Genomic DNA, 52,648 nt, shown 5'->3' with positions numbered 1-52,648 from the left:
GCCCCCCCCCCCCCACCCCGCCCCCCCCCCCCCCCCCCCCCCCCGGGCGGCCCGTCGGACGGTACGGGCGGTGCGGCTACCGGCGGCGGACTCCGGCCGCGAGGTCGGCGGCGAGCGCCCGCACGGCGTCCAGCGCCGCGGCGGTGTCGCCGTCGGCGTCCAGGATGCGCTGGACGAAGGCCGAACCGACGATCACGCCGTCGGCGAAGCCCGCGACCTCGGCGGCCTGGTCGGCGGTGGAGACGCCGAGGCCGACGCAGACCGGCAGGTCGGTGGTGGCCCGGGTGCGGGCGACCAGGTCCTCGGCGAGGTTGCCGACCTGGGCCCGGGTACCGGTGACGCCCATGACCGCGGCGGCGTAGACGAAGCCGGAGCCGGCCGCGGTGACCTCGGCGAGGCGGGCGTCCTTGCTGCTGGGAGCGACCACGAACACGGTGTCCAGACCGTGTTCGCCCGCCGCCTTGCGCCACTCCTCGGACTCTTCGACCGGCAGGTCGGGCAGGATGCAGCCCGCTCCGCCGGCCGCCGCCAGGTCGGCGGCGAACCGGGCGACGCCGTAGCGGTCGACCGGGTTCCAGTAGGTCATGACCAGGACGGCCGCCTCCGGGTGGGCGGCCGCGACCTCGGCGACGGTGTGCAGCACGTCCTTGATCCGGACGCCGCCGCGCAGCGCGATGTCGTCGGCGGTCTGGATGGTCGGGCCGTCCAGCACCGGGTCGGAGTGCGGCAGGCCGATCTCGACGACGTCGCAGCCGCCCTCGATCAGGGCGTCGACCGCGGCGATGCCGCCGTCGACGGTCGGGAAGCCGGCCGGCAGGTAGCCGATCAGGGCGGCGCGGCCCTCCGCCTTGGCCGCGGCCAGGACGCTGCTGAGCTTGGATGCCATGGTCAGTTGCCCTCGCCGCTCTCGGTGGTCGCCTGGTCGTAGAGGCCGAAGTACTCGGCTGCGGTGTGCATGTCCTTGTCGCCGCGGCCGGAGAGGCTGACGAGGATCGTCGCCTCCGGGCCGAGCTCGCGGCCGAGCTCCAGGGCGCCGGCCAGCGCGTGGGCGCTCTCGATGGCCGGGATGATGCCCTCGGTGCGGGACAGAAGCCGCAGCGCCTGCATGGCGGCGTCGTCGGTGACCGGGCGGTACTCGGCGCGGCCGGTGTCCTTGAGCCAGGCGTGCTCGGGGCCGACGCCGGGGTAGTCCAGGCCGGCCGAGATGGAGTGCGACTCGATGGTCTGGCCGTCCTCGTCCTGCAGGACGTAGGTGCGCGAGCCGTGCAGCACGCCGGGGTCGCCCTTGGTGAGGGTGGCGGCGTGGCGCGGGGTGTCGGCGCCCTCGCCGGCCGCCTCGCAGCCGATCAGGCGGACGCCGGCGTCCGGGATGAACTCGTGGAAGATGCCCATCGCGTTGGAGCCGCCGCCGACGCAGGCGACGACCGCGTCGGGCAGCCGGCCGATGCGCTCCAGGACCTGCTCGCGGGCCTCGACGCCGATCACCCGGTGGAAGTCGCGGACCATCATCGGGAAGGGGTGCGGGCCGGCGACGGTGCCGAACAGGTAGTGGGTGGAGTCGACGTTGGCGACCCAGTCGCGGAACGCCTCGTTGATGGCGTCCTTGAGGGTGCGGCTGCCGGACTTCACGGCGACGACCTCGGCGCCGAGCATCCGCATCCGGGCGACGTTCAGCGCCTGGCGCCGGGTGTCGACCTCGCCCATGTAGATGGTGCAGTCGAAGCCGAACAGCGCGCAGGCGGTGGCGGTGGCCACGCCGTGCTGGCCGGCGCCGGTCTCGGCGATGATCCGGGTCTTGCCCATCCGCCGGGTGAGCAGGGCCTGGCCCAGCACGTTGTTGATCTTGTGCGAGCCGGTGTGGTTCAGGTCCTCGCGCTTGAGCAGGATGCGCGCGCCGCCGGCCTCGGCGGAGAACCGCCGGACGTCGGTCAGCGGGCTGGGCCGGCCGGTGTAGTCCTTGAGCAGCGCGTCGAGCTCGGCGGCGAAGGCCGGGTCGGTCTTGGCCTTCTCGTACTCCTCGGCGACCTGCTCGACGGCGGCGACCAGCGCCTCCGGGATGAAACGGCCGCCGTAGGCGCCGAAGTAGCCGCGCGCGTCCGGGACGTGGGCGCCCGGCAGGTAGTCCTTCTCGGACATGGTGAAGCGTCCTTCTGGGTCGATGGGATGACAGGAGGAACGGCCGCTCAGCGGCCGTGCGTCCTGCGCCATCGACGGCCCGGCACCTGGCCGGGCTCGCAGCCGATCACGTAGCGCACCCGCCGCCCCAGCACCCGGCGTGCGGGCGCGCGGCAGCCGCGGGGGCGGCAGCCGGGGGCGAGGCGGGAGGCGAGTTTCACGGCAGCGGTCAGCCCTTGTGGCGGAGGGCCGGGTGGGCGCCGGCGGCGACCAGGTCGGCCACCGCGGCCTTCGGGTCCCTGCCGGTCACCAGGGACTCGCCGACCAGCACCGCGTCGGCGCCGAGGTTGGCGTACTGGATGACGTCGAGCGGGCCGCGGACACCGGACTCGGCGACCTTGACGATCCCGGCCGGGATCGCGTCGACCACGTTGCCGAAGGTGTTGCGGTCCACCTCGAGGGTCTTGAGGTTGCGGGCGTTCACACCGATGATCTTCGCTCCGGCGTCCACCGCGCGGGCGATCTCCTCCTCGTCGTGCACCTCGACCAGCGGGGTGAGCCCGATCGACTCGGCCCGCTCGACGAGCGAGACCAGGGCCGGCTGGTCCAGGGCCGCGACGATCAGCAGCGCGAGGTCGGCGCCGTGCGCGCGGGCCTCCCACAGCTGGTACGCGGTGACGATGAAGTCCTTGCGGAGCACCGGGGTGTCGACCGCGGCACGGACCGCGTCGAGGTCCGCGAGGGAGCCGCCGAAGCGGCGCTGCTCGGTCAGCACGCTGATCGCGGCGGCGCCGCCGGCCGCGTAGTCCAGCGCCAGGGCGGCGGGATCGGCGATGGCCGCCAGTGCGCCCTTGGAGGGGCTGGAGCGCTTGACCTCGCAGATCACCCGGACGCCGTCGCCGCGCAGCGCGGCCACGCCGTCCTTGGCCACCGGCGCCTTGGCGGCGAGCTCCTTGAGCTCGTCCAGGGACACCTGGGCCTGTCGCTCGGCGAGGTCCTCACGGACCCCGTCGATGATCTCGTCGAGCACACTCACGCGAGCGCCCCCATGTCGTCTTATGGCTGGGTGCCGGGAGGTGCGGAGGACTCCGGACCCGCCCGGCCTGGCTGTGCGGTCAAAAACCTCGGGGGGCGTTTCGCACGAACCGGTGAGGATGGTGTGCAGACGCGCCCCCGTTGGCCCTTCGATGGTATCGGGCGCCGGGGGCGCAAGGCGCATCCGCCCGGCGCGCGTCTCGCGGAGCGGACCGCACGGCGGCGGGCGGGCGGCGCCGGACGGCGGGCGGGCCGGACGGCGCCGACAGCACGGGACGGCCAGGTCAAACCAGTGGCGGTGCCAGGCCGGCGCCCGCGGGCAGGTTGCGCAGCACGGTGAAGACCACCAGTGCCACGGCCAGCAGCACCGTCTGCGGAAGGGTGACGACGAACCTCGGCGGTGCGCCGCCGGTGACGGCGGACCACAGCCAGCGGAGCCAGAACACCGCGGCGGCCACGGCCAGCACCATGACCAGCAGGTTGTCGTGGCCGGCCGCGTTCAGGTCGCCGTGGGTCAGCGCGTGCACGCAGCGCAGGCCGCCGCAGCCCGGGCAGAACCAGCCGGTGGCCTGCAGCACCGGGCAGGTCGGGTAGTGGCCCGGCGCATTGGGGTCGACGGCGGCGACGTACGCGGTGGGCAGCCCGACGGCCACCAGCGCAGCCAGCGGGCGGGCCAGCCGGCGGCCGAGCGGCACGGGGAGGACGGGAGCGTTCACGCCGCCGATTCTCCTCCCCCGGCCGCCGCGGCCGGCGCAGGGCCGCGCGGCGACCGTGGCGTGCCGGACGTGCGCGCGCCCCCGGTCACGACGGGTGACCGGGGGCGCGGCGCTGCGGCGCAGGTGTGGCGCAGGTGTCAGGCGGCGCTGACCGGGGTGCGCTCCTCGGCGGCCGGGACGGCGGCGGGAGCGAAGTTGGTGCTGGGCTGCTTGCCCATGCCGGCCATCGACATCGCCTTGCCGACCACGCCGGCGGCCACCACGATCACCAGGCCGACCACGACGAGCAGCACGTTGGGGATGATCATGGCGACGCCGCTGACCGTGAAACCGATGAAAGCGATGGTCACGCCGGTCCAGGCGGCGGGAGTGTGGCCGTGCGCTGCTGCCGACATCTGCTGGTGCTCCTTGTTCTCCGGATCCCGGCCGGGCACCTCGGGGCGCTCGACGGGTTGACCCTTCCATTGTGCCGGGCCCTCACGCCCGTCCCCAAGGCGGGCCCCGGGTCAGTCGGTGGGATCTTCGCCACGGTCGAGGGCCTTCCACAGCTCCGCGGACCGGTCGGTGGGCCGCGGCCTGGCGGCCGCCTTCGCGGTCGGGGCCTCGTAGCGGGCGCCCATCGCCGGCCAGCCGCGGCCGGAGCGGACGGTCAGCAGCCCGGCGAGGGCCAGCAGCACACCGCCGGCGGCGGCCACCCAGGGCCAGAGGGTCCGGCTGATCTGCTCGGCCTGGGCGCCGGCCAGCGCGAGGCGCCCGGCGGCCTCGGCGTCCAGCCCGGCGGTGTCGGTGACGCCGATCACCGCACCGGCGACCACGCCGAGACCGGCCAGCACGGCGAGCACGCCGACCGCCGTCCGGGCGGCGCCGCGCACGGCGAAGACCGCGACGGCCGCGGCCAGCCCGGTCAGGGCGAGCCCGGTGGGCAGACCGGTCAGCCGGGAGCCGGTGGCGCTGACCGCCAGGCGGCCGCCCGCCGTCCCGGCGACCACGCCCTCGGCCCAGGTCCGGCCGACGGAGGTCAGGACGAGCAGGGCGCCGACCGCGGTCAGCAGCAGCATCAGGACGAGCGAGCGGCGGTCGGTCTTCGGTGCGGGAGAACTCACCCGACCAGTGTCGCCGACGGCCCGCACGGGCCGGACGCCCGGGTCCCGGTACGGGGGCTCAGGGGGCCGCTCGGACGGCCGGTTCGGGGGCGCGTGGGGACACGCCCTACGCCGGTTCGCGGGGGAAGCCGCCGGTGGCGACGACCAGTGTCCGCCCGGGCAGCTGCACGGGCAGGTCCTCGCCGAACGGCACCCGCTCGGCCAGGTGGTAGGCGCCGGCGGGCTGCGGGTCGGAGTGCACGGTGCAGACGCCCTCGGCCGGGTCGACCACCACGTACAGCGGGACGCCGTGCCCGGCGTACCGGCGCAGCCGTTCGACGAGGCCGCCGTGCGGGCCCGCCGCCGGGACGACCTCCAGCACCGCTTCGAGGTCCGGCCAGGCCCAGTGGCCGCGGTTGTCGGGCCGCGCGCCGTCGGCGACCACCACCAGGTCGGGGGCGCGGCCGGGGCGGGCGGCGGGGAGGTCCAGTGCCGCGTCGGGGACGGCGCGGCCGCGGCCCGCCAGCTGGTCCTCGACCTGCCGAGCGGCGTCGAGGACGATCGCCCGGCGGGCCGCACCGCGGGGGCTCACGACGGCCCTCCCGTCCGCGGCCCGGTCGGCGCGGACGCGGCGGGCACGGTCATGGCGGTGGCGGTCATGGCGGTGCCTCCCTCCGCGGGATCGACCACCTCACGATACCGGCGGTCGCAGGGTGTTGGCGGTGGCCACGGCGCGCAGCACGGCGGCCGCCTTGTTGCGGCACTCGGTGTCCTCGGAGTGCGGGTCGGAGTCCGCGACCACGCCGGCGCCGGCCTGCACGTAGGCGGTGCCGTCGCGGAGCACCGCGGTGCGGATCGCGATCGCGGTGTCCGAGTCGCCGGCGAAGTCCAGGTAGCCGACGCAGCCGCCGTACAGGCCGCGGCGGGTGGGCTCCAGCTCCTCGATGATCTGCATGGCGCGCGGCTTGGGGGCGCCGGAGAGGGTGCCGGCGGGGAAGCAGGCGGTGAGCACGTCGAAGGCCGTCCGTCCCTCGGCGACCCGGCCGGTGACGGTGGAGACGATGTGCATGACGTGGCTGTAGCGCTCGACCGACATGAAGTCGACGACCTCGACGCTGCCCGGCTCGCAGACCCGGCCGAGGTCGTTGCGGCCGAGGTCGACCAGCATCAGGTGTTCGGCGCGCTCCTTGGGGTCGGCGAGCAGCTCGGCGGCGAGCTCGGCGTCCTCGTGCGGGGTGGCGCCGCGGTGCCGGGTGCCGGCGATCGGGTGCACCATCGCCTCGCCGCCGCTGACCTTGACCAGTGCCTCCGGGCTGGAGCCGACCACGTCGAAGCCGCCCTCGGCGGTGCCGTCCGGCCCGGGGAAGCGGAAGAGGTACATGTAGGGGCTGGGGTTGGTGGTGCGCAGCACCCGGTACACGTCGAGCGCGGAGGCCGGGCAGGGCGCCTCGAAGCGCTGCGAGGGCACCACCTGGAAGGCCTCGCCGGCCCGGATCCGCTCCTTGATCGTCTCGACGGCCGCCCGGTACGGCGCGCCGCCGAACGGCGAGTGCGCCTCGGCGGCGGTCGGGGTGAAGGTGGCCAGGCCCGGGTCGACCGGCTTCAGGAGGCCGGCCTCCATGGCGTCGAGGCGGGCGACCGCGTCGGCGTACGCCTCGTCCACGCCGCTCGCCAGGTCGTTGTGGTTGACCGCGTTCGCGATCAGCAGCACGGTGCCGTCGACGTGGTCGAGGACGGCGAGGTCGGTGGCGAGCAGCAGGGTGAGCTCGGGGAGCTTCAGGTCGTCCGGAGTGAGGTTCGGCAGCTTCTCCAGCCGGCGGACGACGTCGTAGCCGAGGTAGCCGACCATGCCGCCGGTGAGCGGCGGCAGGCCGTCGTCGGTGTGCCGCGGGGTGTGCAGGGCGGCGAGGGCGGCGCGCAGCACCTCCAGCGGGTCGCCGGCGGTGGGGATGCCGACCGGCGGGGTGCCGTGCCAGCGGGCGTTGCCGTCCGGGCCGGCGGTGAGGGTGGCGGCGCTGCGGACGCCGACGAAGGAGTACCGGGACCAGCTCCGGCCCTGCTCGGCGGACTCCAGCAGGAAGGTGCCGGGCCGCTCGCCGGCGAGGCTGCGGTACAGCCCGATCGGGGTGAGGCCGTCCGCGAGGAGCCTGCGGGTGACGGGGATGACCCGGGTGTCGGCGGCGAGCTTGCGGAAGACCTCGAGATCCATGGGAGCGGGCACCGTTCGGAGGAGGAGGGGCGGGCTGCTGACTGGTCGTGCGGGCGCCGGGAACGCCGGGGGCCGGGAGGGGCTAGGCGACGGGCAGGACGTCGGCGTCGAAGCAGGTGCGGTCGCCCGTGTGGCAGGCGGCGCCGGTCTGGTCGACCTTCACCAGCAGGGTGTCGCCGTCGCAGTCCAGCGCGACGGAGACCACCCGCTGGACGTGGCCGGAGGTGTCGCCCTTCACCCAGTACTCGTTGCGGCTGCGGCTCCAGTAGGTGCAGCGGCCGGTCGTCAGGGTGCGGTGCAGCGCCTCGTCGTCCATCCAACCCAGCATCAGCACCTCGCCGGTGTCGTACTGCTGTGCGATGGCGGGGAGCAGGCCGTCGGCGGTGCGCTTGAGCCGGGCGGCGACGGCGGCGTCCAGGGCGGTGCTGCCGGGGGCTGCGGGAGTGGTGGACATGCGGACCATTCTCGCAGCTCCCGCCCGGCACGGTGATCGGTGTTCGGGGAGTGGTCAGGAGTCGTCGCCCTGCGGTCCCTCCGGGCGCCGGCCCGCGGGCGGTCAGCCGGCGCCGGGGCTCTCACAGCCCTCCGGCCAGACCACCCTGACGTCCAGGCCCGCCCGCTGCGCCTGCGCCACCACCCGGGCCGGTTCGCTGCCGGGACGGCCGTCCCAGACCGCGATCAGCTCGTCCACCATGCCGACCAGCGCCGGGCCGGTGTCCTCACCGGGTCCGCCGGCCCCGGCCGCGGCCAGCCGGTGCACGGCGTTCGCCGCGTTCAGCAGTCCGCGGCGGGTGTCGCGGCAGCCCTCCCCCGTGAAGGCGCCCGCCCTGGCCTCCGCCGCTGACAGCACCACCTCGATCCGTCCGCCGTGGTCGAGGACGGACTGCGCGAACCAGGTGTCCGGCCCGGGCCGCAGCCGGCCGACGCCGACCAGGTCGTAGGCGCCGTGCGCGGTGACGAGTTGCCAGAGTTCGCCCCGGACGAGCATCTCGGTCAGGTCCGAGAGGCGTTCGTGCCCGATGATTCCGACTCGCATGAGAAGTTGACCCCTTGTACGGGTCGTGCCGCCCCCAGCGTACCCATCGCCGCCGGGCCGGCCGCGACCGATGCCGGAGCAGCAGACGACGGGCCCGACACGGGCCGGGAACCGAGGACGGGATGATCGTGGCCTTCTCCGTCACGCCGCTGGGCGTGGGCGAGGACGTCGGCAAAGCGGTGGCCGCGGCCGTGAAGGTGGTCCGCGACAGCGGGCTGCCCAACCGGACGGACGCGATGTTCACCAGCATCGAGGGCGAGTGGGACGAGGTGATGCCGGTGGTCCGGGCGGCGATCGAGGCGGTGAAGGCCTACACCAACCGGGTCAGCACCGTGATCAAGATCGACGACCGGGTCGGAGTGAGCGGCGGACTGACCGCCAAGGTCGAGAGCGTGGAGCGGCACCTCGCGGCGCTGGAGGAAGGCGGCGGCGAGTAGCGGTGATCCGCTGACGGCCGGCCCGGTGGCGGGCCAGAATGGGCGGAGAGCCGAGGGGGGTCGGGGTGGAGCAGGGGCGCAGGCGGGCCGCCGTGGCGGTGGCCTCCGCAGTGGTGCTGGCGGTCGTGCTGGCGGTGGTGCTGTGGCCGGACGGCGGCCACCGGGCCGCCCCTCCCCCGCCCGCCCCGAGCAGCGCCCCGCCCAGCCCGTCGCCGAGCCCCGTGAAGAACCTGCCGTACCCGTGGTTCACCCCCGGGACGTGCTTCGACCACCCGCAGCTCAGCGAGGTGATCACGCGCGCCGAGGAGCGGCCCTGCGAGCAGCAGCACGACGGCGAGGCGATCGCCGACGTCCTGCTCCCCGAGGGGCTCACCAGCGACGTGCAGATCGGGCGGGCGATGCGGGAGCTGTGCGCGGCGCCGCTCGCCGAGCGGCAGCAGCGGCAGGGCGGCGGCGGGCCGTACTACGGCTTCCCGCTGGGGCCGTACCTGCAGTACTACAAGCAGGGCATGCGGGACGCGACCTGCACGATGACGATCAGCAACCGCCAGCACGGCCCCAAGTTGACGGGCCATCTGCACTGACGGGGAGAGTCGACATCAGGGGTGCGTGGGGCGCCGCCCGGCCGAAGGCGGGGGGAACTGCGCGGTCCGGGGTGGCCCGAGCAGCGATTCGGGCCGGCCCGAACCACGGCCTCACCGCCCCCCGGACCGCGCAGTTCCCCGCGCCCCTCGGGGGTGCTGCCCCCTGGGCTGCTGCCCCCTAGGAGCCGGCCTCACATCCGGACGAGGCCGAGCTGGCGCATCATCGACATGTTGTCCCAGTTCCACCAGCCCTCACAGGCCATCCCGTCCCGGAAGCGGAAGACGGTCATGCCGGTCATCTCGACCCGCTTGTTGGTGGCGGGCAGGCCCATGAAGTCGCCCTTGTGCATGCCGCTGAAGCTCCACATGGTGGCGACCCGGTCGCCGTCGGCCATCTGGCTGTCGATGGTGAAGTTCATGTCGAAGGCTTCGAGGTAGCCGGCGCACTTCTCCCGGATGGCCTCGCGCCCCATCGCGTCCGTCTCGTCGGCGATGTCGTGGTCGTGGTAGTCCTCGGTGAGGAGTTCGTCGAAGACGCTGAGGTCGCCGGCGGACATTCGCTGCATCAGCTGTCGGACGGCGGCCTTGTTGAGCTGGTCGTCGCGGACGATGTCGAGGTCGGTGAAGGTGGGCGGCTCGTCGCAGAGCGCGACCATCTCGTGGAAGATCCGGTCGGTCTCGGGGAGTTTCGAGTTCCGCATCGCCTCCTCGTAGGACGGGAACTCGACGATCTCGACGACGTGCCGGGCGTCCGAGCGGTCGGCGCCGACCATCGAGTGGGTGGCCGTGCGGCGGCCGCGGGTCTGCTCGATCCAGCTGTCCATCAGCCGGTTCAGGTCGTCGACCTTGTCGGTCCTGCACTCGATGAGCTGGACGAACGTCATGATGCACCTCCGGGTGGCTCCGCCCCTTGGCCATAGATCGTCCGCCGACCGCCGCACCCTCGGATTTCTTACGATCCTCCGGGTCCGCCCCGCGGGCAAGGCGCGCCGGGGCCGCCGCCTAGGGTGGTGGGCATGACGAAGCATGCGCGGGGGGAACGGGAGCGGCTGGCGGACCTGCTGGCGGCGGCCGGGCCGCAGGCGCCGACGCTCTGTGCGGGGTGGACGACCGCGGACCTGGCGGCGCACCTGGTGCTCCGGGAGCGGCGGCCGGACGCGGCGGCGGGGATCAGGATCGGCCCGCTGGCGGGGTGGACGGAGCGGGTGCAGCGCGGCTACGCCCGGCGCCCGTACGAGGAGCTGGTCGCCCTGTTCAGGTCGGGCCCGCCGGCGCTGTCGCCGTTCGCGCTGCCGGGCGCGGACGAGGCGGCCAACGTGGTCGAGTACTTCGTGCACGCGGAGGACGTCCGGCGGGCGGGCGAGGGCTGGCGGCAGGAGGAGGTCGCGGCGCCGCTGGCGGACGCGCTGTGGCAGCGGCTGCCGATGCTGGCCCGGCTGGAGGCGGGGCGCAGGACCCCGGTGCGGCTGGTGCTGGAGCGGCCGGACGGGCGGAGCTGCACGGTGGCGCACCGGACGGGGCCGACGGTGCACCTGACCGGCGAGCCGGGCGAGCTGGTGCTCTTCGCGTTCGGGCGCGGGGCGCGCACCTCGCTGTCGGTGCGCGGGGCGGAGACCGCGGTGGCCGCACTGCGACGCGTGCTTCCGCTGCCGGGACCGCGCTGACCTGCGGCGACGTGGCCGGTTCGGTGAGCGTCGCGCGATTGTCAGTGGCGCCGGTCACACTGACTGGTGGCCGCGGCGAAGCGTCTCCGCGCCCGGCGGAGCGGCCCGGCCACCACCCTCGAAGGGGCGCACCACGATGCTCACCACGGAGTTCCGGACGGGCTCTCCCTGTTGGCTCGACCTCGGGAGCCCGGACATCCCCGCGACCGCCGCGTTCTACGGCACGGTCTTCGGCTGGACGTTCCAGTCGCTGGGCGAGGAGGCCGGCAACTACGGCTTCTTCCAGCAGGCGGGCAGGACGGTCGCGGCCGTCGGCCCGCTGACGGAGGAGGGCTCGTCCCCGGCGTGGACGCTGTACTTCCGCACGCCGGACGCGGACGCCACGGCGAAGGCGGCCGAGCAGCACGGCGGCACCGTCCGCGCCGAGCCGTTCGACGTGATGTCCGACGGGCGGATGGCGCAGCTGTCCGACCCGGCGGGCGTGCAGTTCGCGATCTGGCAGCCGGGCGAGACGCAGGGCCTGGACGCCGTCACCGAGGCCAACACCTTCTGCTGGGCCGAGCTGCACACCGCGGACCCGGCCGCGGCGACGGCGTTCTACCAGGCGCTGTTCGGCTGGCGCACGGAGACGGTGGAGATGCCGGGGATGGCGTACACGGTGTACTCCACGGCGGAGGGCGGCACCGAGCGGGAGACGTCGTTCGGCGGTGTCGCGCCGCTGCAGAGCCCCGACGAGCCGGTGCGCTGGGTGCCCTACTTCGAGGTCACCGAGGTGGACGCGGTGCTCGGCCGGGCGGAGCACGCGGGCGGCCGGGTGGTGATGCCGGGCATGGACGTGCCGGGCGTCGGTCGGCTGGGCTGGGCGACGGACCCGCACGGCGCGGTCTTCGCGATCATCAAGAGCGAGATGCCGTAGCACCGGGCCGGCGTCCTCCGGGGCCTGGTGCGCCGACGGCGGCGCGTCCGGCCCCGGAGGAAGGGTTCAGCGGACGGGGTGACCGGACTCCCGCAGGGCGTCCTTGACCTGGCCGATGGTCAGGTCGCCGAAGTGGAAGACGGAGGCGGCGAGCACCGCGTCGGCGCCGGCGTCGACGGCCGGGGCGAAGTCGGCGAGCTTGCCGGCGCCGCCGGAGGCGATGACCGGGACGGCCACGTTCTTGCGGACGGCGCGGATCATCTCCAGGTCGTAGCCGTCCTTGGTGCCGTCGGCGTCCATCGAGTTGAGCAGGATCTCGCCGGCGCCCAACTCGGCGGCGCGGACGGCCCATTCGACGGCGTCGAGGCCGGTGCCGCGGCGGCCGCCGTGGGTGGTGACCTCGAACCCGGAGGGCGTCACGGTGCCTTCGGGGGCGCGCCGGGCGTCCACCGAGAGGACGAGCACCTGGCGGCCGAAGCGCTCGGCGATCTCGCGGATCAGCTCGGGGCGGGCGATCGCGGCGGTGTTGACGCCGACCTTGTCCGCGCCGGCCCGCAGCAGCTTGTCGACGTCGTCGGCGGTGCGGACGCCGCCGCCGACGGTGAGCGGGATGAAGACCTGCTCGGCGGTACGGCGCACCACGTCGTAGGTGGTCTCCCGGTCACCGGAGGAGGCCGTGATGTCCAGGAAGGTCAACTCGTCGGCGCCCTGGGCGTCATAGGCCTTGGCGAGTTCCACCGGGTCGCCGGCGTCGCGCAGGTTCTGGAAGTTGACGCCCTTGACGACCCGTCCGGCGTCGACGTCCAGGCAGGGGATGACACGTACTGCGAGGCTCACTGCTTGCCTTCCAAGGAGGTTGCGAGTCCGGGACGGTGGGCCTCGACCTCGACCTCGACCATCATCCGGGAGTCGATCAGGCCCTGGACGACGACCATGGTCGCCACCGGGCGGATCGCGTCGAAGAGCTTCTTGTGCGCCCGGCCGACCTCGTCGCAGTCCCGGATGTGGGTGATGAACATCCGGGTGCGGACGACGTCGTCCACGGAGAGTCCGAACTCCGCGAGGGCCTTGAAGGCGACCTCGAACGCCGCGAGGGTCTGGGTGTACGGGTCGCCCTCGTGCTGGACCATTCCGCCCTCGAACGCGGTGGTGCCGGCCACGAGGACGGTGTCCCCGACCGCGACCGCCCGGGAGTAGCCGAACTGGTCCTCCCAGGGGGAGAATCCGGACACACGCTGCGGGCGTTTCGCGGCCGGGACCTCGGTCATCGGGACACCGCCTCCAGGGCCTCTTCGAGGGTGAACTTCTGCTCGTAGAGGGCCTTGCCCACAATCGCGCCCTCGACACCCTCGCCGGTGAGGGTGGCGATGGCGCGCAGGTCGTCCAGCGAGGAGACGCCGCCGGAGGCGACCACGGGCTTGTCGGTGGCGGCGCAGACGTTGCGCAGCAGCTCCAGGTTGGGGCCGGTGAGGGTGCCGTCGCGGTTGACGTCGGTGACGACGTAGCGGGCGCAGCCCTCGGAGTCGAGGCGGGCGAGGACCTCGTAGAGGTCGCCGCCGTCGCGGGTCCAGCCGCGGCCGCGCAGGGTGGTGCCGACGACGTCCAGGCCGACGGCGATCTTGTCGCCGTGCTCGGCGATGACCTTGGCGACCCACTCGGGGGCCTCCAGGGCGGCGGTGCCGAGGTTGACCCGGGTGCAGCCGGTGGCGAGGGCGGCGGCGAGCGACTCGTCGTCGCGGATGCCGCCGGACAGCTCGACCTTGATGTCGAGGCGGCCGGTGACCTCGGCGAGCAGGGCGCGGTTGCTGCCGGTGCCGAAGGCGGCGTCGAGGTCGACCAGGTGCAGCCACTCGGCGCCGGCGTTCTGCCAGGCCAGGGCGGCGGCGAGGGGCTCGCCGAAGGAGGTCTCGGTGCCGGAGGCGCCCTTGACCAGGCGGACGGCCTGGCCGTCGCGGACGTCGACGGCGGGGAGCAGTTCGAGGCGGCTCATGTGTTCGACCTTCGGCTTCAGAGGGTGGAGACCCAGTTGGTCAGCAGGGCGGCGCCGGCGTCGCCGGACTTCTCGGGGTGGAACTGGGTGGCCCAGAGCGGGCCGTTCTCCACGGCGGCGACGAAGGGGTGGCCGTGGGTGGCCCAGGTGACCAGCGGGGCGTGCAGCCGGGCGCTGTGGACCTCCAGTTCCCACCGGCGGACGCCGTAGGAGTGGACGAAGTAGAAGCGGGTGTCGTCGTCGAGGCCGGCGAACATCCGGCTGCCCTCCGGGGCGTCGACGGTGTTCCAGCCCATGTGCGGGACGATCGGGGCGTCCAGCGGTTCGACGGTGCCGGGCCACTCGTCACAGCCCTCCGTCTCGACGCCGTGCTCGACGCCGCGGGCGAACAGGATCTGCATGCCGACGCAGATGCCGAGGACGGGGCGGCCGCCGGCCAGGCGGCGGCCGATGATCTGCTCGCCGCGGACGGCCTTGAGGCCGCGCATGCAGGCCTCGAAGGCACCGACGCCGGGGACGAGCAGCCCGTCGGCGTCCAGGGCGGTCTGGAAGTCCGAGGTGACGGTGACGTTCGCGCCGGTGCGCTCGACGGCGCGCTGGGCGGAGCGGAGGTTGCCGGAGCCGTAGTCGAGGACGACGACGTTCTTGGCCATGGGGGTGGGGATCCAGTCTCTCGAGGCCGGCTACAGGCGCATGGCGCCGGCGGCCAGGCACAGGACGGCGCCGATCGCGAGCACCGCGACGACGCCCTTGGGCAGCTTCTGCTTCCAGAACGAGATCACGCCGCCGGTCAGGAAGAGGCCGACGAAGATCAGTGCGATCGCGGACTTGCTCACAGTGCGCCCTTGGTCGAGGGGAGGATTCCGGCCGCGCGCGGGTCGCGCTCGGAGGCGTAGCGCAGCGCGCGGGCGAGCGCCTTGAACTGGCACTCGACGATGTGGTGGGCGTTGCGCCCGTACGGCACGTGGACGTGCAGCGCTATCTGCGCCTGCGCCACGAAGGACTCCAGGATGTGCCGGGTCATGGTGGTGTCGTAGGTGCCGATCATCGGCGCCATGGTCTCCGGCTCGGTGTGCACCAGGTACGGGCGGCCGGAGAGGTCGACGGTGACCTGGGCGAGCGACTCGTCCAGCGGGACGGTGCAGTTGCCGAAGCGGTAGATGCCCACCTTGTCGCCGAGCGCCTGCTTGAAGGCGGCGCCGAGCGCGAGGGCGGTGTCCTCGATGGTGTGGTGGGTGTCGATGTGCAGGTCGCCGTCGGTCTTGACCGTGAGGTCGAAGAGGCCGTGGCGGCCGAGCTGGTCGAGCATGTGGTCGTAGAACCCGACGCCCGTCGAGATCTCGGTCTTCCCGGTGCCGTCGAGGTCGATCTCGACGAGGACCGAAGTCTCCTTGGTGGTGCGTTCGACGCGGCCGATACGGGACATTCGGGGTTACAGCTCCTTGATCACAAGTCGGACGGCGTCCAGGAAGGCGTCGTTCTCGGCGGGGGTGCCGGCGGTGACCCGCAGCCACCCGGGGACGCCGTTGTCGCGGACGAGCACGCCGTGGTCGAGGATCGCCTGCCACACGGCGTGGGTGTCGGCGAAGCGGCCGAACTGGACGAAGTTGGCGTCGGAGTCGGTGACCTCCAGGCCGAGCCCGCGCAGGGCGTCGACCAGGCGGTCCCGTTCGGCCTTGAGCTGCGCGACGTAGCCCAGCAGGGTGTCGGTGTGCTCCAGGCAGGCCAGCGCGGTGGCCTGGGTGACGGCGGACAGGTGGTACGGCAGCCGGACGAGCTGGACGGCGTCGACCACGGCCGGGTCGGCGGCGAGGTAGCCGAGCCGCAGGCCCGCCGCGCCGAACGCCTTCGACATGGTGCGGGAGACCACCAGGTTCGGGCGGCCCTCGATCAGCGGCAGCAGCGACTCGCGGTGCGAGAACTCGACGTACGCCTCGTCGACGACCACCAGGCTCGGCCGGGCGGCCTGCGCGGCCTCGTACAGGGCGAGGACGGTGTCGGCGGCGACGGCGGTGCCGGTCGGGTTGTTCGGCGAGCAGATGAACACCACGTGCGGCCGGTGCTCGGCGATCGCGGCGCGGGCGGCGTCGAGGTCGATCGTGAAGTCCTCGTTGCGCGGACCGGAGATCCAGCCGGTGCCGGTGCCGCGGGAGATCAGCGCGTGCATCGAGTACGAGGGCTCGAAGCCGAGCGCGGTGCGGCCGGGGCCGCCGAAGGTCTGCAGCAGCTGCTGGAGGACCTCGTTGGAGCCGTTCGCCGCCCAGACCTGCTGCCGGGTGACGGCGTGGCCGGTGGTGCGGGTGAGGTAGCCGGCGAGGCCCTCGCGCAGCTCGACGGCGTCCCGGTCCGGGTAGCGGTTGAGGTGCCGGGCGGCCTCGGCGACCCGCTCGGCGATCCGGGCGACCAGCGGCTCGGGCAGCGGGTACGGGTTCTCGTTGGTGTTCAGCTGGACGGGTACGTCGAGCTGGGGGGCACCGTACGGGGACTGTCCGCGCAGTTCGTCGCGGATGGGGAGGTCGTCGATCCTCAAGAGTTCGGCACCGTCCAGTCGAAGCGGGCGCGGATGGCGTCGCCGTGGCCGGGCAGGTCCTCGGCCTCGGCCAGGTTGACCACGTGCGCGGCGACGTCGGCCAGCGCCTCGCGGGAGTAGTCCACGACGTGGATGCCACGCAGGAAGGACTGCACGGACAGGCCCGAGGAGTGGCAGGCGCAGCCGCCGGTGGGCAGCACGTGGTTGGAGCCGGCTGCGTAGTCGCCGAGCGAGACGGGCGCGTACGGGCCGATGAACACGGCGCCCGCGTTGCGGATCCGGCCGGCGACGGCGCGGGCGTCCCGGGTCTGGATCTCCAGGTGCTCCGCGGCGTAGGCGTTGACCACCTCCAGGCCCTGCTCCAGGTCGTCGACCAGGACGATGCCGGACTGCCGGCCGGCGAGCGCGGTGGTGACCCGCTCGCGGTGCTTGGTGTTGGCGACCTGGGTCTCCAGCTCGGCCTCGACCGCGGCGGCGAGCTCCGGCGAGTCGGTGACCAGCACGGAGGCGGCCATCGGGTCGTGCTCGGCCTGGCTGATCAGGTCGGCGGCGACGTCCCGCGGCGAGGCGGAGTCGTCGGCGAGGATCGCGATCTCGGTCGGCCCGGCCTCGGCGTCGATGCCGATCCGGCCCTTGAGCAGGCGCTTGGCGGCGGCGACGTAGATGTTGCCGGGGCCGGTGACCAGGTTGACCGGGCGGCACTCCTCGGTGCCGTAGGCGAACATGGCGACCGCCTGGGCGCCGCCGGCCGCGTAGACCTCGGTGACGCCGAGCAGGGCGCAGGCGGCCAGGATCGTCGGGTGGACGGACCCCCCGAACTCCTTCTGCGGCGGGGAGGAGACCGCGATGCCGGGCACGCCGGCCTCCTGCGCGGGCACCACGTTCATCACCACGGAGGACGGGTAGACCGCGAGGCCGCCCGGCACGTACAGGCCGACCCGGTCGACCGGCACCCAGCGCTCGGTGACCGAGCCGCCCGGCACCACCTCGGTGGTGTGGTCGGTGCGGCGCTGCTCGCGGTGGACGAGGCGGGCGCGGCGGATCGACTCCTCCAGTGCGGCGCGCACCTTCGGGTCGAGGCTCTCCAGGGCGGCGGTGATCCGCTCCTCGGGCACCCGGGTGGACTCCAGCTTCACGCCGTCGAAGCGCTCGGTGATCTCGATCAGCGCCGCGACCCCGCGATGGCGTACGTCCTCGCAGATCGGCCGCACCGTCTCCAGGGCGGCCTCGACGTCGAACTCGGCACGGGGCAGCAGGTCGCGCGGGTCCGAGACGGAGCCGCGCAGGTCGATTCGAGAGATCACAGGGCCCAGTGTAAGGAGTGGCCGGAAACGGCGGCCGCGCATTTCAGTCCGTGATACGAAGGCCGAGACGGCCGGAGATCACCAGGGGGGACGATGGCGGACGGGGCACCGGACGGCTGGACGGACACGGAGCAGCGCCTGTGGGACGCGTTCCGGCACGGCGAGGTGCTCGATCTGCGCGCCGGCAAGGCCGAGGACGACGACCCGGCGGGCTCCGGCGACTGGGGCGCGGAGCGGACCGTCCGCGCCGAGGTGCTCGCCCGGCTGCTGCTCTCCGGCCCCGCACCCGCACCCGGGCGGGTCGCGGCGCTGAAGCTCAACGGCGCGTACGTCGCCGGGCCGCTGTCACTCGCCGGCGCGTCCCTCACCCACTACATCGAGCTGCACGGCTGCCGCTTCGACACCCGGGTGCTGCTCTCCGAGGCCCGGGCCGGCACGATCCGGCTGATCGGCTGCCTGATACCGCGGCTGGACGCCTCCCGGCTCGCCGCCGACGGCGACGTGCACCTGGCGCGCTGCGTGGTGCCGCAGGGCATCCGGCTCACCGACGCCCGGATCGGCACCGACCTGCTGCTCAACCAGGCCGTCCTCGGCGCCGACCCGCACCACCGGGCGCTCTCCGCGGACGGGCTCACCGTCCACCAGGACCTGGAGGCCGAGCGGATCGAGGTGCACGGCGAGTTCGGCATCCGCACCGGCCGGATCGGCGGCCGGCTCTCGCTGCGCGGCGCCCAGCTGCGGATGCCCGTCCCCGGCCGCAACTGCCTGAACCTGGCCCGCACCACCGTCGGCAACACGCTGTACCTGACCGGCTCGGCCGACAACCGCTGGACGACCTCGCCCAGCGAGTACGCCTACGGCTACGGGCCGCCGCACGAGCCCGGGGCCGCCGTCACCCCGTTCCGTGCCTGGGGCGGGGTACGGCTGGTCGACGCCCGCTTCGAGCAGGCCTGCCTGATCCACGAGGCCGAGTTCCACCTCTCCGAGGGGCAGGAGCTGTCGCTGCGCCGGATCCGGACGCCCGAGCTGCGATTCGCCTGCAAGAAGGCCCCCGACGGCACGGTGTCGCTCTCCCGGGCCCAGGTCGGCAACCTGGTCGACGCCCCGCGGTCCTGGCCCGGCGCCGGCCTGGTGCGGCTCACCGGCTTCACCTACGAGTCGCTGCGGCCCGCGGAGCCGTTCGGCGTCGCCGAGCGGATCGCCTGGCTGGAGAACTCGCTCGGCGAGTACCAGCCGGAGCCGTACGAACAGCTCGCCTCGGCGCTGCGCCGGGACGGCCGGGACGAGGACGCCCGCGAGGTGCTGTACGCCAAGCAGCGCCGCCGCCGCGCCGCCCTGCCGGTCCACGCGCGGCTGTGGGGGCTGCTGCAGGACGTCACCGTCGGCTACGGCTACCGGCCCGGCCGGGCCGCGCTGTGGCTGCTGCTGGCCTGGCTGCTCGGCACCGCGTACTTCGCCGAGCACCCGCCGCAGCCGCTGAAGGCCGACGAGGTGCCCACCTGGGACGCCGCGCTGTACACGCTCGGCAGGCTGCTGCCGGTGGTCGACCTCGGGCAGGGCGGCTGGAACCCGGACCGGCAGGGCCAGTGGGTGGCCGCCGGCCTGGTGCTGACCGGCTGGATCCTGGCGACCACCGCCGTCACCGGCGCGACCCGGCTGCTGCAGCGCGGCTGAGGCCGGCTCTGCGGCAAAAGGGCGAGGTCGCCGGGGCCCGCGGCAACTACGCTGTGCGCCGTGACAGAACGGCTGCCGCTCTTCCCGCTCAACACGGTCCTCTACCCGGGCCTGGTGATGCCCCTGCACGTCTTCGAGGAGCGCTACCGCCGACTCGTCGCCGACCTGCAGGCACTACCCGAGGACGAACCGCGCCGCTTCGGCGTGGTCGCCATCAGGGACGGCCGCGAGGTCGCGCCCGTCCGCGAGACCGAGGGCCCGGCCGGGCCGCTCGACGGGCTCGGCACGGTCACCGGCGACCCGCGGGAGGCGCTGTACCGGGTCGGCTGCGTCGCGGACGTCACCTCCGTGCGGAGCCGCGCCGACGGCCGGTACGAGCTGCTGGTCACCGGCACCACCCGGTTCACCGTGGAGTCCGTCGACGCGAGCGGCCCCTACCTCGTCGCCGAGACCCGGCCGCTGGACGAGCCGTCCGGCCAGGGCTCCGGGGCGCTCGGCGCGGTGGTGGAGCGGGCCTTCCACGAGTACCGCAAGCGCCTCGCGGGCGCGAAGGAGGCCACCCTGGCCGGCGACATCGAGCTGCCGCTCGACCCGCAGGCGCTCTCCTATCTGGTCGCGGCGGCCACCGTGCTGCCCGCCCCCGTCAAGCAGGAGCTGCTGGCCTGCCCGGACACCGCCCAGCGGCTCACCGCCGAGCTGGAGCTGCTGCGCCGGGAGACCGCCCTGCTGGCCTGGCTGCCGTCGCTGCCCGCCGCGGACCTCACCCGCCAGGCCTTCAGCCCCAACTGACGCCGACCGGCACCCCCGACCGCACCCGACCGCACCCCGAGAAGGGCCGCCGATGGCGAAGAAGACGAAGAAGGGCGGCCAGGGCACGCCCGCCACGGTCGCGCTGGAGGCCGCGGGCGTGGCGTACACCGTGCACGCCTACGACCACGACCCGGCCGCGGCGTCCTACGGCGGCGAGGCCGCCGAGGTGCTCGGCATCCCGGCCGGCCGGGTCTTCAAGACGCTGGTCGCCGACGTGGACGGCACGCTGACCGTGGGCATCGTCCCGGTCTCCGGGCAGCTCGACCTGAAGGCGCTCGCCGCCGCGGTGGGCGGCAAGCGGGCGGCGATGGCCGACCCGGCGGCGGCCGAGCGCAGCAGCGGCTACGTGCTGGGCGGCATCTCTCCGCTCGGGCAGCGGCGGCCGCTGCGCACCGTGCTGGACGACAGCGCGCTCGGCCATCCCACGGTCTTCGTCTCGGCCGGCCGCCGCGGCCTGGAGGTCGAACTCGCCCCCGCCGACCTGGTCTCGCTGACCGGCGCCCGGATGGCACCGATCGGCCGCTGAACCCCCGGGGGTCAGCCGGCGTGCGGGTGCTCCGGGCCGCCCGCGGCGCGGCCCCCGTGGGCGTGACCGTCGGACGCGTGATCTGCCTCGGGGTGACCTGCCTCCGGGTGACCGGCCTCCGGGTGGGGCCAGGCCCAGTACGGCGGCGGGTCCTCCTCGCGCTTGCCGAAGGCGGCGGACAGCACCAGCAGCAGCACCATGGCCGTCATCGGCCAGACCAGCAGCGCGCCGTGCGCACCGAGCTCCAGCGGGGCGCTGAACCGGCCGCCGTCGCCGACCTGCCGGGCGTGCGCGACCAGGTCGGAGGCGGGACCGAGCTTCATGCCCAGCTGCCAGCCGATCACCGAACCGGCCAGGCCGCCGACCGCGAGGCCCGCCGCGACCGCGACACCGCCGCCCCGGCCGCGGGTGAACAGGAAGGCGGTCAGCGCGGTGACCAGGCCCGCGCCGAGGCCGAGCAGCGCGAAGACGCTGTCGGCACCGGCCCGCTGCTCGCCCTCCGGGTCCGCGTACAGCAGCTGGTCGCCCTTGACGACCAGGCCGACCCGGGGCGCCAGCCACAGCCAGAGCAGCCCGAGCACCACACCGAGCAGCGCGCCGCCGGCCGCGATCAGCACACCGATCCGCACCTCCGGCAGCAGGGCGCGCTTCGGCCGCTTCGGGCCGACCGGCGCCGGCGGCGGTGCGAACGGGTCGTGCGGGGCGTACGGGTCGGCGCCCGGGCCCGTCGGTGTGTTCGGTGCGGTCACCCGGTCATCGTTTCACGACCGGCCCCGGTCCGGTCGGGGCGGGCGGCTCCGGTGCGGCCCGGGGCGGGCTGCTCCCGGCCGGTCCGGGCTGCGCCGGCCGGACCGGGGGCCGGCCGGGTCAGCGGGTGGCCCGCCGGTACGCCCAGGTCGCCACGGTGAGCGAGCAGAGCCCGACGGCCGCGCAGACGCCCAGGTCACCGAGGACGGCGGCCCAGTCCGGGGCGGGGTCGAAGGTCCGGGCGAAGGCCTCCACGCCGTAGGTGGAGGGCAGCAGGTCGCGCAGCCACTGCACGGGCTGCGGCAGGTTGCCGGCCGGCAGGACGCCGAGCAGCAGCGCGGCGGACATGCCGAGCTGGCCCAGCAGAGTGGCGATCTCCTGGCGCCGGGCGAGCAGGCCGCAGGCGGCACCCAGACCGGACAGCGCCGCCCCGGCGAGCGGCACCACCGCCAGCAGCACCCAGAGGTTGCGGGCCGGCAGGTCGAACAGCCAGGCGCCGGCCGCGGCGGTGACCAGGGTGCCGGGCAGCGTGAACGAGGCGTAGGCGCCGGCCGCGCCGAGCACCACCGCGGCCGGCGGCACCGGCAGCGTCGCGTAGTGGTCGAGGCCGCCGGTGGCGCGCAGCCTGCCGAAGTACTGGGCGAGCAGGTTGAGCGCGACGAAGGCGACCACCAGCACGGCCGAACCGGCCACCACGGCGTGCGCGGCCGGGTTGCCGCCGCCGTCCACGACGCCGCGCATCATCACCAGGATGCCCAGCGACTGGAAGGTCGCGACGAACAGCAGCGGGATCCGGGCGACCTTGGCCCGGGCGAGCTGGGCGCGGTAGACCGCGGCGAGCGAGGGCAGCAGCCGGGCGGCGGGGGCCAGCTCGGCGGGGGTGGCGACGGCGGGCGCCGGGGTGTCGAGGAGCGTCACTTGGCGAGTCCTTTGTGCCGGCCGCCGAGCTTGAGGTAGGCGTCCTCCAGGCTGGGGGTGGCCAGGGTGAAGTCGTCGAGCGCGGCGAAGGCGGCACCGCCGGTGACCGCGGCGACCAGTTCGCGGGCCTGCTCGGGGGTGGTGCGGACGGTCCAGCGGCGGCCGGTGCGCTCGGCCCGGGCGGCGAGCTCGGCGACGGCGGGCACGTCGAGCGGGGCGTCGGTGCGCCAGACCAGGTCGAGCCGGACGTCGCCGTCGACCAGCGCCTTGAGGCCGCCGGGGGTGTCGCAGGCGATGACCCGGCCCTCGTCGACGACGGCGACCCGGTCGAGCACCGTCTCGGCCTCGATCACGTTGTGGGTGACCAGCAGCACGGTGGTGCCGCGCTCGGCCCGGCGGCGGTCCACGGCGGACCAGACGGCGCGCCGGGCGACCGGGTCCATGCCGGTGGTGGGCTCGTCCAGGACGAGCAGCGGACGCTCGCCGACCAGCGCGGCTGCGAAGCAGGCGAGGCGGCGCTGGCCGCCGGAGAGCTTGGCCAGCGGACGGCCGGCCAGCGGTTCGAGGCCGAGTTCGGCGAGCACCTCGGCCGCCTCGGCGCGGGCCTGGGCACGGCCGAGGCCGCGCAGCCGTCCGGTGGTCTCGGCGGCGAGCGAGACGGTGAGCTCGTCCAGCGCGGTGGACTCCTGGCCGAGGTAGGCCAGCAGCCGGGCGGCCCGCTCGGGGTGGCGGACGATGTCGTGGCCGAGGATGTCGATGCTGCCGGCGTCCGGGCGCAGCAGACCGGTCAGCTGGCGCACCAGCGTGGACTTGCCGGCGCCGTTCGGGCCGAGCAGGCCGAAGATCTCGCCGCGCCGCACGGTCAGGTCGATCCCGGCGTTCGCGGGGACTTCGGCGGCCTTGGCGCCGCTGCCGGTGCGGTAGGTCTTGGCAAGGCCGCGGACGGTACAGCAGGCCGGACCCGGAAGGTCCTCCCGGGCCCGCGGCGGGGCCAGGGGTGCCTGCCGGTCGGTGTCGCTCACGCGAGAGAACTTTACGCTCCGCGGCGCCCGGACCGGGCACGGGGGCCGGTCGGGGCGGCGCGGCTCCGGGACATGGCGGTGCTCCGCCGGGGCGGGGCACGGCCGGGCGGGGCAGGGCGGCGGGTGGTGCGGGCGTGCGGGTGCGCCGTCAGTCGTCGGCCATCGCCGCGCGGCCGCCGGGGACGCGGGCGGCGAGCTCCTTCCAGAAGCCGTCCCGGATCGCGTAGCGGTCCGCCTCGTCTATCTGGTCGTCCTTGTGGGCGAGCAGGCCGAAGCGGGCGGCGTAACGCAGCAGCTCGCCGTCGAGGCGGTGCGGGATCCGCGGGTAGTCCGTCCACAGCACGGCGAGCCGGTCCGCCGCGCCGAACCGGTCGATCCAGCGGCGGGCGAAGACCTGGCCGACCTCGTGGGCGTCGCCGCCGACGCTGGTGATGTCCTCCTCGCGGTCCGCCCAGCGCTGCGCGGAGGTGGTGAGCTGGGCCAGGATCGGCAGCCCGTCCCCGGCGGTGGCCGAGGTGTCCGCGGGCGGCCGGTCGACCCAGCCGCGGTCGGAGGTCCAGCGCAGCACCGGGCCGCCGTGCGCGACGGCGGCCGTCCGGTCGGCCGGGATCCGCTCGGCGGCCGACCGCACCGCGAGGTCCTTCGGCGTGGGGACCACCTTGAGCCGGTCTGCGGGCTGCGGCCGGCCGGCCGCAGCCGGCGCCTCCGGCTGCGCGGGGGCGGCGAGCAGGCCCGCGATCCGCGGCGCCGCACCGGGCGCCGGGAAGGACGCGGGCACCTCGCGCAGCCGTACCCACTGCTCCATCCAGGCCCGGTCCAGGACGCGGCGCTCGTCGGCCTCCGCGACGAGGTCCTCGGACTGGTTGAAGTCGCCGTCCGCGGCCTGCAGCGCCCACAGGTGGACGGCCACCCCGTGTTCCTTGGCCGACATCACACCCGGCAGCAGGTCGCCGTCGCCGGTGACCAGCACGATGTCGGTGCAGGCGTGGTTGCGGGCGAGCTCGGTGAGCTCGGCGTGCATCGCCGCGTCGACGCCCTTCTGCACCCAGCGGCCCTCGGCCCGGGTGAGCGCCCCCAGCCGGACGGTGACCCGGGGCAGCACGCGCAGCCGCCGGTGCTCGGGCAGCGGGCGGCGTTCGGGCGCGGCGTCGAACCAGTAGACCCGGAGCAGCGGTAGGCCGGTCTCCGCCTCGGCGCGCTCGCGCAGCGCGGTGATCAGCACGGTGTGGTCGACCGTCACCCGGGACCGGGCGGGCTCGCCGACCAGCAGGCTGGCGGCGGCTCCGAGCAGGTAGCCGGCGTCGACGAGGACTACGCAGCGGTCCACGTCCGCTCCTCTCCTCCGGTGACCCCCGGTGGGGCGGGGGCGGGCCACCCCTGGCGGGGCGGGGGATTGGGCAGTGCTTACCCTCGGATCCGGCGTCGAACCGCCGCCCATCGACCGGGACGTGCCGGAGCACCCCCGGCCTGCGGCGATACTGGGGGGATCATGCGGAAGACTTCCTGGGCCCTGTGCGCGGCCGCGGCCGGTGCGGCGGTGGCGGTGCTGGCCGTACCCACGATCACCACCGACCGGTCCCACGGCGACACCGCGATCACCTCGATCAGCGTCAACGACGGGCGGCCCGTGCTGCTCGGGCCGCAGAAGGCGACGACCTTCCCGCTGGTGGTGGAGGCCCGCGACGACTCCGGGATCCGCGCGGTCGACCCGGTCGGCGTCTGGGGGCCGAACTACGGCGTGCTCCGGGTGGGCCCGATGCGCTGCACCCCGTCCTCGGCGACCGCGTCGGTGTGCCGGGGCACGGTGACGGTCGACCCGGTGAAGAAGCAGATCTTCAACGACGAGGCCGGCACCTGGTTCGTCGACCTGCAGGTGAAGGCCAACGACGGCGACCGCTACGTGGCCAAGACGGCCGGCGGCTTCTCGCTGAAGCGGGCGGCCAAGCTGTCCGGCTCGGGTGTCCCGGCGAAGGCCGCGAAGGGGCAGCGGATCACCGTGCAGGGCTGGCTGGCCCGCTCGTTCTGGACGGACAACCGCTTCCACGGCTACGCGGACGGCGTGGCGTACCTGCAGTTCCGCCCGGCGGGCTCGCACCGCTGGAAGACCGTCGCCAAGGCCGTCTCCAGCGCCTCCGGCACGGTGAGGGCCACCATCCCGGTGACGGGGCCGGGCGACTTCCAGTGGTACTCGGCGGGCGACAAGTGGACGGGCGACGCGGTCTCCCAGGAGATGGCGGTCGCCCTCCGCTAGGCCGTCCCTCCCAAGGCCACGCGCCCCCGCCGTGACCGCTCGAGCACCCTTGAGGCCCTCGACGTACGAACGCCGGCGGCCCCGCCCCCGTCGTGTCGGGGGCGGGGCCGTCGGACGTCCGTGCGGGCCGGCGGGGTCAGCCGCGGAGCTCGGCGGCGACCAGCTCGGCCAGCTGCACCGCGTTGAGGGCGGCGCCCTTGCGCAGGTTGTCGTTGGAGAGGAAGAGCGACAGGCCGTTGTCGACCGTCTCGTCCACCCGGATCCGGCCGACGTAGGTCGGGTCCTGGCCGGCCGCCTGCAGCGGGGTCGGGATGTCGGTGAGCTCCACGCCGGGCGCGCCGGTCAGCAGCTCCACCGCGCGCTCCGGGGCGATCGGGGCGGCGAAGCGGGCGTTGATCTGCAGCGAGTGGCCGGTGAAGACCGGGACGCGCACGCAGGTGCCGGAGACCTTGAGCTCCGGGATGCCGAGGATCTTGCGGCTCTCGTGGCGGAGCTTCTGCTCCTCGTCGGTCTCGTTGGAGCCGTCCTCGACGATCGAACCCGCCAGCGGGACGACGTTGAAGGCGATCGGGCGCTTGTAGACGCCGGGCGCCGGGTACTCGACCGCGGAGCCGTCGTGGACCAGCGCGGTCGCGCCGTCCACCACCTTCGACGCCTGGTCGTGCAGCTCGGACACGCCGGCCAGGCCGCTGCCGGACACCGCCTGGTAGGTGGAGACCACCAGGGAGACCAGGCCGGCCTCCTCGTGCAGCGGGCGCAGCACCGGCATGGCGGCCATGGTGGTGCAGTTCGGGTTGGCGATGATGCCCTTCGGGCGGTCCGCGATCGCCTGCGGGTTGACCTCGGCGACGACCAGCGGCACCTCGGGGTCGCGGCGCCAGGCGGAGGAGTTGTCGATGACGACGGCACCCGCGGCGGCGACCTTCGGAGCCAGCGCCTTCGAGGTGGAACCGCCCGCGGAGAAGATCACGACGTCGAGGCCGCTGTAGTCGGCGGTGGCCGCGTCCTCCACCGTCACCTCGGTGTCCCGCCACGGCAGCGTGCGCCCGGCGGACCGTGCCGAGGCGAACAGCCGCAGCTGCTCGACCGGGAAGTCCCGTTCCGCCAGGATCTCGCGGACGACGCCGCCGACCTGGCCGGTGGCCCCAACGATGCCGATCCTCATTGCGTTTCCTCCATGTCGTGCTCGATCGGGTTGTGCTTGATCGCCGTCCGCACCCTGCCATCATGCCTTGTCACCGGCCCGGCCCGTCGCGGCGTCCACGCTGTGGGCGGCCCCGCGGGACGGCCTGCGGCCCGGGGCCGGGAGCCCCTGCGGGTTCGGTGCACGGGCTCCGCAAGATGTGCGGGTGCGGTCGGTGCGGACGGGGATTCGTCCGGAAACAATTCGCCACCGAAGCATCCGGGGTCGGCCCCGGGCCGTATCGGCAACCACCTACTCGGCGACCTCGGCGAGGCGGTCGAGGGCGGTGGCGACGGCGGCGGGGGTGGCGGAGAGCAGGGGCAGGCGGACGTCCGGGGTGGGGATGCGGCCCTGGGCGTGCAGGACGCCCTTGACCACCGCGGGGTTGGGCTCGGCGAAGGCGGCGCGGGCGAGTGCGGCCAGCCGGTGGCCGAGGCCGCGGGCGCGGTCGGCGTCGCCCTTGCGCCAGGCGTCGGCCAGGTCGGCGTACTGCCCGGTGGCCAGGTGCGCGGAGGCCAGGATGCCGCCGTCGGCGCCGATCGCCATCAGGGCGGAGAGGTGGGTGTCGTCGCCGGCCATGACGCCGCGCTGCCCCTGTCCGAGCAGGTCGACCGCGGTGTCGTCGATGCCGCCCGCGGCGTACTTCACACCGATCACGCCGGGCAGCCGCAGCACCTCGGCGAGCGTCCCGGCGTCGAGCTGCTGCCCGGTGCGGTACGGGATGTGGTAGACGATCAGCGGGACGGGGCTGTGCGCGGCGAGGTGCCGGAAGTGCGCGAGCACCCCGGCCGGGCCGGGGCGGACGAAGGCGGGCACCGTCGCCAGGGCGGCGTCGGCCACCCCGTCGAGGGCGGCCAGCGCGTCGGCGGTGCGGCCGGTGTCGCCGCCGCCGACGCCGACCGTCAGCGGTGCGCCGTGCGCCCGGCAGACCGGGGCGACGGTGTCGAGGACGAGGCGCTTCTCCGCGTCGTCCAGGGAGCCGGGCTCGCCGGTGGTGCCGAGCACGACCAGGCCGGCCGCGCCGGCGGTGAGCAGGTCGCCGGCGAGCCGGGCCAGGGCGTCGGCGGCGACGGAGCCGTCCGCGGCGAACGGGGTGACGAGGGGTACGTGAATCCCGTGCAGGTCCATGCCGTCGAGCCTGACGTGCCGGCATCGTGCAGGTCCAGTTCACATTTCCGAGGCTTCTCGTAAGCTGAGCCGATGCTCGACGTCCGCCGCCTGCGCCTGCTGCGCGAACTCGCCCACCACGGCACGATCGCCGCGGTCGCCGAGGCGCTCGCGTTCAGCCCGTCCGCCGTCTCCCAGCAGCTGTCCGTGCTGGAGCGGGAGGCCGGGGTGCCGCTGCTGGAGCGCACCGGGCGGCGGGTGGCGCTGACCCCGGCGGGGCTGAACCTGGTGCGGCACGCCGAGGCGGTGCTGGAGCGGCTGGAGCAGGCTTCGGCCGAGCTGGCGCACGCCCGCCGCGGGCTGGCCGGGCCGCTGCGGATCGGCACCTACCCGTCGGCGGCGCGGGCGATCGTCCCGGCCGCGCTGGCCGGGCTGGCGGCCCGTCACCCGGGGCTGGAGCCGATGGTCACCGAGGTCGACCCGGCCGCGGTGGCGGCGGCGCTGCGGGCCGGCGAGCTGGACGTGGCGCTGGTGCACGAGTACGACCTGGTGCCGGCCGAGCCGGAGCCCGGACTGGCGCTCACCCAGCCGGTGTTCACCGAGCCGATGTACCTGGCGGCGGCGGCCGCGGGCACGGTCGCCGAGCACCGCGGCTCGCCCTGGATCATGGCCCCGGCGGGCACGCTCTGCCACGCGATGACGCTGCGGGCCTGCCAGAGCGCCGGGTTCACCCCGCGGGTGCGGCACCACGTGGACGACTTCACCACCGTGCTCGCCCTGGTGGCGGTCGGCCAGGGCGTCGCCCTGGTCCCGCACCTGGGCACCGTGCCCGCCCCGCCGCCGGGCGTGGTGCTCACCCGGCTGCCGATGTACCGGCGGACCCGGACGGCCTTCCGCGCCGGAGCCGCCGCCCACCCGGCGGTCGCCGCGTTCACCGCCGCCCTGCACTCGGCCGTGCCGGCGGAGCTGGGCGGCGGCGTCCCGCAGGTCTGAGCCGCGCCGGGTGGCCGCAAAAAGGCTGCCGGCCGTCAGCGGGGCTTGCGGGCGTCCACCAGGCTGCGGGACGAGTGCGTGACGAACGGGCCGTCCGACCCGATCAGTTCGTGCAGCTCGCGCAGCCGGTCGCGGTACCGGTCGACGGTGAAGTCGGGGACCATCCAGATCACCTTGCGCAGGAACCAGACCACCGCGCCGATGTCGTGGAACTCGATCCGCAGCCGCTCGGTGCGCAGGTCGACGACCTCCAGCCCGGCGGCCTCGGCGGCCGCCCGCTCGTCGTCGGGGTGGCGGCCGCGGAGGACCTGCTCCGGCAGCGGACCGAGGAAGTACTCGACCAGCTCGAAGACGCTCGCCGGGCCGACGTGCTGGGCGAAGTAACCGCCGCCCGGCCGCAGCACCCGGGCGATCTCCGCCCAGTGCGGCACCACGGGGTGACGGCTGGTCACCAGGTCGAAGGCGGCGTCCGCGAAGGGCAGCGGCGGGTCCTCGGGGGCCGCGACCACCACCGCGCCGAGCGGGTGCAGCAGTGCGGTGGCCTTCGCCAGGTTGGGCGGCCAGCCCTCGGTGGCCGCCATCAGCGGCGGGAAGGGGGCGGCACCGGCGAGCACCTCGCCGCCGCCGGTCTGCAGGTCGAGCGCGGCGCCGACCTGCGAGAGCCGTTCGCGCAGCAACCGCTGGTAGCCCCAGGAGGGACGCTGTTCGGTGGCGCGGCCGTCGAGCCAGGAGAAGTCCCAGCCGTCCATGGGGGCCGCCGCGGCCTCGGCCACCAGGTCGTCGAAGGTGCGTGCCATGCCCCGATCCTCGCGCGGCGGGGGCGGCCGGTGCCACTGCTTATCGGGCGGACACACCGCGGGCGCTACCCTTCGCGCATGGCAGAGCTGATCAACGAGGACGTGCCCGGCCGCTACGGCCCCGGGGCGACGGTCGAGGTCGAGGCGTACGAGGTGGGGCCCGTCCGCACCGAGTACTCCCCGCGGCACGACGGCGACCCGGACCCGGGCGAGATCGTGTGGACCTGGGTGCCCTACGAGGAGCGGGACGGCCGCGGCAAGGACCGGCCGGTGCTGGTGGTGGCCCGCGAGGAGGGCGGCAGCCTGCTGGCCGTCATGCTCTCCAGCAAGGGCCACGACGGGGACCGGGACTGGGTGCCGATCGGTTCCGGCCCGTGGGACAAGTCCGGCCGGGACTCCTGGGTGGCGCTGGACCGCGTGATGCGGGTGTGGGACGGCGGCATGCGGCGCGAGGCCTGCGCCCTGGACCGGGCCCGCTTCAACCTGGTCGTCGACAGCCTCCGCCGCCGCTACCGCTGGCGCTGAACCCGCGTACCGGTGGGGGCGGCCGGGTGCCGCCCCCACCGGTAACGATTCACCGATCCCCGCACCCGCTCCCGGTCGTCCTCGGTACAACAGGCGTACGACCTATCACCGGGAGCCCGCACACGTGAGCACCAACCACCCGTCGGGATACGGGTATCCGACGGACCCTCAGCAGAACCCCTACGCGCAGCAGGCCGGCCACCAGCCGCCGCCCGCCCCCGGCTACGGTGCGCCGCCCCCTCCCCCGCCCGGACCGCCCGGCTACGGGCCCGGCGGTTACGCGCAGCCCGGAAGCACCGCCCCGGGGTACGGCGCACCCGGCCACGGCGTCCCGGGACAGGGCACCCCCGGGTACGGTGCGCCCGGGTACGGCACCCCCGGTTACGGCACCCCCGGTTACGGTGCGCCGGGGTACGGGCAGCCGCCGCAGGTGCTGCCGCACTGGCTCACTCCGGCCGGACCGCCCGGCGTGCCGCAGGCGCCGGGGAGCCGTGTCCTGGCCCCGCCCGGGGAGCGCCTGGTGGCCCGCCTGATCGACCTCGCGATCCAGCTGATCCCGGCCGTCATCCTCTACGCCCTGCTCGGGGAGTGGCTCGGGAACCTCTTCGTCGGCCTGCTGGCCTTCGCGTACGAAGCGGCGCTGATGGTCACCCAGCACGGCCAGACGGTCGGCAAGAAGGCGATGAGGCTGCGCGTGGTGGACGCCGCGACCGGCGGCCGGCCGACCGACAGCGCCCTCTGGGGACGCTCGGCCGTCGCCACCGTGCCCGGCGCCGTGTACTGCATCGGATGGCTGTTCGAGATGCTCGACGCGGCGTGGCAGCTGTGGGACAAACCGCTGCAGCAGTGCTTGCACGACAAGGCCGTGCGGACCGTGGTGGTCAAGGAGGGCTGACCGGCCGAACCCGGGGCTCGGGGAACCACGCGGTTCCCCGAGCCCCTCGGGGTGTCTCTCAGACGGCCAGGCAGCTGGGGCCGAGGAGTTGCTTGAGGTCGCCGAAGAGGGCCGGGTCGGACTTCACCCGGTGCCGGTCCAGCCGCAGGACGGTGGTCTTGTTCCGCCCCTCCAGCCGCAGGCGGACCTCGGTGGTGCCCTTGTGGTGGGTGAGGACCTCGCCGAGGCGGGCGACCAGCGGCGGGGTGATCCGGCCGCTGGGGATGTTGATGACGATCGGTGCCTCGGCGTGCGCGTTGGAGAGGTCCGGGACGGACAGCTCCATGCCCATCAGCCGCGGCACGTCCTCCCGCTTGTCGAGCTTGCCGCGGACGAACACCACGGCGTCCTCGACGAGTTGCGAGGAGACCAGCTGGTAGCTGGCGGGGAAGAACATGCAGTCGATGGAGCCGGCGAGGTCCTCGACGGTGGCGATCGCCCAGGCGTTGCCCTGCTTGGTCATCTTCCGCTGGAGGCCGGAGATGATGCCGCCGATGGTGACGATGGCACCGTCCGGGCGCTCGGCGAGGTCGGCGACGGCGCAGTCGGCCTTGTCGGCGAGGACGTGCTCGATGCCGTGCAGCGGGTGCGAGGAGACGTAGAGGCCGAGCATCTCCCGCTCCTGGGTGAGCAGGAAGGACTTGTCCCACTCCTCCTCGGAGAAGACCACGTCGAGGCCGAAGCTGGGCTCGTCGGAGACGGAGTCGCCGCCGAACAGGTCGAACTGGCCCTCGGCCTCCTTGCGCTTGACGCCGACCACGTTGTCGATCATCGGCTCGAACTGCGCGGTGAGGCCCTTGCGGGTGTGCCCGAGGGAGTCGAACGCGCCGGCCTTGATGAGGGATTCGACCGTCCGCTTGTTGCAGACCACCGACTCGACCTTGTCCAGGAAGTCCGGGAAGGAGGCGAACTTCCCCTTGGACTTGCGGGTGCGGATCATCGACTCGACGACCGGGCCGCCGACGTTGCGGATGGCGGTGAGGCCGAAGCGGACGGTGTCGTTGCCGTGCGGGGTGAAGTCGGCGTCGGACTCGTTGACGTCCGGCGGCAGGACGCTGATGCCCATCTTGCGGGCCTCGTTGAGGTAGACCGCGGACTTGTCCTTGTCGTCCTTGACCGAGGTGAGCAGGCCGGACATGTACTCGGCCGGGTAGTTGGCCTTGAGGTAGGCCGTCCAGTAGGAGACCAGTCCGTAGCCGGCGGTGTGGGCCTTGTTGAACGCGTAGCCGGAGAAGGGGACGAGGACGTCCCACACGGCCTGGATCGCGGCGTCGGAGTAGCCGTGCTCGCGGCAGCCCTTCTGGAAGGGGACGAACTCCGCCTCCAGGATCTCCTTCTTCTTCTTGCCCATGGCTCGGCGCAGCAGGTCGGCCTGGCCGAGCGAGTAGCCGGCGAGGATCTGCGCGGCCTTCTGGACCTGCTCCTGGTAGACGATCAGGCCGTAGGTGGGCTCGAGGATCTCCTTGAGCGGCTCCTCCAGCTCCGGGTGGATCGGGGTGATCTCCTGCTGGCCGTTCTTGCGCAGCGCGTAGTTGGTGTGCGAGTTGACGCCCATCGGACCGGGGCGGTACAGCGCGAGGACGGCGGAGATGTCCTCGAAGTTGTCGGGCTTCATCAGGCGCAGCAGCGAGCGCATGGGGCCGCCGTCGAGCTGGAAGACGCCGAGCGTGTCGCCGCGGGCGAGGAGTTCGTAGGTCGGCTTGTCGTCGAGGGGCAGATCAAGCAGGTTGATCTTGATGCCCTTGTTCTTCTCGATCGCCTTGACGGCGTCGTCCATGATCGTCAGGTTGCGCAGGCCGAGGAAGTCCATCTTGAGAAGGCCGAGGCCCTCGCAGGTGGGGTAGTCGAACTGCGTGATGGTGACGCCGTCGGTGTGCCGGGTCCAGACCGGGATGTGGTCGGTGAGCGGCTCGGCGGACATGATGACGCCTGCGGCGTGCACGCCGGGCTGGCGGATCAGGCCCTCGATGCCGCGGGCGGTGTCGATGACCTTGCGGACGTCCGGGTCGGTCTCGTACAGCCCGCGGATCTCGCCGGCCTCGCTGTAGCGGGGGTGCGAGGAGTCGGTGATGCCGGAGAGCGGGATGCCCTTGCCCATGACGTCCGGCGGCATCGCCTTGGTGATCCGGTCGCCCATCGCGTACGGGTAGCCGAGGACGCGCGAGGAGTCCTTGATGGCGGCCTTCGCCTTGATGGTGCCGTACGTGACGATCATGGCGACCTTGTCGGAGCCCCACTTCTCCGTCACGTAGCGGATCACGTCGCCGCGCCGGCGCTCGTCGAAGTCGATGTCGACGTCGGGCATGGAGATGCGCTCGGGGTTGAGGAAGCGCTCGAAGATCAGGCCGTGCGGGATCGGGTCGAGGTCGGTGATGCCCATGGCGTAGGCGACCAGCGAGCCGGCGGCCGAACCACGGCCCGGGCCGACCGCGATGCCCTGCTGCTTGGCCCACATGATGAAGTCGGCGACCACGAGGAAGTACGCCGGGAACCCCATCTGGATGATGGTGTCCATCTCGTACTCGGCGAGCTTCTTGTGCTCCTCGTCGTAGCCGCCCGGGAAGCGCCAGTCCATGCCCTCCCAGACCTTGGACTTGAAGAAGTCCGCCTCGGACTCGAAGCCCTCCGGGATGGGGAAGCGCGGCATCAGGTTCTTGAACTCGAACATGCCGGCGGTGTCGACGCGGGAGGCGACCAGCAGCTGGCTGTTGCGGCAGCCCTCCTGCCAGGCGTCGGAGGTGTCCAGGCCGTACATCTCGGCGGCCGACTTGATGTAGTAGCCGGTGCCGTCGAAGCGGAAGCGGTCCGGGTCGGAGAGGTTCTTGCCGGTCTGCACGCACAGCAGCAGGTCGTGCGCGCCGGCGTCGCCCTCGGTGGTGTAGTGCGAGTCGTTGGTGACCACCGGCGGGATGTTCAGCTTCTTGGAGATCTCCAGGAGGCCGTCGCGGACCCGCTGCTCGATGTCGAGCCCGTGGTCCATCAGCTCCAGGAAGTAGTTCTCCTTGCCGAAGATGTCCTGGTAGTCCGCGGCGGACTTCACCGCCTCGTCGAACTGGCCGAGGCGCAACCGGGTCTGCACCTCGCCGGAGGGGCAGCCGGTGGTGGCCATCAGGCCGGCCGCGTGCTCGGCGATGATCTCCTTGTCCATCCGGGGCCACTTCACCAGCCAGCCCTCGGCGTAGGAGCGCGAGGTCAGCTTGAAGAGGTTGTGCAGACCCTCCTTGTTGCGGGCCCAGATGGTCTTGTGGGTGTAGGCGCCGGACGCCGAGACGTCGTCCTTCTTCTGGTGCGGCTGGCCCCACAGGATGCGCTTGGTGTTGGAGCGGGAGTCCGGGGCGACGTACGCCTCGATGCCGATCACCGGGGTGATGCCGGCGGCGGTGGCCTGCTTGTGGAACTCCGCGGCACCGTACATGTTGCCGTGGTCGGTCATCGCGACGTGGGTCTGCCCGAGCCGCTCGACCTCCTTGAAGAGCTGCTTCAGCCGGGCGGCGCCGTCCAACATCGAGTACTCGGTGTGGACGTGCAGGTGCGCGTACGGCTGGTCGCTCAAGGCGGGGCCTCCGGAGTCTCGGCATGATCGGAACCGGGCGCGAAACAGGTAAGGCCCGAGCCACCCTCAGGGCCCGGACCACGGCTTCCGCGTCGCGGCACCGAGTCTAGTCCCCCGTCGCACCCGCCCCGGGACACGGCACGAATGCTCCACGTTCCCTCACTTTCAGGCGCCGGCGGGTCACGTTCGGCGGTCACCGGGTCACGGAAGGAGACCCGGGGTTCCGGCCCGGCCGTTCACGCCGATAGCCTCTGGCGCACTGACGTGCGAGGAGGGGTTCCATGGCATTCGGCCCGGTGGTGCAGCAGCGGGCGCGAGGCGGAGGGCTGACCGCGATCGGCGTGCTGGCGCTCGTCCAGCTGGCCTCCGAGCTCGGCGTGCTCGCCTACGACATCGCGCAGAAGGGCCCCGGCTACCTGCTGACCGCCCTGGGCATCTCCTACGCGGACTACGTCGACGCGCCGGTCGGCTTCTTCGCCTACGACACCGGCTACTGCGTGGCCCTGGCCGCCCTGGCGATCGGCGCCTTCATGGGCGGCCGCTGGGTCCGCCCGGCGGCCGTCGCGCTGACCTCGGTGACCGGCTTCGCCGCCCTCGGCCAGATCCTGAACCAGGTGGTCTACTCGGCCTCCCGGCGGACCTTCGCCGAGCCGGTCAGCCACCTGTGGCTGAACATGACCCTGCTGCTCACGGTGGGCATCGCGATCGCCGTCGCCGCGATCGTCGGCGCGACGCGCCCGGCCGCCCCGGCCGCCCCCGCCCCGGTAGCCTTCCACCCGTACGTCCCCGCGCAGCGCCAGGCCCACCCGCCGATACCGCCGACGACGCCGCCCGGTCCCCCGTCGGCGCCGCCCGCGCCGCCGAACGCCTGAACCGCGGCCGCCCGCCGCGCGTCCTTCCCCCGCGGACCGGACGGCACCACCGACAGACCGCACCGATTGGAAGGCCCATGCCCGACCAGCCCACCGTCGCCGACCGCGAGCCGGAGCGCGCGGAAACCGTCCTGCGGGTCTTCGACTCCGCGTTCGGGGAGCTGCTGGCGCAGGACCCGGCCGCGTTCCGGGTGAAGTTCCGCAAGATGGCCGCCTCGGCCTTCGCCTTCTACCGGGGCACCGCCGCACTCTTCTACGCCGACCTCACCACCGCCCCGTACCGGGAGTACGGCGCCCGCTTCCTCGACGACCGCACCGGCCGGGTCTGGATCCACGGCGACCTGCACGCCGAGAACTTCGGCACCTACCTGAACGCCGAGGGCCGGCTCGTCTTCAACGTCAACGACTTCGACGAGGCCTACGTCGGCGCCTTCACCTGGGACGTCCAGCGGCTCGCCGCCAGCCTCGCCCTGATCGGCTACGCCAAGGCGCTCTCCGACGACACCATCAGCGGCCTGGTGCGCGCCTTCGCCGCCGCCTACCGCGGCCAGATCGCCGCGCTGGCCGGCAACGGCGACGCCGCCCAGTTCACCCTGGACACCGCGGACGGCCCCATCCTCGACACGCTGCGCCGCGCCCGGCTGCAGACCCGCGTCGAACTGCTCGACGCGGAGACGGTCGTCGAGGGCTGGGACCGCCGGTTCCGGATCGGCGGCGGCGCCTTCCAGCTGGACGCGGACACCCGCACCGAGGTGCTGGCCGCCTTCGAGCGCTACCTGGAGACCCTGCCGCCCGCCTCCCGCACCCGCCCCGACGCGCTGCGCGTCAAGGACGTCTGCGGCCGCCGCGGCATCGGCATCGGCAGCGCCGGCCTGCCCTCGTACAACCTGCTGCTGGAGGGCCACACCGACGCCCTCGAGAACGACGTGATCATCTACATGAAGCAGGGGCAGACGCCGGCCGTCTCCCGGCACGTCACCGACCCGGCGATCCGCGGCTACTTCGAGCACGAGGGGCACCGCACCGTCATCTCGCAGCGCGCCCTGCAGGACCACAGCGACCCGTGGCTCGGGTACACCACCCTGCACGGCCGCGGCCAGCTCGTCGCCGAGGTCTCCCCGTACGCGGCCGACCTCGACTGGACCGACCTCAACGAGCCGGACGACCTGCGCACCGTCACCGAGTACCTCGGCCGGGCCACCGCCACCATGCACGCCGCCGCCGACGAGTCCTCCAGCGGCCACAGCCTCGTCCCGTTCTCCACCGAGCACGCCATCGACAAGGCGATCGCCGCCGACGAGGACGGCTTCACCGGGATGCTCGTCGACTTCGCCCACGCCTACGGCGACCGCGCCCGCCGCGACCACCAGCTCTTCGTCGACCTCTTCCGCAACGGCCGCATCCCGGGGCTGTAGTCCCACCCGCGTCATGCCGAGGGCCCGGGGCCCGGCACGGTTTCCCGTGCCGGGCCACCGGGCCCTCCGGCGTGCTGTCGCCGGATCAGTACTTGGCGAAGTAGCCCGTCAGGTCCACGATGGCGTGGCTGTGCGTGGCGTGGTTGTACAGGTCGATCTGCTTGTCACCGGTGGCGACCGTGGCGTGGACCGAGAGGTTCTGGCCCGCCGAGAAGTTCAGCGAGCTGGACGTCGGGCGCGTGGTGCCGTGCGCGAACAGGGTGAAGAACCCGTCGGCGTCACTGCCGGTGGTGGTGGCGTTCACCACCACGGCGTCCGCGGTGGCAGGCAGGTTGCCGATGGTCGTGACCTGCCCGTAGGCGAGCGGCGCACCGCTGTTCTGCCGGGTGTCCAGCAGACGGCTCGGGCTCGTCGGGTGGAACAGCTCGGTGGCGCTGGGGCTGTAGTAGCCGACCAGGTCCACGATCGCGTTGGTGTTGCCGCCGGAGTTGAAGAGACTGATCTTGCCGCCGGCGCCGATCGGCACGATGGCCTGGTTGGAGATGATCGCGCCGGGCGTGAAGTTGACGTTCGAGGTGCTCGGGCGGGTCGCACCGGTCGGGTGCGCGATGAAGAAGCCGCCCGCGGTGGGCTGGACGGCCGTCAGCGTCACCACGGCCGCGGTGGCGTCGGCCGGGATGTCGTTCTGGCCCGTGATCTGGACGTCCTTGGTGGCACCCGGGCCGAGCGGGCCGCCCGCCGAGCGGGTGTCCAGCAGGCGGACCGGAGTCTTCGGGGCGTACTTGTTCGGCGAGGTCGGGCTGTAGTATCCGGCGACGTCGACGATCGCGTCGAAGTCGCTGGTGGTCGTCCACAGGTAGACCTTGCCGTCCGCGCCGACCGGCGCGGTCACCAGGTTCGCGACGGTCTGGCCCGCGGCGAAGTTGACCGACGAGGTGGTGGGCTTGGCCTTGTCGTTCGGCTCGACCGCGACGAAGCCGGCGGTCGACGGGTTCACGACCGTCACGTTGAGGACCACCGCGCTGGCGCCCTGCGGCAGCTTGAACGGGCCGGTGCTGTCCGGACCGAGGTTCAGCACCTTCTCGTTGCCGCCCTGCCCCGCCACCGGGGCCCAGGTGCGGCCGCCGGCCGAACGGGTGTCCATCACACGGGTGGGAGTGACGGGGGTGTAACCGGACGCCGGGTAGATGCCGGCCTTGTCCTGCAGCCACGTGGCGAGGTCGTCGACCCGGGTGTCGTAGGCACCGCTGTGCTCGGTCTCCTTGGAGTCGAGGCAACCGTTCTGCCAGGACCGGCTGTTGACGGCCACCAGCTCGTAGCGGTACTGGTGCTGGCCGACGGCGGCGTCGGGGGTCAGGTCGATGCCCTTCACGGCCGGGCCGCCGGCGGCACCCTTGCAGACCGGTCCGTTGCCGGGGCCCGGATCCGTGGACTTCGGGGCGAGGTCGATGCCGGTCGGAGCGACCGTACCGACCTGCATCACCGAGCTGCGGCCGAGGTCGTGGGTCCAGTCGTCGGCCGTGCGCTCGAAGCCGCCGACCGTCAGCAGACTCCCGGCCGCCGGGGCGGCAGTCGCGATCTGCATGGGTGTCACGTCGCGGATCGGGGTGGCCAGGCGGGCCAGCACGAGATCGCGGTCGGTGCGCGGAACCAGCTCGACGACGTCGTAGGTGGACGGCAGCGGAGGATCGCTCAGCCGGATCCGGGAGATGGTGGCGGTGGTCTTGTCCGCGGGCGCCCCGGCAGGCACGTCGAGGCCCTGCTCCGGCTTGTCGACGAAGCAGCTCGCGGCGGTGAGGACCCACGACGGGTCGACGAGGGTGCCGGAGCAGCTGCGCTTGTCCCCGACCGTGATCCTCATCATGGTCTCGAGCGGGTCGGTCCGGCCGGGAAGCGTTCCGTGCTCGGGAGGCGGACCCGCGGGAACACCCGCCACGGCACCGGTGATGCGCAGTTCGAGCAGAACGGACCGGGAGGCCGGGTTCGACCCCGCCTCGCCCACGCCGACGGCGGTGTCCGCGGGCACGTCGACCGTCTGGGCCTTGCCGTCGGTGGTGAGGCTGGCCTGCAGGGTACGGCCGGTGGTCTCCAGCCGGAACGTGTCGGGGACGTTCAGCGCGAGGTAGCCGGTGGAGTACGGCGCGGCGAAGCAGACGCGGTGCAATGGAGTCCGCAGAGTACGGCCCCAGACCGCCACCTGGTGCGGCGAGTCGCACGAGGTGTGGGTGATGTGCCCGTCACCGCGGAGCAACGTCGCGCCAGTGGTCTGCAGGATCTCCTGGGCACCCGGGTAGGCGCCGTCCTCCACCGCGAAGGGTGCTGCGGCATTGGCGGCCGGCTCGGAGGCGGCGGCGAGCGGAGCAGGCGCACCGAGAACGGCCGCGGCCAACGCCGTAGTTGCTGCCGGAAGCCATCGGCGTATACGTGGAGCCATCGACTCACTTTCAAATCGGTATGAGGTCTTCCGCTTTTGTTGCATGCGGAGGAGCCGTTGCAACCACCGGATCATAGCGGCCACCAACAACAGACTGTTCCTCAGCGCTGGTTCGACAGAAAGAACATGACGATTCGCCACATGACTGACCGACGGATTGCCGTTGATTCGACTACGGCTTGCCGGACTTGCCATGATTCCTCGCCGGCCGGTTCGACCGGCTCTCACGAATGAGGGGGATTCCTTGCGTTTTGACATATCCCGGACCGCTGGACACGGGAGGAGGTTCTTGGGCGCGCGCAGTGTCGGACGGGTCCTGCCGCTGGCTCTGTTGGCCGGGCTGCTGTCAACTGCGCCGGCAGTGGCGGACGACCCGACTCCGGCCGGCCTGGGCGCCACCGACCGCGGGAAGGTCGTGCAGTTCTGGCAGGACGGCGGACCTGCCGTCAAGGCGGCTGCCGAAGCCGCTCTGATCGCCTCCGGCCAGGACGCGATCGGCACCTTCCTGTCCTCCGGACGGGCCACGGCCCAGGAGCAGGACGACAGGGAGACCGCCCTGCAGATCGTCGCGCAGGGCGGCCGAGCCCTGCGCGAGGCCGCGCAGCACGCCCTGGCGGGCAACGCGCAGGACCTGGACGCGTTCCTCAAGGACGGCTGGCAGAAGCCCTTCGAGGAGGACCAGCTCGTCGAGGCCACCCGGATCGGCGGTGGGCCGGATGCGGGCCGGGGCCTGAAGGAGGCCGCGAACGCGGCGCTGAACGGCTCCGTCGAGCAGGTTCAGAAGTTCCTGAACAAGGATCAGTACGAGCTGCGCGACACGGATGACCTGGTCCGGGTGGCTCAGCTGGAGAGCGCGGGTGGTCCGGCGACGAAGCGTTCCGCGGCTTCGGCGCTGAACTCGTCGATGGCCGACGTCCGCGAGTTCCTGCTGGTGGGCCAGTTCGTGGCGCGCTCGCACGACCAGGAATTCGCGAGCGTCGAGCAGCTCGTCGAGCAGGCGCGGGTGGCCGGCGAGCAGGCCGAGCAGGAGGCGGCGGCGGCCAAGGACGCCTCCGACCGCGCGATCAGCGCAGCCCAGCTCGCGAAGGATGCGGCCGAGCGCGCCGCGGCCGAGCTGCGGGCCGCCCAGGGTGATGCGGCGCGGGCGATCGAGGCCAGCCGGCGCGCGGCCGAGGCGACCCGACGGGCGGCGGACGCTGCCGCGTCCGCGGTCAGTGCGGCACGTAAGGCCGCTGCCGCCGCGCGTCTCGCCAACGTGACCGCCACCAACGCCGCCTCCGCTGCGGCCGACGCGTCCGAGGCAGCCGGCAAGGTCTTGAAGGCGGCTTCGGCGGGCGCGGTGGACGCGGCGACGATCCATCAGGCCGAGTACTACGCGCGGATGTCCTCCACCACGGGTGACTGGGCGAACCGGGCCACGAACGCGGCATCTGCCGTGGAGAAGGTGGCCGATGCGCTCAAGGGCCTGACCGGGTCCTTGAACGCGGCGCTGACGGCCGCGGACGAGGCAGGTACCCTCGCCGAGCGGGCGGGGGCGTCCGCGACTGAGACGAAGGCCGCCGCGGCGTCGGCGCGCCGGTATGCCGCGGAGGCGACCCGAGCGTCCGGCGTCGCATCGCAGTTGGCGTCCGATGCCGGTAAGGCGGCGGCGCAGGCGAGGGACGCCGCGAGGTCGGCGTCCGGTCACGCGAGTGCGGCGGCCCAGGCGGCGCGGGAGGCCACCTCGCACGCGGGGGACGCAGCGCAGGCCACGGAGCAGGCGAGGATCCACTCGGAGGCGGCGAAGGTCGCAGCGAACGCCGCGACCGCGGCCGCGCAGCAGGCCGTCGACATCGAGCGGGCCGCACGCAAGGCGGACGACGAGGAGATCGCTGCGCGTACGATCGCCGGCCGCAATCACGCCGAGGACCTGAGCGCCGCCTACCAGCAGGCACAGGCCGGGGCCGACCGGGTCCAAGCGGAGGCGCGGAAGCTCGGCCAGGACGCCGTCACGCTGGCGGCCCGGGCCGCCCAGCCCGGTGCGGACCTCGGCCAAGTGGTCGCCGACGGCCGGCGGATGGCCGTGGCCACGATGAAGGTCGGTGGCCCCTGGAGCCGTACGGCGGCCGCCTACGCCCTTGCCGGCTCCGACAACGCGATGGCCGACTACGCCCGCACCGGCTGGCAGAACGCCCGCACCAGCGATGAACGCGACCAGATCCACGACATCGTCACCGACACCCCGTACAAGGCGGTGCGCGAGGCGGCGAAGGCCGCGTACAAGGGTGACGCCGCCCAGGTGCACGCGTTCGTGGAGACCGGCCAGCACCAGGCGGCGTTCACCGACTACCAGGTCGAGGCCAGCCGGATCGCCCAGAACAGCGGGCCCGGCGTCAAGCAGGCCGCCGCCGATGCCCTCAACGCCGGCACCCCCAAGGCGCTCGTCGACTTCCTCACCACCGGCCAGTACACGGCACGGGAGACCGACGATCGCGTCCTGGCCGCCCAACTCGCCCAGAACGGCGGAGCCGAGGTCAAAGCAGCAGCCGAAGCCGCCCTCGTCAGCCCGCCCAATGTCCTGCGCACGTTCATCGAGTCCGGCCAGTTCCAGGCACAGCGTCAGGACCAGCTGATCGCGGCACACCTGTCGCAGGTCGCGCAGGCGATCTCGGAGGTGGCCGACATCGCGGCCAGGGCCCGGCAGAGCGCCAGCGAGGCCTTGAGGGTGTACGCGCTGGCGCGCAGCGCTACGGCCGAGGCAGATAAATATGCCGCCCAGGCTCGGACGGATGCGGCGGACGCGGCAACGGCGGCCCAGCACGCCCGGGAGGCGGCGGACAAGGCGGAGGCGTCGGCCAAGAAGGCCGCCGAGCACGCAAAGACGGCGAACCAGGCCCGACAGCGGGCCACCGACAGCGCGAACCAGGCCGCCGATTCCGCTGTCTGGGCCCAGTCGAGTGCCACCGCCGCCGCCACGAGTGCGGCCAAGGCCTATGCCACTGCCGCGGCCGCACAGATCGTCGCCGAACAGGCCGGCAAGGACGCCAAGTCCGTCAACGAAATCTTCCAGAACGCCCTGGCACAGGCCAAGGCAGCGCAGTTTCAGGCGCAGTACGGCCCGGGGTGGAATCCCGTCATGTTGTCGGCTCTGCCGCCTTACATGCGGGGCGTCATCGCCTTCAACAACCTCCCGATAGACCAGAAGCTCAAGGTGGCGATCCAACTCGCCCACCTTGAACTCGACTTGCTCTCGTCACTTCCGATCGTCGGCGTACCTGCCGGCCTGGCCAACTGTGTTGGCTACACCATGGAAACCCAGATGGGTCTTTCGGACGGCTACATGGACGCCGCGCTGTCCTGCGCCAGTACGGTTCCGATCGCCGGGTGGGGAGCGCTGGGGGTCAAGCTCGAGAAGTGGGGGGTACGGGCTTCGAAGATCAGCGAGTCCCTCCAGGGGCTTTTCCGGAAAGCCGACGACCTGCCCCCCTGCGTGACGAAGCCAAACAACAGCTTCCCCGCCGGCACGCTCGTCCTGATGAGTGACGGCACCAGCCGGCCGATCGAGGAAATCCGCACTGGCGACTCGGTGACGGCCACCGACCCCGCGACCGGAACCACGGGGGCGCAGAACGTCGCGGCGACCATCCGCACGCCCGAGGACCGCGACTTCACAGAACTCACGATCAGCGGTCCGGACGGCACGAGCGGGACGGTCACCTCCACCGACCACCACCGTTACTGGTCCCAGAACCGGCACTCCTGGCTCGAAGCCGCGGACCTGGCCACCGACGACACCGTCCGGACCCCGACCGGCCAGGCCGCCCGGATCACCGGCATCCGGCACTGGACGTCCCCGCAGCCCGCCTACAACCTCACGGTCAGCACCGCCCACACGTACTACGTGCTGGCCGGCACCACATCCGTACTCGTCCACAACGAGGACTGCCTGACCGCGATCGCCCTCGGTCTCACCCGGACGGATGACGATCCTTTCCTGATTGACGAGTTCTCGGATTTGGTCAAGGCGCCGTATTACAAGCACTGGCCGGTAGTGAACTGGGAGAACGGGGTCAGGGACGCACTCAAGCCGACCAGCACCACACAGATCCATTTCAATCTGACCCACATCGACGACCCCGCCGCGTGGGCCAAGGCGAACGAGGGCGTAATTTCTCCCGACGGCGACTTCACCGGCTGGGAGCTAGCCATGATCAAGGCAGCGCCACGTTCGGTCAAGGACCGCGTAACCTGGTGGCTCAACGGTAAGAAGGTGCCCGAGCCCGAATGGGTGAGGTAGTGATGGAACCAGCCAACGAATACCGGCCCGTGATACTTCCACTCCAAATCGATCGGTCTTTCCGACCGTGGCGTTACCAGGTGTCCCACCGGACACTCGTGCTGCGCAGTGAGGCCCGCGATGCGGTGCCGCAGGTACTCGACGTGGTCTTCATGAACGTCCTGGCGATGAAGATCAGGCACGACTACCGCCAGCTGGTGATCTCCGAGGCCGACGATCTCGACGAAGCCGCAGACTTCGTCGAGGTTCCCGAGCGGTTCCGTCACAACTACCGGACCTACCAGGTCTCGGACGGGACCCACAGCGGATTCGTGGTCTGCGGAGCCCTGCAGCTCCGCCACGATCCGACGAGTTGATCATGTGACAGGTCGGGCCGCCCTGGGCTGAAGAGGGCGGCCCGATCGCATACCTGGTAACCGGCAACACGACTGCGGCGGCCAGGGAGACGACAGCACGGCCGAGGGTCGCCGCCTCGGGGTTCCGCGCAGGGACGTCGCATCCCGGCGGCACGCGACAGTCCGGTCGGTCTGCAGGTAACGGCCCAGCACCTCCTGCCCAGAGGGCCGCTCCTCCCGGGCCTGCTCGCGGTCGTCTGCAACCTCATCCGTCGCCACCGTGGCGCCATCCGGCTGCCGCGGTCCCGTCCGTTTCGGTCGCGGCTGCTGCGTCGAACTCCTGCCGCCGTTGGCCGGTCCCGTCGTCGGCCCCGGCGAACCCACTGCGCAGCATGAACAACCAGTGCCTACCGCAGGTGCCACGCCCGGCAGGGCAAAGTTCCATACGAACGATCACGCGTGGCTCTGATCAGGCGGCCGACAAGCAGACGGCGACCGCGGTCAGCCGTCCAGCTCCGCGAGGAACGCCAGGGCGGTGGCCCAGGTGCGTTCGGCGGCCTCCTCGTCGTAGTCGGGGAGCTCGGGGTCGGTGTAGATGTGGCCGGCGCCGCGGTAGCGGTGGACCTCGACGTCGGCGCCGGCCTTGGTCATCCGCAGGTACCAGGCGTTCAGCCAGTCCTCCGGCTCGAAGGGGTCGGGCTCGGCGACGTGCAGCTGGACGGCGACGGAGGTGGCGGCGTCGTCGCGGATGTCGGAGGTGCCGTGCAGCAGGAGCAGGCCGGCCGCGTTGGTGTCGGCGAGGGCGAGGTTCTGGGCGAGGGCGGCGCCGAGCGAGAGGCCGGCGTAGACCAGGCCGGGCCCGCCCTGGCCGAGCAGCGGGGCGGCGGCGTGGACGGCGCGGCGCAGCAGTTCGTCGGTGGTGAGCTCGTCCTTGTACGCCATGCCGTCCTCGACGGTGTCGAAGACCCGGCCGTCGTACAGGTCGGGGGTGTGCACCTCGTGTCCGGCGGCGCGGAGCCGGTCGGCCGCGGCGTGGACGGCCGGGCGGAGTCCGTAGGCGGAGTGGAAGAGGACGATCTGGGCCACGGGGTGCTCCTGCGTGCTGGGAGGCGTGCTCGGGGACGGTGCGATCTCCCATGATCCCCCACGGCGCCGGCAAAGGGCGGGCCCGGCCCGCCGGGGTGCGGCGGGCCGGGCGCGGGCGCCGGAGGGCGCGGGTGTCAGGAGGTCTCGACCCAGACCCCGCCGAAGCCCTGCTTGGCGTACAGGCTGACGAAGTTCCAGCCGGCGGGCGGGTTGGTCACGGTGAGCGTCTCGGCGTTGCCGGTGCCGGCCGATCGCGTGGTGTACGCGGTGCTGGTGGCCCAGTTGGTGTTGCTGTAGTAGAGGTCGGCGTCGCCGGTGCCGCCGCCGCTGGTGACGGTGAGGCGGGCGGTGCCGGCCGGGACCCACAGGTAGAGGTAGCGGTGGTCACCGGTGGGCGCGGCGAGGTTGCTGCGGCGGCAGCCCGGCTCCAGGCGGCGGGTGTCGGGGGCGGTGCACTCGGGGCGGCCGCAGCCGGTGGGGGTGCAGCTGCCGAGCCAGCGGTCGAAGTCGGCGTCGTAGCGGGTGCCGATGGTGCCGGTGAGCAGGGTGCGGGCGCCGGCCCAGTCGCCGGTGCGGTAGCGGGCGAGCAGGGTGTCGACGTCGGCCCGGTGCGTCTCGATCATGTAGCGGACGGCCAGGTAGCCCCAGTTGTAGATGCGGGTGGAGTCGGCGTTGTCGTAGGTGGTGTCGAAGAGGGTGCTGAGCCGGTAGGTGTGCTTGCCGGCCTGGGTGAGGGCGTCGGTGTAGGTGGCGCCGCGGTAGGAGTAGGAGACGTACTCGGCGAAGCCCTCCACCCACCAGACGGTCGGGGTGGCGGTGCCGGCCGCGAAGTCGCCGTACATGTCGAACCGGCCGTCGAGGTAGTGGGTGTACTCGTGGTTGAGGTTCCAGATCTGGAAGTCGGGGCGCAGCCACTCGGCCTCGTGGGCGATGAACCGGGGCTGGTTGCCGGCGGCGGAGGGGTCGCCCTCCAGGTACATGCCGCCGTTGTCGGTGCTGATGCCGTAGATGGCTCCGGCGTAGGTGCGGTAGTCGGTGCTGGAGTGGAAGACGACGACCTCGATGGTGGTGTTGCGGTCGCCGGCGACCGGGCCGTTGTCGCGGACGATGCCGTGCACGTAGGCGTCCTGGCCGGCGAGGCTGGTGCAGGTGGCGGTGAGCTGGTCGGCCGTCATCTGCTGGGCGAGGATGCGGATGCTCGGGCTGCAGGTGCGGGTGACGGTGAGGACGGCGGCCTTCAGCCGGTTCGCGAGGTCGCAGGTGCCGTAGTAGGCGCACTGGGCGGCGTCGTACTCGGCGGCCATCTCGGCGAGGCCGACCCAGAGCTGGGCGGTGGGGCCGGTCATCGCGGTGCGGCCGAGCAGGTCCTTGACCAGCGGGCGGACGGCGGCCTGGAGTTCGGGGTGCTGGAGGAAGCGGGCGAGTTCCCGGCCGGCGTTGGAGACGAGGTAGCCGCGGTCGCCGCCGAGCATCCCGAGGTGGGCGGTCGCGAAGGCGCCGAGGGTGTCGAGGACGCCGTGGTCGGCTGCGACGGCGGCGACGAAGTCGGGTGACTGGTGGCCGCGCCAGAGCACCGTGAAGGTGTTGTTGACGGCGTTGAGCATCCACCAGGAGGCGTCGTAGCGGGTGTCGTAGTCGGTGAGCAGGCGCCGGACGACGGCGAGGTAGCGGGCGTTCTCGCCGGAGCTGTCGATCAGGGTGACGGCCTCGGAGAGGGTCTGGCCGTTGGCGTCGGTGACGTCGCGGGAGTGCGGGGCGGCGAAGAAGGCGTCGAGGGCGGCGCGGATCGAGCCCTGCAGGGCGGCGCCGTAGCTGCCGACGTCGCCGGAGTGGTACCACTGCACGTAGTAGCCGGCCCGCAGGTAGAGCACCAGTTGGGCGGCGGAGGTGCTGTTGTCGCCGGGGTAGGCGGTGGAGACGTCCCGCAGGGCGTCGGCGACGGAGACCATCTGGGCCTCGCGGAAGGCGCCGCGGGCGTCCGTGCCGGTGAGGGTGAACAGGGTGTTGATGCAGCCGGTGTCGGCGGCCTTCACGGCCTGGACGAGGGCGGCGCCGGTGCGGCCGGTGAAGTCGCCGACCGAGCAGGCGGCGGCCGCGGTGCGGGGTGCGACGGCGCTGCGGGGTTCGGCGGTCGAGGGTGCGGTTCGGGGCTTGTCCCGCCGGGTGGCGGCGGCGTCGTAGGCGGGCTGGGGGGCCCGTTCGGCGGGGCGGGAGAGGGCGGCCTCGGCGGGGGCGAGGGCGGTCTCGGGCCGCTGGACGGTGGCCGGGCTCGGGGCCGGGCCGGAACGGCTGGTGGTGCCGGGGTGCTGCGGAGTGCTCGGGGCGGCTTCGCTCTCGGTGGAGAGCAGCAGACCGAGCGTCAGGCAGCAGACGAGCGCGAGGGCGAGCCACCGCAGGGCGCGCAGGGGCGAGGGTGTCCGGGAGGTGTGCACGTGGGGGCCTCCGGGCCGGGTGAAGTGGCCGCGTGGGGGCGGCCGTTGACGGTGACGGGCAGGGCGGAGCGATCCGCACGGCTCCGCTGCCCGTGAAGGTGTGACATGTACAATTGCACGCGTCACATGGCATGGGAAGTCCCCACGCAGACTCAAGTTCGCTCCACAGAGGCCCAGTTGGGCCTGAGCTGCGGAGAAGCGGCGTGGACATGAAGAGTCAGGGAATAGTCGTCCCAAAGTATGGACATCTGATTACCAGCCAGTAGCCTCTGACGCTGTGACAGAGACCACCGACTCCGTGTCCCCCGCCGCCGCCCGGCCGCGCCGCCGCCGGGTGCTGAAGGCCGCCGCCCTCACCGCCGGCGCGGCCGTCCTGCCGATCGCCGCGGGCACCGCGCCGGCCACCGCCGCCACCGCTCCGCAGTTCCTGCACGGCGTCGCCTCCGGCGACCCGCTCGCCGACGGCGTCGTGCTCTGGACGAGAGTGACGCCCACCCCGGACGCCGTCCCCGGCTCCGGCGCCGGCCCGGCCACCGACGTGGTCTGGCAGATCGCCACCGACAAGTCCTTCACCTCGGTGCGCGCCAGCGGCACGGTCACCACCGCCGCCGCCACCGACCACACGGTCAAGGTGGACGTCCGCGGCCTGACCGCCGACACCGTCTACTGGTACCGGTTCACCGCCGGCGGGGTCTCCTCCCCCGTCGGCCGCACCCGCACCGCCCCCGCCGCCGACGCCGCCCTCGACCGGCTGCGGCTCGGCGTCGCCTCCTGCGCCAACTGGGAGGCCGGCTACTTCTCCGCGTACCGCCACCTCGCCGCCCGCGGCGACCTCGACGTCTTCCTCTTCCTCGGCGACTACATCTACGAGTACAAGACCGGCGAGTTCTGCGCCGCCGGCAAGGTCGTCCGCCCGCACGACCCCGCGCACGAGATCACCACCCTCGCCGACTACCGCACCCGGCACGGCAGGTACAAGACCGACCCGGACCTGCAGGGCCTGCACGCGATCGTGCCGACCGTCGCCATCTGGGACGACCACGAGTTCGCCAACGACGCGTGGTCCGGCGGCGCCGAGAACCACACCCCCGGCACCGAGGGCGACTGGTCCGCGCGGATGGCCGCCGCCAAGCAGGCCTACTTCGAGTGGATGCCCGTCCGCCCGTCGATCGCCGGCACCACCTACCGCCGGCTGCGCTACGGCAAGCTCGCCGACCTGCACCTGCTCGACCTGCGGTCGTTCCGCTCCCAGCAGGTCAAGGTCGGCAGCGGCGACGTCGACTCCGCCGACCGCACCATGACCGGCCGCGCCCAGCTCGACTGGCTGAAGTCCGGTCTCTCCGCCTCCGACACCACCTGGCGGCTCATCGGCAACGAGGTGATGATCTCCCCCGTCGCCTTCCTGTCGCTGCCGGACTACCTGCTTCGGCCGATCGCCAAGCTGCTCGGCCTGCCCGGCGAGGGCCTCGCGATCAACCCGGACCAGTGGGACGGCTACACCCACGACCGCCGCGAGCTCCTCGGCCACCTGAAGAACAACGGCATCGGCAACACCGTCTTCCTCACCGGCGACATCCACTCGGCCTGGGCCGCGGACGTCCCGAGCGAGGCCGCCACCTACCCGGCCTCGGGCAGCGTCGCCACCGAGTTCGTCGTCACCTCCGTCAGTTCCGACAACATCGACGACTTCCTCAAGGTCGCCCCGCAGACCCTCTCGCTGGTCGCGGCCGCCGCCATCCAGGCGGCCAACCGCCACATCAAGTGGGTCGACCTCGACTCGCACGGCTACGGCGTCCTCGACATCACCCCGCAGGCCGTGCAGATGGACTACTACATCCTCTCCGACCGCACCCGGCGCGACGCCACCACCAAGTGGACCCGCTCCTACCGCACCCGCACCGGTACCCAGCAGGTCGAACGGGTCTGGTCCCCCGTCAAGTGACCCAGACGCGCCCGCCCGCGGCAGGAGAGGCCGCGGGCGAGCAGGTCGCCGGCGGTGAGCCGTTCGACCTCTTCGGGGGCGGCGTCGAAGGGGCCCGGGTAGAGGCGGTAGGCGGAGCCGGACAGCTTCTCCGGGGCGGGGACGTCGCCGTCCACCAGGGTGACGAACGCCCGGGTGCCGGCCAGGCGTTCGGTGGCGGTGGCCCGCTCGGCGGCGTCCGCTCCCACCAGCTGCCGCAGGCGGGCGGCGAAGTCCTCCACCGGCTCGCCCTCGTGGCGGCGCCAGCTGCGCAGCCCCGCGCCGTCCCGGCCGCGGACGAGCACCTCGTCGGCGCCGGCGGCTGCCTGCGCGACGGCGAGGTCCCAGAGGGTGGCCCGGTTGCCCGGGGAGAAGTGGTCGAGGACGTCCTTGGAGAGCCGGCCGACCTCCTCGCTGTACCGGCGGACGCTGTGGAAGCCGCCGTCCGCCCCGGTGTTGAGGTCCGTCCAGGTGTAGCGGCGGTCCTCCAGGTCGACGATCATCGGGACGCAGACCTTGGCGTCGCCCATCAGGTCGAGTCGCTGCCGGACGGCCTTCGGGTCGTAGTGGCCGACGCCGCGGTCGGCCGCGGAGAGCTGGATGAAGCCCGCGAAGGCGTCGGTGAGCTGCTCGAAGGCGACGTCGTTGTAGCTGAAAACGATCATCACCGCGTAGCGGCTGCCGGCGGCGGCGAGCCGGCCGAGGTCCAGGTCGACGAACTCGGTGGCCCCGTGCGGCGGCGGCGCGGAGACGAAGTCCCCGGAGTGGACGGCCGCCCGGTCGCCGTGCACCAGCTCGGTGTAGTCGCACAGCCCGGTGAACCGCCACTCGGCGTCGTACAGCGCGACCGAGAGGTCGAGGTCCACCCGCAGGTGCTCGGGCTGCATCCAGTGCAGGAACAGCCGCAGGCGCTCGCCCGCGGGCAGGCGCTGCCGGCTGCCGCGCGGGACGGCGACCAGGGTCTTGGCGGCGGCCCGCTCGGCGAACGGCACCACCAGGTCGGCGAGGCCCTCGTCGATCAGGGCGAGGTCGTAGCGCTCCCCCGCGCACCGCCGCAGCAGTTCGGTCTCCACGGACTCGACGACCGGGCGGGCGAGTTCGGCCGGGACGACGGCGCCGTGGTCCTCCCGGGCGTGCGCCAGGGAGACGGTGCCGCGCGGGAAGTACAGCCGGCGCTCGCCCTGTTCGCGGTGGCCGCGCAGCCGGCCGTAGGCGCCGAGCAGCGGGCCGGGGGCGGCGCCGCGCAGGGCGTCGGTGACGGTGCGCAGCACGTCCGCGGGCAGCGGTTCGCCGGGGGCGGTGGCGGCCTGCACCCGGAGCAGGTGGTGCAGGCGGCGGGCGAGTTCGCCGGGCCGGGCTGCCAGGGTGCGGGCCGGGCCGGCGACGTCCACGGCGGCGAGCCGGGACTCGGCCCGGCCTGCGAAGCCGGTGAAGCCGAGCCTGGTGCGTCCGCCGGTCTCCACCACCCGCAGCGGGTGCGGCGGTTCGGCGAACCCGGCGCCGACCGGGTGCTCCCGCAGGTCGGTCTCCCGCAGCAGCACGAAGGCCGCGGCGATCGTCGGGTAGCGGTTCCGGTACTCGTACGGGTGGAGGAGTTCGCCGGCACGCAGCCAGGCGGAGCGGTGGCGGCGCAGGTCCTCGGCGAGCGAGGGCAGCGGCAGGCCGTCGAGGATCGCCAGCAGGCCGCGGCGCAGCGGGCGGGGCAGGTTGCGCAGCCGTAGCCGCCGGGCGGTGGCGGGCAGCAGGTCGGGCTCGGCGCCGGACCAGGACCAGAGCAGCCGCAGCACGTCGGTGGCGGTGTCGATCCGTTCGGCGAGCACCGGCAGGGCGCCGTCCGGGTCGCGGCGCAGCAGGGCGGTGAGGACGACGGCCTTGGTCTCGCGGACGGGGATCTGCGCGGGGAGGCGCATCGCCAGGTCGTCGGGGGCGAGGGCGAGCAGCGCGGCGAGGTCCTCGCGGTCCTGCGGGTCGAGCGGGGTGCGGCGGGCGAGCAGCCGGGTCAGTTCGGCCAGTGCGACGTCGAGGGTCTCGCCCTCGGCGAGGCGCAGCGGGCGGAGCGTCTGCTCGCCGCCGAACTCCTCGGCGGCCTTGCGGCCGGCCGGGTTGTCCTCGCCGAGCCAGGGTTCGTCGGCGAGCGGGGTGGCGCACAACGGGCAGCGGTCGCCGCGCCCTTGGGCCGTCAGGCCGTGGTGGCAGCCGGGGCAGAGCAGGTGTGCGCAGGGGGCGAGTGCGGCGATGCCCGCCTCGGCGCCGACCCGGCCGCAGTGCGCGCAGGGCTGGCGCGGCTGGTTGAGCAGGAAAGCGCGGATGCTGCGCGAGTAGAGGATGTGCGCGTGGTCGGGCACCGCGTCCGGGAACCGGTGGAACAGGGTGAGGTGCCGGCGGTCGGCGCCGAGCCGGTGGTCGATCCGGGCGAGCAGTCCGCTGCCGACGGCGGCCAGCGCGGTGGGTGTGAGCCGGGCCAGGGCGGCGCGCAGGCCGGCGGTGAGCAGGTGGCCGCGCTGGGCGAGGTCGGCGTCCAGGGCGACCAGGCCGGCGGTGCTCCAGGGGTCCGCGGCGGGCAGCAGGCCCGCGGTCGGGACACAGACGGCTCCGCGGCGGCGGAGCAGGAACGAATCGAGGTCGACGTCGACGTCAGCCGAGGCGACTCGGGTCATACGGAGAATCCCCCGGGGGATGCGAAGGCGGGAGAGGAAGAGGGGGGCGGAGAGGGGGCACGCTGGTTCTTTTCGAGGAGGAAGGAGAAGGAAGCACGCCGCGGAGCCGCCCGCATCCGCGACCCTAGTGCAGCCCCGCCCGGGCCCGCCAGCGATTTACCGCCCGCGCCGCGCATAGCGTTCACTTCCCATCCATTGCAACGAATGTCGACTGCGCTCATTGCATTCAACCTGCAACCGTTGCAATGATTTCCCGTCATCAACCTGCAGTGACGCCATTTCTTCGCAACAGGCTTGTTGCCACATCCATGAACGCAACGTAGCGTTTCCGGCATCAGAAACAACAAGCCGAAGGAACGCACGATGCAGAAGTTCGACACCCCCGCCCCGATCGCCGTCGTCCTGGACATCCCCGCGGGACGCCTCCGGGTGGTCGCGGCCGACCGGGCCGACACCGTCGTCGAGGTGCTGCCCGCGGACGCCGCCAAGGGCCGCGACGTGAAGGCGGCCGAGCTGATCGAGG

General features: G+C 73.3%; 47 protein-coding genes and 2 pseudogenes. 17 read left to right on the top strand and 32 right to left on the bottom strand.

The window, feature by feature from the left end:
• Window positions 1-76 precede the first annotated feature (76 nt).
• The 11 genes and pseudogenes from trpA to ABD353_RS14575 all read right to left on the bottom strand — a co-directional run bounded on the left by trpA (window position 77) and on the right by ABD353_RS14575 (window position 8,193).
• Window positions 77-886 carry a tryptophan synthase subunit alpha gene (trpA, locus tag ABD353_RS14620; RefSeq protein WP_344624003.1) on the bottom strand — a complete coding sequence of 270 codons (810 nt, stop codon included), beginning with the start codon at window positions 884-886 and terminating at the stop codon, window positions 77-79.
• 2 nt (window positions 887-888) lie between these two features.
• Complete coding sequence (gene trpB / locus ABD353_RS14615; protein WP_344624002.1) at window positions 889-2,136, bottom strand: tryptophan synthase subunit beta; 1,248 nt, start codon at window positions 2,134-2,136, stop codon at window positions 889-891.
• Window positions 2,137-2,183: 47 nt separating this feature from the next.
• Window positions 2,184-2,336: a tryptophan biosynthesis modulator TrpM gene (gene trpM, locus ABD353_RS40420; RefSeq protein WP_420706148.1), complete on the bottom strand. Its 153-nt coding sequence runs from the start codon at window positions 2,334-2,336 to the stop codon at window positions 2,184-2,186.
• Window positions 2,337-2,344: 8 nt separating this feature from the next.
• Entirely contained in the window at window positions 2,345-3,151 is an 807-nt protein-coding gene (gene trpC, locus ABD353_RS14610; protein ID WP_030262585.1) for an indole-3-glycerol phosphate synthase TrpC, read from the bottom strand.
• A gap of 283 nt (window positions 3,152-3,434) precedes the next feature.
• Window positions 3,435-3,866 carry a DUF2752 domain-containing protein gene (locus ABD353_RS14605; protein WP_344624001.1) on the bottom strand — a complete coding sequence of 144 codons (432 nt, stop codon included), beginning with the start codon at window positions 3,864-3,866 and terminating at the stop codon, window positions 3,435-3,437.
• A 137-nt stretch (window positions 3,867-4,003) separates the two neighbouring features.
• On the bottom strand, window positions 4,004-4,261 hold the full coding sequence (locus ABD353_RS14600; protein WP_344624000.1) for an HGxxPAAW family protein: 258 nt from the start codon (window positions 4,259-4,261) through the stop codon (window positions 4,004-4,006).
• Between the two features lie 111 nt (window positions 4,262-4,372).
• On the bottom strand, window positions 4,373-4,969 hold the full coding sequence (locus ABD353_RS14595; protein WP_344623999.1) for a TIGR02234 family membrane protein: 597 nt from the start codon (window positions 4,967-4,969) through the stop codon (window positions 4,373-4,375).
• 106 nt (window positions 4,970-5,075) lie between these two features.
• Window positions 5,076-5,573, bottom strand: a pseudogene (locus ABD353_RS14590) (Uma2 family endonuclease); the annotation flags it as partial.
• A gap of 66 nt (window positions 5,574-5,639) precedes the next feature.
• Window positions 5,640-7,157, bottom strand: coding sequence for an anthranilate synthase component I (locus tag ABD353_RS14585; RefSeq protein WP_344623998.1), 1,518 nt, complete (start codon window positions 7,155-7,157; stop codon window positions 5,640-5,642).
• Window positions 7,158-7,239: 82 nt separating this feature from the next.
• Entirely contained in the window at window positions 7,240-7,611 is a 372-nt protein-coding gene (gene hisI / locus ABD353_RS14580) for a phosphoribosyl-AMP cyclohydrolase (protein WP_344623997.1), read from the bottom strand.
• A gap of 102 nt (window positions 7,612-7,713) precedes the next feature.
• Window positions 7,714-8,193, bottom strand: coding sequence for a hypothetical protein (locus tag ABD353_RS14575; protein WP_344623996.1), 480 nt, complete (start codon window positions 8,191-8,193; stop codon window positions 7,714-7,716).
• Between the two features lie 122 nt (window positions 8,194-8,315).
• Between ABD353_RS14575 and ABD353_RS14570 the strand changes: the two genes are divergently transcribed.
• Entirely contained in the window at window positions 8,316-8,630 is a 315-nt protein-coding gene (locus tag ABD353_RS14570; RefSeq protein ID WP_344623995.1) for an MTH1187 family thiamine-binding protein, read from the top strand.
• A 65-nt stretch (window positions 8,631-8,695) separates the two neighbouring features.
• Window positions 8,696-9,214 (top strand): hypothetical protein, encoded by a 519-nt coding sequence (locus ABD353_RS14565; protein WP_344623994.1) that lies wholly within the window; start codon window positions 8,696-8,698, stop codon window positions 9,212-9,214.
• 191 nt (window positions 9,215-9,405) lie between these two features.
• On the opposite strand, the gene ABD353_RS14560 is transcribed toward ABD353_RS14565, so the two are convergent.
• A complete protein-coding gene (locus ABD353_RS14560; protein ID WP_344623993.1) occupies window positions 9,406-10,098 on the bottom strand; it encodes an ester cyclase in 693 nt (230 codons plus the stop codon).
• 132 nt (window positions 10,099-10,230) lie between these two features.
• On the opposite strand from ABD353_RS14560, the gene ABD353_RS14555 reads away from it, so the two are divergent.
• The gene (locus ABD353_RS14555) at window positions 10,231-10,878 is read left to right on the top strand and encodes a TIGR03085 family metal-binding protein (protein ID WP_344623992.1); all 648 of its coding nucleotides are present in this window, start codon (window positions 10,231-10,233) and stop codon (window positions 10,876-10,878) included.
• 136 nt (window positions 10,879-11,014) lie between these two features.
• Window positions 11,015-11,794: a VOC family protein gene (locus ABD353_RS14550; protein ID WP_344623991.1), complete on the top strand. Its 780-nt coding sequence runs from the start codon at window positions 11,015-11,017 to the stop codon at window positions 11,792-11,794.
• A 66-nt stretch (window positions 11,795-11,860) separates the two neighbouring features.
• On the opposite strand, the gene hisF is transcribed toward ABD353_RS14550, so the two are convergent.
• From hisF to hisD, 8 genes are read right to left on the bottom strand one after another with little or no spacing between them, the layout of a single operon-like run.
• Window positions 11,861-12,631 (bottom strand): imidazole glycerol phosphate synthase subunit HisF, encoded by a 771-nt coding sequence (hisF, locus tag ABD353_RS14545; RefSeq protein ID WP_344623990.1) that lies wholly within the window; start codon window positions 12,629-12,631, stop codon window positions 11,861-11,863.
• Window positions 12,628-13,062, bottom strand: a complete 435-nt coding sequence (locus ABD353_RS14540) for a RidA family protein (RefSeq protein ID WP_344623989.1) — start codon at window positions 13,060-13,062, stop codon at window positions 12,628-12,630. The genes hisF and ABD353_RS14540 overlap by 4 nt, the downstream gene beginning before the upstream one ends.
• On the bottom strand, window positions 13,059-13,784 hold the full coding sequence (priA, locus tag ABD353_RS14535) for a bifunctional 1-(5-phosphoribosyl)-5-((5-phosphoribosylamino)methylideneamino)imidazole-4-carboxamide isomerase/phosphoribosylanthranilate isomerase PriA (protein WP_263105862.1): 726 nt from the start codon (window positions 13,782-13,784) through the stop codon (window positions 13,059-13,061). The genes ABD353_RS14540 and priA overlap by 4 nt, the downstream gene beginning before the upstream one ends.
• A gap of 17 nt (window positions 13,785-13,801) precedes the next feature.
• On the bottom strand, window positions 13,802-14,437 hold the full coding sequence (hisH, locus tag ABD353_RS14530) for an imidazole glycerol phosphate synthase subunit HisH (RefSeq protein ID WP_344623988.1): 636 nt from the start codon (window positions 14,435-14,437) through the stop codon (window positions 13,802-13,804).
• A gap of 30 nt (window positions 14,438-14,467) precedes the next feature.
• A complete protein-coding gene (locus ABD353_RS14525; RefSeq protein ID WP_030262641.1) occupies window positions 14,468-14,620 on the bottom strand; it encodes a hypothetical protein in 153 nt (50 codons plus the stop codon).
• Window positions 14,617-15,210 carry an imidazoleglycerol-phosphate dehydratase HisB gene (gene hisB / locus ABD353_RS14520; RefSeq protein WP_030262644.1) on the bottom strand — a complete coding sequence of 198 codons (594 nt, stop codon included), beginning with the start codon at window positions 15,208-15,210 and terminating at the stop codon, window positions 14,617-14,619. The genes ABD353_RS14525 and hisB overlap by 4 nt, the downstream gene beginning before the upstream one ends.
• A gap of 6 nt (window positions 15,211-15,216) precedes the next feature.
• Window positions 15,217-16,314, bottom strand: a complete 1,098-nt coding sequence (locus tag ABD353_RS14515; RefSeq protein WP_344623987.1) for a histidinol-phosphate transaminase — start codon at window positions 16,312-16,314, stop codon at window positions 15,217-15,219.
• A complete protein-coding gene (gene hisD / locus ABD353_RS14510; protein WP_344623986.1) occupies window positions 16,311-17,618 on the bottom strand; it encodes a histidinol dehydrogenase in 1,308 nt (435 codons plus the stop codon). The genes ABD353_RS14515 and hisD overlap by 4 nt, the downstream gene beginning before the upstream one ends.
• Before the next feature lie 93 nt (window positions 17,619-17,711).
• Between hisD and ABD353_RS14505 the strand changes: the two genes are divergently transcribed.
• From ABD353_RS14505 to ybaK, 3 genes are read left to right on the top strand one after another with little or no spacing between them, the layout of a single operon-like run.
• On the top strand, window positions 17,712-19,292 hold the full coding sequence (locus ABD353_RS14505) for an oxidoreductase (RefSeq protein WP_344623985.1): 1,581 nt from the start codon (window positions 17,712-17,714) through the stop codon (window positions 19,290-19,292).
• 60 nt (window positions 19,293-19,352) lie between these two features.
• On the top strand, window positions 19,353-20,081 hold the full coding sequence (locus tag ABD353_RS14500) for an LON peptidase substrate-binding domain-containing protein (protein ID WP_344623984.1): 729 nt from the start codon (window positions 19,353-19,355) through the stop codon (window positions 20,079-20,081).
• A gap of 52 nt (window positions 20,082-20,133) precedes the next feature.
• Window positions 20,134-20,628 carry a Cys-tRNA(Pro) deacylase gene (gene ybaK / locus ABD353_RS14495; RefSeq protein WP_344623983.1) on the top strand — a complete coding sequence of 165 codons (495 nt, stop codon included), beginning with the start codon at window positions 20,134-20,136 and terminating at the stop codon, window positions 20,626-20,628.
• 11 nt (window positions 20,629-20,639) lie between these two features.
• Here ybaK and ABD353_RS14490 read toward each other — a convergent pair whose 3' ends face one another.
• The 4 genes from ABD353_RS14490 to ABD353_RS14475 all read right to left on the bottom strand — a co-directional run bounded on the left by ABD353_RS14490 (window position 20,640) and on the right by ABD353_RS14475 (window position 24,642).
• On the bottom strand, window positions 20,640-21,377 hold the full coding sequence (locus tag ABD353_RS14490; RefSeq protein WP_344623982.1) for a hypothetical protein: 738 nt from the start codon (window positions 21,375-21,377) through the stop codon (window positions 20,640-20,642).
• A 118-nt stretch (window positions 21,378-21,495) separates the two neighbouring features.
• Window positions 21,496-22,293: an ABC transporter permease gene (locus tag ABD353_RS14485; RefSeq protein WP_344623981.1), complete on the bottom strand. Its 798-nt coding sequence runs from the start codon at window positions 22,291-22,293 to the stop codon at window positions 21,496-21,498.
• On the bottom strand, window positions 22,290-23,288 hold the full coding sequence (locus ABD353_RS14480) for an ABC transporter ATP-binding protein (protein WP_344624027.1): 999 nt from the start codon (window positions 23,286-23,288) through the stop codon (window positions 22,290-22,292). The genes ABD353_RS14485 and ABD353_RS14480 overlap by 4 nt, the downstream gene beginning before the upstream one ends.
• Before the next feature lie 175 nt (window positions 23,289-23,463).
• The gene (locus tag ABD353_RS14475; RefSeq protein WP_344623980.1) at window positions 23,464-24,642 is read right to left on the bottom strand and encodes an NYN domain-containing protein; all 1,179 of its coding nucleotides are present in this window, start codon (window positions 24,640-24,642) and stop codon (window positions 23,464-23,466) included.
• Between the two features lie 162 nt (window positions 24,643-24,804).
• On the opposite strand from ABD353_RS14475, the gene ABD353_RS14470 reads away from it, so the two are divergent.
• A complete protein-coding gene (locus ABD353_RS14470) occupies window positions 24,805-25,566 on the top strand; it encodes a S24/S26 family peptidase (protein WP_344623979.1) in 762 nt (253 codons plus the stop codon).
• A 136-nt stretch (window positions 25,567-25,702) separates the two neighbouring features.
• Here ABD353_RS14470 and ABD353_RS14465 read toward each other — a convergent pair whose 3' ends face one another.
• On the bottom strand, window positions 25,703-26,731 hold the full coding sequence (locus ABD353_RS14465) for an aspartate-semialdehyde dehydrogenase (RefSeq protein WP_344623978.1): 1,029 nt from the start codon (window positions 26,729-26,731) through the stop codon (window positions 25,703-25,705).
• A gap of 270 nt (window positions 26,732-27,001) precedes the next feature.
• The gene (locus ABD353_RS14460; RefSeq protein WP_344623977.1) at window positions 27,002-27,877 is read right to left on the bottom strand and encodes a dihydrodipicolinate synthase family protein; all 876 of its coding nucleotides are present in this window, start codon (window positions 27,875-27,877) and stop codon (window positions 27,002-27,004) included.
• Between the two features lie 72 nt (window positions 27,878-27,949).
• On the opposite strand from ABD353_RS14460, the gene ABD353_RS14455 reads away from it, so the two are divergent.
• The gene (locus ABD353_RS14455) at window positions 27,950-28,849 is read left to right on the top strand and encodes a LysR substrate-binding domain-containing protein (protein ID WP_344623976.1); all 900 of its coding nucleotides are present in this window, start codon (window positions 27,950-27,952) and stop codon (window positions 28,847-28,849) included.
• A gap of 35 nt (window positions 28,850-28,884) precedes the next feature.
• Here the strand turns inward: ABD353_RS14455 and ABD353_RS14450 are convergent, their stop codons facing one another.
• Window positions 28,885-29,646: a class I SAM-dependent methyltransferase gene (locus ABD353_RS14450; RefSeq protein ID WP_344623975.1), complete on the bottom strand. Its 762-nt coding sequence runs from the start codon at window positions 29,644-29,646 to the stop codon at window positions 28,885-28,887.
• Window positions 29,647-29,724: 78 nt separating this feature from the next.
• Here ABD353_RS14450 and ABD353_RS14445 point away from each other — a divergent pair, with 78 nt between their 5' ends.
• The gene (locus ABD353_RS14445) at window positions 29,725-30,171 is read left to right on the top strand and encodes a type II toxin-antitoxin system PemK/MazF family toxin (protein ID WP_344623974.1); all 447 of its coding nucleotides are present in this window, start codon (window positions 29,725-29,727) and stop codon (window positions 30,169-30,171) included.
• Between the two features lie 124 nt (window positions 30,172-30,295).
• Window positions 30,296-31,066 (top strand): RDD family protein, encoded by a 771-nt coding sequence (locus ABD353_RS14440; RefSeq protein ID WP_344623973.1) that lies wholly within the window; start codon window positions 30,296-30,298, stop codon window positions 31,064-31,066.
• Window positions 31,067-31,124: 58 nt separating this feature from the next.
• Here ABD353_RS14440 and dnaE read toward each other — a convergent pair whose 3' ends face one another.
• Window positions 31,125-34,658 (bottom strand): DNA polymerase III subunit alpha, encoded by a 3,534-nt coding sequence (gene dnaE / locus ABD353_RS14435; protein ID WP_344623972.1) that lies wholly within the window; start codon window positions 34,656-34,658, stop codon window positions 31,125-31,127.
• 281 nt (window positions 34,659-34,939) lie between these two features.
• Between dnaE and ABD353_RS14430 the strand changes: the two genes are divergently transcribed.
• Window positions 34,940-35,530 carry a hypothetical protein gene (locus ABD353_RS14430; RefSeq protein WP_344623971.1) on the top strand — a complete coding sequence of 197 codons (591 nt, stop codon included), beginning with the start codon at window positions 34,940-34,942 and terminating at the stop codon, window positions 35,528-35,530.
• A 77-nt stretch (window positions 35,531-35,607) separates the two neighbouring features.
• Window positions 35,608-36,945 (top strand): DUF2252 domain-containing protein, encoded by a 1,338-nt coding sequence (locus ABD353_RS14425; protein ID WP_344623970.1) that lies wholly within the window; start codon window positions 35,608-35,610, stop codon window positions 36,943-36,945.
• Between the two features lie 85 nt (window positions 36,946-37,030).
• Here ABD353_RS14425 and ABD353_RS14420 read toward each other — a convergent pair whose 3' ends face one another.
• Complete coding sequence (locus tag ABD353_RS14420) at window positions 37,031-39,334, bottom strand: trypsin-like serine protease (RefSeq protein ID WP_344623969.1); 2,304 nt, start codon at window positions 39,332-39,334, stop codon at window positions 37,031-37,033.
• A gap of 334 nt (window positions 39,335-39,668) precedes the next feature.
• On the opposite strand from ABD353_RS14420, the gene ABD353_RS14415 reads away from it, so the two are divergent.
• Window positions 39,669-43,655 (top strand): polymorphic toxin-type HINT domain-containing protein, encoded by a 3,987-nt coding sequence (locus ABD353_RS14415; protein WP_344623968.1) that lies wholly within the window; start codon window positions 39,669-39,671, stop codon window positions 43,653-43,655.
• An 80-nt stretch (window positions 43,656-43,735) separates the two neighbouring features.
• Complete coding sequence (locus ABD353_RS14410; protein ID WP_344623967.1) at window positions 43,736-44,011, top strand: hypothetical protein; 276 nt, start codon at window positions 43,736-43,738, stop codon at window positions 44,009-44,011.
• Between the two features lie 480 nt (window positions 44,012-44,491).
• Here the strand turns inward: ABD353_RS14410 and ABD353_RS14405 are convergent, their stop codons facing one another.
• Together ABD353_RS14405 and ABD353_RS14400 are read right to left on the bottom strand one after the other, a co-directional pair.
• On the bottom strand, window positions 44,492-45,076 hold the full coding sequence (locus ABD353_RS14405; protein WP_344623966.1) for a dienelactone hydrolase family protein: 585 nt from the start codon (window positions 45,074-45,076) through the stop codon (window positions 44,492-44,494).
• 134 nt (window positions 45,077-45,210) lie between these two features.
• On the bottom strand, window positions 45,211-47,508 hold the full coding sequence (locus tag ABD353_RS14400; RefSeq protein WP_344623965.1) for a M9 family metallopeptidase: 2,298 nt from the start codon (window positions 47,506-47,508) through the stop codon (window positions 45,211-45,213).
• A 277-nt stretch (window positions 47,509-47,785) separates the two neighbouring features.
• On the opposite strand from ABD353_RS14400, the gene ABD353_RS14395 reads away from it, so the two are divergent.
• The gene (locus tag ABD353_RS14395) at window positions 47,786-49,450 is read left to right on the top strand and encodes an alkaline phosphatase D family protein (RefSeq protein ID WP_344623964.1); all 1,665 of its coding nucleotides are present in this window, start codon (window positions 47,786-47,788) and stop codon (window positions 49,448-49,450) included.
• Here the strand turns inward: ABD353_RS14395 and ABD353_RS14390 are convergent.
• Complete coding sequence (locus ABD353_RS14390) at window positions 49,393-52,125, bottom strand: MXAN_6230/SCO0854 family RING domain-containing protein (protein WP_344623963.1); 2,733 nt, start codon at window positions 52,123-52,125, stop codon at window positions 49,393-49,395. The two genes, ABD353_RS14395 and ABD353_RS14390, sit on opposite strands and share 58 nt — an antisense overlap.
• 363 nt (window positions 52,126-52,488) lie before the next feature.
• Between ABD353_RS14390 and ABD353_RS40710 the strand changes: the two are divergent.
• A pseudogene (locus ABD353_RS40710) lies at window positions 52,489-52,648 on the top strand (DUF4097 family beta strand repeat-containing protein); the annotation flags it as partial.

The sequence above is a fragment of the Kitasatospora arboriphila genome (assembly GCF_039528095.1).
GTDB lineage: Bacteria > Actinomycetota > Actinomycetes > Streptomycetales > Streptomycetaceae > Kitasatospora > Kitasatospora arboriphila.
This window is presented reverse-complemented; position numbering and strand designations above follow the sequence as displayed.

Bases quoted from the DNA above. Each gene is read 5' to 3' on its own strand.
- trpA (WP_344624003.1), bottom strand. From the start codon at position 886: ATGGCATCCAAGCTCAGCAGCGTCCTGGCCGCGGCCAAGGCGGAGGGC.
- trpB (WP_344624002.1), bottom strand. From the start codon at position 2,136: ATGTCCGAGAAGGACTACCTGCCGGGCGCCCACGTCCCGGACGCGCGC.
- ABD353_RS14600 (WP_344624000.1), bottom strand. From the start codon at position 4,261: ATGTCGGCAGCAGCGCACGGCCACACTCCCGCCGCCTGGACCGGCGTG.
- ABD353_RS14585 (WP_344623998.1), bottom strand. From the start codon at position 7,157: ATGGATCTCGAGGTCTTCCGCAAGCTCGCCGCCGACACCCGGGTCATC.
- hisI (WP_344623997.1), bottom strand. From the start codon at position 7,611: ATGTCCACCACTCCCGCAGCCCCCGGCAGCACCGCCCTGGACGCCGCC.
- ABD353_RS14575 (WP_344623996.1), bottom strand. From the start codon at position 8,193: ATGCGAGTCGGAATCATCGGGCACGAACGCCTCTCGGACCTGACCGAG.
- ABD353_RS14570 (WP_344623995.1), top strand. From the start codon at position 8,316: ATGATCGTGGCCTTCTCCGTCACGCCGCTGGGCGTGGGCGAGGACGTC.
- ABD353_RS14560 (WP_344623993.1), bottom strand. From the start codon at position 10,098: ATGACGTTCGTCCAGCTCATCGAGTGCAGGACCGACAAGGTCGACGAC.
- ABD353_RS14555 (WP_344623992.1), top strand. From the start codon at position 10,231: ATGACGAAGCATGCGCGGGGGGAACGGGAGCGGCTGGCGGACCTGCTG.
- ABD353_RS14550 (WP_344623991.1), top strand. From the start codon at position 11,015: ATGCTCACCACGGAGTTCCGGACGGGCTCTCCCTGTTGGCTCGACCTC.
- ABD353_RS14540 (WP_344623989.1), bottom strand. From the start codon at position 13,062: ATGACCGAGGTCCCGGCCGCGAAACGCCCGCAGCGTGTGTCCGGATTC.
- priA (WP_263105862.1), bottom strand. From the start codon at position 13,784: ATGAGCCGCCTCGAACTGCTCCCCGCCGTCGACGTCCGCGACGGCCAG.
- hisH (WP_344623988.1), bottom strand. From the start codon at position 14,437: ATGGCCAAGAACGTCGTCGTCCTCGACTACGGCTCCGGCAACCTCCGC.
- hisB (WP_030262644.1), bottom strand. From the start codon at position 15,210: ATGTCCCGTATCGGCCGCGTCGAACGCACCACCAAGGAGACTTCGGTC.
- ABD353_RS14505 (WP_344623985.1), top strand. From the start codon at position 17,712: ATGGCGGACGGGGCACCGGACGGCTGGACGGACACGGAGCAGCGCCTG.
- ybaK (WP_344623983.1), top strand. From the start codon at position 20,134: ATGGCGAAGAAGACGAAGAAGGGCGGCCAGGGCACGCCCGCCACGGTC.
- ABD353_RS14470 (WP_344623979.1), top strand. From the start codon at position 24,805: ATGCGGAAGACTTCCTGGGCCCTGTGCGCGGCCGCGGCCGGTGCGGCG.
- ABD353_RS14465 (WP_344623978.1), bottom strand. From the start codon at position 26,731: ATGAGGATCGGCATCGTTGGGGCCACCGGCCAGGTCGGCGGCGTCGTC.
- ABD353_RS14460 (WP_344623977.1), bottom strand. From the start codon at position 27,877: ATGGACCTGCACGGGATTCACGTACCCCTCGTCACCCCGTTCGCCGCG.
- ABD353_RS14455 (WP_344623976.1), top strand. From the start codon at position 27,950: ATGCTCGACGTCCGCCGCCTGCGCCTGCTGCGCGAACTCGCCCACCAC.
- ABD353_RS14450 (WP_344623975.1), bottom strand. From the start codon at position 29,646: ATGGCACGCACCTTCGACGACCTGGTGGCCGAGGCCGCGGCGGCCCCC.
- ABD353_RS14445 (WP_344623974.1), top strand. From the start codon at position 29,725: ATGGCAGAGCTGATCAACGAGGACGTGCCCGGCCGCTACGGCCCCGGG.
- ABD353_RS14430 (WP_344623971.1), top strand. From the start codon at position 34,940: ATGGCATTCGGCCCGGTGGTGCAGCAGCGGGCGCGAGGCGGAGGGCTG.
- ABD353_RS14425 (WP_344623970.1), top strand. From the start codon at position 35,608: ATGCCCGACCAGCCCACCGTCGCCGACCGCGAGCCGGAGCGCGCGGAA.
- ABD353_RS14390 (WP_344623963.1), bottom strand. From the start codon at position 52,125: ATGACCCGAGTCGCCTCGGCTGACGTCGACGTCGACCTCGATTCGTTC.